Consider the following 55,913-nt stretch of genomic DNA (forward strand, 5'->3'; position numbering starts at 1 on the left):
CCATCCGCCTTGCCCGCATGGCCCTGCTGCTGATTCTCGGCGGCTGCGGCGACGCCGGTAGCGGCGCTGGTCAGCAAGAAGCGCCTGCGGCTGCGCCACCGGGCCTGCCTGCGACCATGTCCCGCACACCGCATTTCATCATCCACAGCGCGGCGACCCCGGAACAGACCGCTGCGGTCGGCGTGGCCGTGGAAGCGCTGCATCGGTCCTATGCCATGACCGTGGGGCAGCAGGGCACCGCTGGGGCCTTCCAGTTGGTGCTGTATCGCGATCAGGCCGACTTCAAGGCACACAACCGCAGCAGCCCATGGGCCGAGGCGTACTACCGTCGGCCCCATGCCTTTGCCTACCCGGGCGAGGGCGACGCACCCCATCAGTGGATGCTGCATGAGGTGACCCACCAGCTGTTGGCCGAGGCCAGTGGCCTGGCGGCGCGGCGTTGGATGAACGAAGGCATGGCCTGCTACTTCGGCGCCAGCCGGCTTTCAGGCGGAGTGCTGCACGTGGGCGCGCCGGATCCGGCCAGCTATCCGGTCTGGTGGCTGGGCGAACTGCGGTTCGACAGCGCCGGGCGCCCCAGCCTCGAAAATGCGCTGCTGCCCACCCTGCGCCAACTCGTGGAGGACAGCGGGCCGCCGGTCGCCGAGCACGTGAACGGCTATTACCTGGCGTGGTGGAGCCTGGTCCACTTCCTGATGGAGGGCGATGGCCAGGCCCATCGTCGGCAAGCCCTGCTGCTTCTGCACCGTCGTGGAGATCCTGCGGCATTCCAGCAGCTGATCGACAGCTATGCGGAATTCGAGCCGCGCTGGCATCGACACCTGCGCGCGCTGGCCCGAGCGCGGGATGCACGCGAAACGCCTTGAACCACGCGCCTTCGTTCGCGACGCATCGGTGCGCCGCGTACCTGCATCCGCCCGGCTGCGGTAATGCCGCAATCGCACTTGCCGTTGTGCCCCGCAGCATCGGCTTTCGTGCACCGCGACTTGCAAACAGACAATTTCCTCCCCTATGGTGCAATCGATTGCATTGCGGCGAAATCGTCAGTGTTTGATACCGGTTGGGAGGCCGGAAGGTGGATGTCCATCCATTCGATCAGACCGGGCCCGGGGCTCACGCGGCGCGATGCGCTGCGCATCGCGGTTGCCGGCAGTCTCGGCCTCGGCGCTGCGGGCGTTCTGCCTGCGTTTGCAGCCACTGCGCCGCTCAAGGGCAACCTGAAGCATTCCGTGGCCCGCTGGACCTTCCCGCAGCTGTCGGTCGCCCAGCTCTGCCAGACGGTGAAGGGCATCGGTTTTGCCGCCATTGACCTGGTGGGCCCGGAGGATTGGCCCACGCTGAAGGCCCATGGCGTATACAGCTCGATGTGCAACGGCGCCGAGCTGGGCCTCACCAAGGGCTTTGCCGGCCGCGAGTTCCACGACCAGCTGGTGGAGCGCTACACGCGGCACATCGATCTGGTCGCCGATGCCGGCTATCGCAATCTCATCTGCTTTTCCGGCAACCGCAACGGCATGGACCCGCAGGAGGGCATGGCCAACGCCGAGGCTGGCCTCAAGCGCATCCTCGGGCATGCCGAGAAACGTGGCGTGGTGCTGGTGATGGAGCTGCTCAACTCCAGGGTCGATCATCGCGACTACCTGTGCGACCACTCCGCTTGGGGCGTGGAGCTGTGCCAGCGGCTCGGCTCGGACAACTTCGGCCTGCTGTACGACATCTACCACATGCAGATCATGGAGGGCGACATCATCGCCACCATCGGCAGGCACCACGCCTGCTTCAAGCATTACCACACCGCCGGCGTGCCTGGACGGCACGAGATCGGGGACCAGCAGGAGCTCAATTACCCCGCCATCTGTCGCGCGATCCGCGACACCGGTTTCGATGGTTATCTGGCGCAGGAATTCATGCCTGCAGCGCCGGATCCCATCGGCTCGCTGCGCGAGGCGATCCGCCTCTGCGACGTCTGAAACGATATCCACCAGGTGAGAGATCCATGGCAGACAATCATTACGACGCCATCGTTGTTGGCTCCGGAATCAGTGGCGGTTGGGCGGCGAAGGAGCTGACCGAGAAGGGCCTGAAGGTCCTGATGCTGGAACGCGGACGCAACATCGAGCACGTCAAGGACTACGTCAACGCGATGAAGGAGCCGTGGGATTTCCCGCATCGCAATCGGCCTACACAGGCGATGAAGGCTGCCTTCCCGGTATTGATGCGCGACTACGCGCTGGCCGAGAACCTGCAGGGGATGTGGGCCGACGAACAGGAATCGCCCTACATCGAGACGAAACGATTCGACTGGTTCCGCGGCTACCACGTGGGTGGCCGTTCGCTGATGTGGGGCCGTCAGAGTTATCGTTTCTCCGACCTGGATTTTGAGGCGAACCTCAAGGACGGCATCGCCACCGATTGGCCGATCCGCTACGCCGACATCGCCCCCTGGTACGACCATGTGGAGAAGTTCGCCGGCATCGCCGGCACGCGTGAGGGACTGGATGTATTGCCGGACGGCGAGTTCCTGCCGCCGATTCCCTTGAACATCGTCGAGAAGGACGTGGCCGCGCGGATCCAGAAAGCCTTCGGCGGAACGCGCCACATGATCCACTCGCGTACCGCCAACATCACCAAGCCCATGCCCGAGCAGGGCCGTGTCAACTGCCAGTACCGCAACAAGTGCATCCTGGGCTGCCCCTTCGGCGCCTACTTCTCGACCCAGGCAGCGACGCTGCCGGCGGCGATGAAAACCGGCAACCTGACCCTGCGGCCCTTCTCGATCGTCAAGGAAGTGCTCTACGACAAGGACCGCAAGCGTGCGCGCGGCGTGGAGGTCATCGACGCAGAGACCGGGCAGACTTACCAGTACACCGCCAAGGTGATCTTCCTCAACGCGTCCTCCTTCAACTCGACCTGGCTGCTGATGAACTCGGCCACCGATGTGTGGGAAGGCGGGCTGGGCTCTTCGTCCGGCGAGCTCGGACACAACGTGATGGACCATCACTTCGGTGCGGGCGCCTCCGGCCGGGTCGAGGGCTACGAGGACAAGTACTACTTCGGTCGTCGTCCCTGCGGTTTCTATATTCCGCGGTTCCGCAACGTCGCTGCCGACAAGCGCGGCTACCTGCGTGGCTTTGGCTACCAGGGCGGCGCCAGCCGCACGGGGTGGTCGCGCGAGATCGCCGAACTGAACATCGGTGCCGACCTGAAGGAGGCGCTGACCGTTCCTGGTGACTGGCGCATCGGCATGACCGGCTTCGGTGAAATGCTGCCGCACCACGGCAACACGATCCGCCTGGACCACGACCGCAAGGACAAGTGGGGGCTGCCGGTGCTGGCGATGGACGTCGCCATGCGCGCCAACGAACTGGCGATGCGCAAGGACATGGCCGCCGATGCCGCCGAGATGCTGGAGGCGGCTGGCGTCAAGGACGTGGAGATGCACGACAACGACTACGCCCCGGGCAAGGGCATCCATGAGATGGGGACCGCGCGCATGGGCCGTGACCGCAGGACGTCCGTGCTGAACCAGCACAACCAGGTGTGGGATGCGCCCAACGTCTATGTGACCGACGGTGCCTGCATGACCTCCAGCGCCTGCGTGAATCCCTCGCTGACCTACATGGCGCTGACCGCACGGGCCGCCGACCACGCCGTGCGTGAACTGAAAGCGGGGAATCTCTGATGGATCGCCGCGAACTGCTGAAGATGATCGTCGCCGCCACCGGTGCGGCCATGGTCGGCCTGCCTGCGCTTGTCCATGGGCAGGCGCCGGCTGCCGGTACGAAGCCTCACTTCTCCGACGCCGATGTCGGCACGCTGGACGAGATCGCCGAGACAATCCTGCCGCGCACGAAGACGCCGGGGGCCAAGGATGCCGGCACCGGTGCTTTCATGGCGACGTTCGTCAGCGACTGCTACACCGCCCGGCAGCAGGCGACGTTCCGCGCCGGCCTGGCCGATATCGATAAACGCGCCGGTGGCCGCTTCGTTTCACTCGCGCCGCAGGCCCGCACCGAACTGCTGCGCACGCTGGATGCCGAGGCCAGGAAGCGCGCGGTCGATGTAACCGAAACCGGCACTGCCGAGGAAGGAGAAGCGATGCCGCATTATTTCACGATGATCAAGCAGCTGGCCATCTTCGGCTTCTTCACCTCGAAGGTCGGTGCGACCGAAGTGCTGCAGTACGTCGCCGTGCCGGGGCGCTACGACGGCGCCCTCGCCTATGTTCCCGGCACACCTGCATGGGGGACCAGCTGATGGATGACACCATGATGATCGGCCCTCTGCTGATCGCTGCCGGCCTGCTGGCCGCGCCATCTGCTTTTGCGCAGGCCGGTGCCGATCCCGCGCGCGATCCGAAGAAGACCGAGGCGTGGACGCCCGTGCCTGCAGTGGTGGCCACGCCTCCAGGCAGAGCGCCTTCCGATGCGATCGTGCTGTTCGATGGCAGGGATCTTTCGCGCTGGGAGTCCGAGCAGGGTGGACGCGTGCCTTGGACCGTAGCCGACGGGGCGCTGACCGTGGTGCCGGGCAGCAAGGGCATCCGCAGCAAACAGCGCTTCTGCGATATCCAGCTGCATGTCGAATGGCGCACACCCGCCGATACGAAGGGCTTCGATGGCCAGAACCGGGGCAACAGCGGCATCTTCCTGCAGGAACTATATGAGCTGCAGGTGCTCGACAGTTACAACAACCCGACCTATGCCAACGGCCAGGCGGGCTCGATCTACAAGCAGGCCATGCCGTTGGTGAACGCCTCGCGTGCACCGGGCGAGTGGCAGGCCTACGACATCCTCTGGAAGGCGCCGCGCTTCTCGCCGGGGGGCGGGCTCACCTCGCCCGCGCGCATCACCGTGCTGCACAACGGCGTGCTGGTGCAGGACGATACCGTGCTGGCGGGCAAGACCGAATACATCGGCGCGCCTTCGTACGCGCCACATGCGTGTGCGCCCATCTATCTGCAGGAGCATGATTCCAAGGTCAGCTACCGCAACATCTGGGTGCGCGAGTTGTAACGGCTGCCTGCTACTTCGCCAGGAAGCTGGTGATGTCGTCGATCTCCTGTTGTGACAGCTGAGCGAAGGGCGGCATCAATCCGCCGCCCTTCCTGATCTTGTCCTTGATCTGCGCCGGTTGCAGCCGCTTGCTGACGTCGGTGAGGGCGGGGAATGCGCCCGGCATGCCCGCACGGTCTGCGCCATGGCAGGCCGTGCAGTTCGCGGTGTAGAGTTTTGCGCCGGCGGCAGGGTCATCCTTGCACCACGCGCTGGTCGCCAGCGTTGCGCCACATGCCATCACAGCCAGTTTCAGCATCGTCTTCAAGAAAGGGCTCCTTTACGGGCTAGCGCTGCGCGCTGGCGGGCAGGGTGACGGTCAGGTGTTCCCGCAGGTAATCCGCGCCGGTCTGGATGACCTTGGCCGGGTCGCGTGGCTGGTCGTGCTCGACGATGTACCACTGCACGCCGGCCGCTGCCGCGGCAGGCAGGATCGCCTTCCAGTCCAGCACGCCCTGGCCGACGGCGGCGAAGCCACCTTCGTCTTCGGCCTGGCCTTTGGGTGCGTTGTCCTTGGCGTGTACCGCGAACAGCCGACCGCGGAACGTTGCCAGCATCGCCGCCGGATCGAGGCCTGCGCGCGCCACCCAGGCAAGATCCAGCTCGGTCTGCAGGTCGGGCCCGGCGGCTGCGAACAGCAGTTCCAGGCCGGTCCGGCCATTGAAGCCGACCAGTTCGAAATCGTGGTTGTGGTAGGCCAGGCGCATGCCCTTGGCGCGTACCTGTTTCGCGATCCTGCCCAGCTCCGTGCCCAGTGCGGTCCAGCCCGCGGCGTCTGTCGGCCGATCCTTCGCGTCCAGGTATGGCACCACCAGCGTGGTGTTGCCGATCGATCGGTTGAAGGCCACCACGCCATCCAGATCCTTGCGCAGCTCGGCCAATGGCACGTGCGAGGAAATCGCCTTGATCGAATACCTGTCCAGCAACTGCTTGAGTTCGGTGGCGCTGACGCCCTGCGTGCCCACCGTCTCCACCGCACCCACGCCCGCGTCATGGACGATCTTCAACTGCTGCTCAAGCGAGCCGGCATTACGCAGGGTGTACATCTGTACCGCGATGGGCTTTTGCGGGCCGGCAGCTTCGCGAGCAAAAGCGGGCAGGGTAGCGAGCAGCAGCAGTGCGAGCGTCGCAGCTCTACGAACAGGGGTGTTCATCAAAAGATCCTCCCGGGATTCAACCGATGGCGGTCCAGGCGCGCGTCCTGGCCGATGTGATGACGCGGTCGACGATCAGCGCCGAGCGAACGCCGTCTTTGAAGGTGGGCAGGCCTTCGGGCCGCTCGCCTCCGATGGCGCGATAGGTGTCGGCGACAAATGCCTCGAAGCAATGGCCGTAGCCTTGGGCGTGCCCGGCCGGCAGCACCGACAGCCGGCGTTGTTCGGCACTGCCGGCGCCCGGTCCACGCACGAAGACTTCCTCGCGCTGGTCGGGCAGGCCGATCCACAGCCGCTCGGCGTCTTCCTGGTTGAACGCCACGCTGGCCCTGGCACCATCAATCTCGAACCAGAGGCGATTGCGGCGTCCCGCCGATACCTGGCTGACCGTCAACGACGCCAGCGTGCCGGCGCCGGTGCGGAACATCGCCGCTGCTACGTCCTCGCTGGTGACCGCCTGCATCGCGCCACCGGCCGCTGCTGTTGTGAAGCTCTGCCCGGTATCGGTGCTGCGTTCGGCGATCACCGTGTCGAACGCTGCGCTGACCTCCGTGAAACGCTGGCCGCTGACCCATTCCACCAGATCGCACCAGTGCGAGCCGATGTCGGCGAACACGCGAGACACGCCACCCAGTGTCGGGTCCACGCGCCAGTTGTTGCTGGCCGGGTCCAGCAGCCAGTCCTGCAGGTAGCTGCCATGGATCAGGTGCAGCGGCCCCAGTTCGCCCTGCGCGATGCGTGCGCGCGCCTCGCGGACCACCGGGTGGTAGCGGTAGACGAAGGGCACCGTGGCGATCAGTCCAGTCGCGGCAGCCAGCGCAGCCAGGGCCTTGGCGTCTTCCAGCGTGGTGGCCAGCGGCTTCTCGCAGATCACGTGCTTGCCGGCCTGCAGCGCGGCCTGTGCCATGGGATGGTGCAGATGGTTGGGTGTGCAGACATGCACGACCTGGACCTGTGGATCGGCGACCACCTCCTCGATGTCCCGATAGGCCCGCGGAACATTCCACGACTGCGCCACTTCAAGCGCGCGTTGCGGCGAGGATGCGGCCACGCCACGGATATCGGCACCCGCCAGCAGCGCCGCGCGACGATGCACGGCACCGATCATGCCCGTACCGACGATGGCGATTCCAAGCTTTGGCATCGGGTGGTGTCCTCAGGGCGTGGAAGGGGGCGCCGCGACCACCGGCCGGTCGCGGAACAGCAACAGGAAGGCGATCAGCACGATCAGCGCGACGCCTGCGGGGAACAGCCATATCTGCTGCCAGTCCGGTCCCGCTGCCGTGGTGAAGTGCTCCACCACCGCGCCGGACAGGAACGTGCCGATCAACATGCCCACGCCGTACGTGGCCAGGGTGATGAAGCCCTGCGCGCTGCTGCGCGTGGCCGGGCCGGCGTGCGCATCGGTGTAGATCTGGCCGGTGACGAAGAAGAAGTCGTAGCAGATGCCGTGCAGCACGATGCCGATCACCAGCAGGGAGAAGCCGCCGCCCGCATCGCCAAAGGCGAACATGGCATAACGCACCACCCACGCGGCCATGCCTACCGCCAGCATCGTCTTCACCCCCAGCCGCACGAACAGGAACGGCATGGCCAGCATCAGCAGCACTTCGGAGACCTGCCCCAGCGACTGCAGGCCGGCCGCGCCGCGCACGCCCAGGTCGTTGAGGTACGGGTTGGTGAAGTTGTAGTAGAACGACAGCGGGATGCAGATGGCGATGGAGGCCAGGAAGAACACCAGGTAGGAGCGCGACTTCAACAGCCGCAGCGAATCCAGCCCCAGGATCTGCCCCAGCCCGGCGTCGCGCTGCTGCGCCAACGGCGGGGTGTGCGGCAGGGTGAACGCGTACAGACCGAGGGCCAGCGACGCCATCGCCGCCATCCGGAAGGTCAACTCAAGCCGGTGTGCCTGCTCCCAGCCCAGCCAGCCGATCAGCACGCCCGCCACGATCCAGCCGACGCTGCCGGCCACCCGCACCAGCGGGAACTGTTTCTCGGGCGATTGCATGTGCCGCATCGCCACGCTGTTGGCCAATGCCAGCGTCGGCATGAACAGCAGCATGTAGCCCATGACGCAGGCGAAGAACATACGGAAGTCGGTTGCCGTGGACGCCAGCCACATCAGCACCGCGCCGGCCAGGTGCAGAACCGCCAGGATGCGTTGCGCCGCGAAGTAGCGATCCGCGACCAGGCCGACCAGGAAGGGAGCCACGATGGCGCCGATGGACTGGCTGAGAAAGGCCGTCGCCACCTGGCTTGCGCTGGCCTGCAGCGGGCCTTGGACGAGATAGGTTCCCAGGGTCACGAACCACGCTCCCCAGATGAAGAACTGCAGAAACATCATCGCGCCCAAGCGCGACATCGCGTGCGTCATGGATTGCCCTCCCGGGGCGGTATCGGCTCAGATTCCCAGCATGCGGTGCAGTGAAGCGGCGTCCGTGCCGCTGTCGGCAAAGTCGTCGAAGGCGCGCTCGGTCACGCGGATGATGTGGTCACGAATGAAGGGGGCACCCTCGCGTGCGCCGTCTTCCGGGTGCTTCAGGCAGCACTCCCACTCCAGCACTGCCCAGCCGGGGAAGTCGTACTGCGCGAACTTCGAGAAGATCGCCTTGAAATCGATCTGGCCATCGCCGAGCGAACGGAATCGCCCAGGACGATCGATCCAGTCCTGGTAGCCGCCATACACGCCACTGCTGGCACTGGCGTGGTACTCGGCGTCCTTGACGTGGAAGATGCCGATGCGCGCGTGGTAGCGGTCGATGAAGCCGAGGTAGTCCATCTGCTGCAGCAGCAGATGGCTGGGGTCGTACAGGATCTTCGCGCGGGGATGCTGGTCCACTACATCGAGGAAGCGCTCGAAGGTAGCACCGTCGTGCAGATCCTCACCGGGGTGGATTTCGAAGCACAGGTCCACGCCGCAGGCGTCGAACGCATCCAGGATGGGGCGCCAGCGGCGGCCGAGTTCGGCGAAGGCTTCCTCCACCAGCCCGGGCGGGCGTTGCGGCCACGGATAGAAATACGGCCAGGCCAGCGCGCCGGAGAACGTGGCGTGCGCGGTCAGCCCCAGGCGCTGGCTGGCCTTGGCGGCCAGCAGCAGCTGCTCCACCGCCCAGGCCTGGCGGGCGGCAGGATCACCGCGTTTGTCCGGCGGCGCGAATCCGTCAAACAGCGCGTCATAGGCGGGATGGACGGCGACCAGCTGCCCCTGCAGGTGGGTGGACAGCTCGGTGATCTGCACGCCATGTCCGGCCAGCATGCCGGCGATGTCGTCGCAGTACGCCTGGCTGCGCGCCGCCTCGGCCAGATCGAACAGGTGGGGCGCGCTGGTCGGCACTTGTAGGCCAGAATAGCCCAGCCCCGCGGCCCAACCGGCCAGTGTGTCCAGCCGATCAAAAGGAGCTGTGTCGCCGATGAACTGCGCCAGGAACAGCGCTGGACCCTTGAGCGTTTTCAACGTGATTCGCCCTCGATGCAATCGATTGCATTATCCTAGCAGGGGCTCACGCAGGACCTGTTGTGCACTGCACAGCGGACAGGAGAACTAACGCCATGGCCACCATCTACGACATCGCAAAGCACGTCGGCGTCTCTGCCGGAACGGTGTCGCGCGCACTTTCCCGGCCGGACAAAGTCCTGCCGGCCACCCGCACGCGCATCGAGCAGGCCGCTGCGGCGCTGGGCTATGTTCCCAACACGGTGGCCAGGACGCTCAAGACCCAGCGCAGCGGCAAGATCCTGGTTACCGTGCCGGACATTGCCAACCCGTTCTTCGCGCAGATCCTGCAGGGCGCGGAGGACGCGGCGCAGGCCGTCGGCTACGCCGTCTTGTTGGGCGATACCCAGAACCTGCCCGAGCGCGAGGAGCGTTACGCGCAGATGCTCCGGCGCAACGAGGCCGATGGCCTGATCGTGCTGGGGCATCGCCTGCCGCCGACGGCGCGCGATATCGTCGAGCAACGGGGTGTCGCCGCGCCGGTGGTCAACGGCTGCGAGTTCGACCCCGCGCTGGGCATTCCCAGCGTCCACATCGACAACGCCGCCGCCGCGCGCGCGGTGATGGAACACCTGTACGGCCTGGGGCATGAGGGGGTCGCCGTGGTAGGCGGGCCGCCCGACAATCCCCTGCACACGCAACGGCTGGAAGGGGTTCGCGCCGCTGGCAGGGCACGTGGCCGTCTGCGCCACCTCAGCGTCGTGCCGGGTGACTTTTCCGTGGAGTCCGGCCATGCGGCTGCGACGGCGCTGTTGACGGTCGCGTCCGCACCCACCGCGATCTTCTGCTTCAGCGACCAGATGGCGCTGGGTGCGCTGGCAGCCTGCCGGGATCTGGGCGTCCGCGTGCCCGATGACATCTCCATCGTCGGCTTCGACGACTTGGCTTCATCGCGTTACCTGACGCCTCCGTTGACGACCATCAGGCAGCCGATGCGCGAGATCGGCGAGCGCGCGGTCAACCTGCTGCTCGCCATCATCGAACAGGTCGACGTGCCGCGTCAGCAGACGCTGGAGTTCAGCCTGATGGTGCGGGGCTCGACGGCTGCGCCCAGACGCAGCTGAGCGCAACGGCGAGGCGGCATGATGCCGCGCTTTCTCCGCCTCAGGGCTTGCCGCGCTTCGCGTCCACGCTGTAGCGCCCTGGCCCGCTGCACGCCAGCAGCAGGAAGCCGCCGGCGATGGCCAGATTCTTCAGGAACATGATCTGCTGCACCTGGTCTGCCAGCTGGTGGTGGAAGATGAAGGCCGTGACCAGGCTGAAGGCGGCCAGCACCGCTGCCACTACCCGGGTCTGGAAGCCGAACAGGATGCACAGGGCCGTGCCGATCTCGAACAGGATGGTGGGCCACAGCAGGATGCCGGGAAGACCCATCGCCGTCATGTAGCCCTGTGTTGCCGCCGGGTCGGACAGCTTGCCCAGGCCGGATACCAGGAACAGCAGCATCAGCAACACACGGGCGGCCAGCTTCGCAAGAGAGTGAAGTGATGTGTTCACGGCAACGTCCTCAGGGTGGGCAGGGCGGATGGAGGTCGAGAACCTGTGCAGCCATCGAAGCCCATCACGGGTGAAGTCGGTGTTGAGGCCTACCGTGCTGGAAGCCCGCGGACAGGCGTACGGCGCGGCCCCGCCTCAGCGTCGCTCATACCAGCCGCGCGACGCATTGACGATGCGCACCACCGACAACATCACCGGCACTTCAATCAACACGCCGACCACCGTCGCCAGCGCCGCACCGGAATGCACGCCGAACAGGCCCACGGCGGTAGCCACGGCCAGTTCGAAGAAGTTGCTGGCGCCGATCAGCGCCGAGGGACCGGCCACGCAGTGGGCGACCCCGAGGCGTCGGTTCAGCAGGTAGGCCAGCCCTGAGTTGAAGTAGACCTGGATCAGGATCGGTACCGCCAGGATGGCGATGACCAGCGGCTGCCGCACGATCTGCTCACCCTGGAAGCCGAACAGCAGCACCAGCGTCAACAGCAGCGCCAGTAGCGAAACCGGCCCCAGCGTTCGCAGCGCGGTCTGCAGGCCGGCCTGTCCGCTGCGGGCCAGCAGCCAGCGCCGCAGCAGTGCGGCCACCAGCACCGGCGCGATGATGTACAGCGACACCGACAGCAGCAGCGTGTCCCACGGCACGCTGATCGCCGACAGGCCCAGCAGCAGCGCCACGACCGGTGCATACGCCACCACCATGATCGCGTCGTTCAACGCCACCTGGCTGAGGGTGAAATTGGCATCGCCGCGGCATAGGTTGCTCCACACGAACACCATGGCGGTGCAGGGCGCGGCTGCCAGCAGGATCAGCCCGGCGATGTAGCTGTCGACCTGTGCGGCGGGCAGCGCATCGGCAAACACGTGGCGCAGGAAGAACCAGCCCAGCAGTGCCATCGAGAACGGCTTGACCGCCCAGTTGATGAACAACGTCACGCCGATGCCTTTCCAGTGCTGGCCGAGCTGGCGCATCGCACTGAAATCGACCCGCAGCAGCATCGGGATGATCATCAGCCAGATCAGCACGGCGATGGGCAGGTTGACCTTGGCCACCTCCGCCGACGCCAGCGCAGTAAATGGCTGCGGCAGTGCGTGGCCAAGCAGGGTGCCGGCGACGATGCACAGCGCCACCCACAGCGTCAGGTAGCGCTCGAAGAACCCCATTGGTGCCGGCGCGCTCATGCCTGGCCATCCTCGGGTTGCACGAAACCGATGCGATCCAGCGCGTCTTTCAACTGCCCGCGGTCGGACCAGGTGGCAGCGGGCAATGCCAGCAGGGCCAGCAACCGCGCCTTGACGATGGCATGCGCCTGCGCGAACGCGGCCGCCTTGTCATCCGCGCTGCCCTCGACGGCGGCTGGATCGGGCAGGCCCCAGTGCGTGCGCACGAAGTCGCCGAACACCACCGGGCACGCCTCGGCCGCTGCGGCATCGCAGACCGTGATCACCAGATCCATCGGCGCGCCGTCAGCGAACTCGTCCCACGATTTGCTGCGCAGGCCTGCGGTGGCGATGCCCTCGGCCTGCAGCTGGGCAAGGGCGAATGGATTGACCGCGCCGGCCGGCTGGCTGCCGGCGCTGAACACCTCGAAACGGTGGCCGGCCCACGCCCGCAGCGTGGCTTCGGCAAGAACACTGCGGGCGGAATTGCCCGTGCACAGGAACAGGACGCGTTGGGTGGTCACGAAGCGGATCTCCGGTCAGCAGGCGCAATCAGGGGACGTCGGGCTGCAGGCCGGGTCGGGCGAGCCTGCGCAGCAGTTGTGGGTCAGGTAATCGATCAGGCCGGTCATGGCACTGAAGTTGGCGCGGTAGCAGACATTGCGGCCCTGGCTCTCGCTCTCGACCAGCCCGGCCTGCAGCAGCTCCTTCAGATGGAAGCTGAGCGTGGCCGGCGGCACCTGCAGGGCGGTGCCGATGTCGCCGGCCATGCGCCCGGCCGGGCCGGCTTCCACCAGCAACCGGAAGGCGGCCAGGCGGGTGGCATGGCCAAGGGCGGTGAGGGCGGCGATTGCATTTTTCGTTTCCATATTTCTAGAATAGTAGAATGAATGACTCCATCGCAAGTCCCGCCCTCCCGAACCTGGCCGAAGCCTCGCTTCCCCAGCCCGACCTGTCTCAACTGGGCACCAGCCGCACGCACGCGCCGCGGATCCTGCTGCTGTATGGCTCGCTGCGCCCGCAGTCGTTCAGCCGCAAGCTGGCGCTGGAGGCCGAGCACCTGTTGCGCCACCTCGGCTGCGAGACCCGGGTGTTCGATCCGCACGCGCTGCCAATGCTCGACAGTGTCGGCGCCGATCACCCTGAAGTGCAGCGCCTGCGCGCGTGGTCGCAATGGTCCGAAGGCCAGGTCTGGATCAGCCCGGAGCGCCACGGCACGGTCACCGGCGTGTTCAAGAACCAGATCGACTGGCTGCCGCTGGAAGATGGCAGCGTGCGCCCGACGCAGGGCAGGACGCTGGCGGTGATGCAGGTCAGTGGCGGTTCGCAGTCGTTCAACACGGTCAACACGCTGCGCGTGCTGGGGCGATGGATGCGCATGCTGACCATCCCCAACCAGTCTTCGGTGGCCAAGGCATGGCAGGAGTTCGACGAGAGCGGGCGGATGAAACCCTCGGCGTACTACGACCGGGTGGTGGATGTGATGGAGGAACTGGTCAAGTTCACCCTGCTCACGCGGGGCCGTTCGGACTACCTGGTGGATCGCTACAGCGAGCGCAAGGGTGATCAGCAGGCGGCCGCACTGGCACGTTCGGCAGGGGCGGTGGTCGCACGTTGACGGCAAGCGGCGGCCGCAGGGACGCGTGCGTGCGCGGGCGCATCACCTCAATCCACTACCATGGGCCACCCCACCAGGATGTGCCCCGATGTCCCTCGTCATCCCGACCCTGCCCAAGCCTCCCGCCGCACGCATCGCCGCCTGGCTGATGATGCTGCTGGGCATGTGGCTGGCACTGAAGCTCGGCCTGGTGGTGACCCTCCTGTCGGGCCTGCTGGTGTTCCAGCTGACCCATGTGCTGGCCTCCACCGTGGAGGGCAAGCTGCGCGCCGGGCGGGCACGGGCGATCGCGGTGATCGTGCTGTCGGCGGTGATCATCAGCGCACTGGTGCTGGCCGGCATCGGCGTGGCCTCGTTCTTCCGCAACGAGACCGGTGGCCCGGATGTGCTGCTGGCGCGGTTGATGGACATCCTCAACACCTCCCGGCACCAGGTGCCGGCCCTGCTGCAGCCCTACATCCCTGAAGACCTGACGGCGCTGCGTGCGGCCGTGAACGAATGGGCCGCCGAGCACCAGCGCCAGCTGGGCGTGGCCGGTACGTCGGTGGTGCAGGTGGGGGTGCGCGTGTTGATCGGCATGGTGCTGGGCGCGATGATCGCGCTGTACGACGAATTGCCGCTGCCGAAGATGGGTCCGCTGGCGCAGGAACTGATCGGCCGTACCAGCCGCCTGGCCACCGCGTTCCGCCAGGTGGTGTTCGCCCAGGTCAAGATCTCCCTGCTCAACACCGTGTTCACCGCCATCTTCCTGCTCGGCGTGCTGCCGCTGTTCGGCGTGCACCTGCCATTGTCGAAGACGCTGGTGCTGATCACCTTCATCGCCGGCCTGCTGCCGGTGGTGGGCAACATCATCTCCAACACCATCATCACCATCGTCGCGCTGTCGGTGTCGTTCTACGTGGCCGTGGCTGCGCTGCTGTACCTGGTGGTGATCCACAAGCTGGAATACTTCCTCAACGCACGCATCGTCGGCGGCGAGATCCAGGCGCGCGCCTGGGAGCTGCTGCTGGCCATGCTGGTGATGGAAGCGGCGTTCGGCCTGCCCGGACTGGTGGCCGCGCCGGTGTTCTACGCCTACGTGAAGCGCGAACTGGTGGACCAGCGCTGGATTTGACCCGCCTTCAAGCGAGCGCAGCGCTACACTGATCCGCACGCCAGGGGGTACATCGATGGGCCGCAGGGCATCGCCAAACGGACTGCAGACCTGGCTCTGGATCCTCGCTGGCCTGTTCGTGCTGTGCACGCTGCCGCTGATGGCCATCGCGCTGGTGCAGGGCACGCAGCGCTACACCGAAGCCGAGGCCAACCTGGTCAGCCTGCGGCAACTGCGGCAGACCTTCGAGCTGGCCAATCTGGTATCGGCCGAGCGTGGACCGGCCAACAGTCTGCTCGGTGCCGACAGCGCCGATGCGCAGGAGCAGCGCCGGTTGGCTGCACAGCTGGTGGTCGCCCGGCAGCGGGTGGACGCAGCGACGCAGCACCTGCAGACCGTGTTCCAGACCGACCCGCAGGCGGTGGACGAAACACCGCGCCTGCATGAAGCGCAGCGGCGGCTGCAGACCGCGCGCGCTGCGGTGGACCGCGTCGCCGCACTGCCCAGGGGCGAGCGCTCGGCAGAGGAGGTGGAGCACGCGATCAACAGCATGTTCGCGGTGTACGACCGGCTGCAGGCGCTGATGTCGGTGCAGATCAGCGACCTGGTCGCCGCCGATCGCGAAGCCGCGATTCCTGCCATGCAGGGGCAGATCCTGATCGACCTGCGCGAGCACGGTGGCCGCTTGGCATCGAACGTGATGGCGCCGCTGGCAGTGCCCGGCGCGTGGCGGGAGCCGCAGGTGCGCGCCGCGCAGCAGACCGAGGGCCGCCTGCTGGAGCTGTGGCGGTTGGCCGCCAGCCACGAATCGGTGTTCCGCAGCGAGCCGACGCTGTCCTGGCATTGGGACATGGCGCGCCGGCAGTTGTTCGGCCAGTCGCTGCCGATGGTGGAACAGCTGATCGAAGATGGCCGGCGTGGGGTACCGCCACCCTGGACGGCGGCCGAGTTCACCGCGCGCTACGTGCCCACCCTGCAATCGCTGGAAGCGCTGCGCGATGGCTACCTCGGCGTTTCGATCGCGCGCTTCGAGCACACCCGCAACAAGGAAGCGGTACGCCTGGCCGTGCTGGCTGCCACGGTGCTGGGGACATTGCTGCTGCTTGCGCTGGCACTGCGCATCGCCCACGTGCAGATCCTGCGGCCGTTGCTGCAGGCGCAGGCGCAGGTGATCCAGATCGCCTCGGACACGCCGGGCACCGAGCAGCATGCCACCCACCCGATGGCGGAAATGCAGCGCCTGTTCGATGCCATCGAGGTGCTGCGGGCGAAGTCGCACCAGCGTTCGGCATTGACCCGCGAGCTGCGCGAACTGGCCGATACCGATCAGCTGACCGGCCTGTTGAACCGACGCTCGCTGGAGGGACTGGCACGACAGCGGCATGCCGATGGAAGCACGCAGGCGGTGGTGATTCTGCTGGACGTCGATCATTTCAAGTCGATCAACGATGGGCAGGGCCATGCGGCCGGCGACGATGTGCTGGTGCAGGTGGCGCAGTTGCTGCGCAGCCACCTGCGCCGCAACGACAGCGTCGCCCGTTACGGCGGCGAGGAATTCCTGGTGCTGCTGGCTGATGGTGATCTGGCCAGTGGCCGGCAGCTGGCCGAGTCGCTGCGGGTGGCACTGCGCGGCAAGGACATCGTGCTGGGCAGCGGCGACATCCTGCGGGTCACCGCCAGCTTCGGCGTTGCCCAGGGCACGCTTGACCCGATCGGCTGGCACGCGCTGGTACGCGCTGCCGACACCGCCATGTACGCGGCCAAATCGCTTGGCCGCGACCGGGTGCAGGTGGCTACGGGTGGGCGTGCGGCACGCTGAGGATAGCCTTGTTCATCGCCAGCGCACGTGCTGCTGCCTAGACTGGAGCCTCGTCTGCCGGAGGAGTACGCCATGACTCTGCGTTCCGTTGTGACTGCCACGCTGCTGACGGGCCTGTTCGCTGGCTGCGCCAGCAGCGCACCGCAAGCCGATGTGGGCGCCGATGCGCCGCGTCATCCTTCCATCGCCGCGGATGCCAGCCCGGTACCTGCCTTCACCGGCGGTGGTGAGGGCTGGTCCATCGAGATCGCCTCCACCGGCAAGGGCAACCACGATGCCACGCTCACCGTTGCTGGCCGCGGCAGCGCTGGAACACTGCGCTACCTCGGCCAACCCGCGGGTGCGCCCAGTTCGTTGACCGTACTCAACGGTGAGCTGGGCAAGCAGCCGACCATCGTCGAGATCAAGCGCGAGCCTTGCCGCAATGCCGAAGGCGTGGATACATCGGCCAGCGTGCAGGTGACGGTTGAAGGCCAGCCACAGCGCCGCGGCTGTGGCTTCCTGGCCGTGTACTGACCGATACACGCATGATCGACATTCCGCTGCTGGAAACACCCCGCCTGCGCCTGCGCGCGCAGCGCCTGGACGACTTCCCCGTGTATGCCGCATTCCTGGCCTCGCCCCGCGCGCGCGGCATGGGCGGGCCGTTCGGCGAGGTCGCTGCATGGGGACAGTTCTGCCACGACCTGGCCAGCTGGCATCTGTTCGGGCACGGCGCGTTGATGATCGAGCGCCGCGACACGGGTGAGTGCATCGGCCAGGTAGGCATCAATCACGGCCCGCTGTTCCCGGAACAGGAACTGGGCTGGTTGCTGTATGCGGGGCAGGAAGGGCAGGGTTTCGCCAGCGAAGCAGCGGCGGCGCTGCGTGATTGGGCGTTCGTGGTGCGTTGCCTGCCGACTCTGGTCAGCTACATGGCAGCTGACAACCACGCCTCGCAGGCCGTGGCGGTTCGCCTTGGCGGTGTGCTGGATGCGCAGGCGGTGCGCAGCGATCCGGACGATCTGGTGTTCCGCTATCCGCGTTGACCGTTGAGGGCCACCGCAGCGCGAGTGCGCTGCGCGCGGGAATGCCGCATAGGTTCACCGCGTGAAGAAACCGGCAGCAGCCATCCACGCCTCGGTCACCGCACTGGGCAGACGCTGGGCGTCCACCTGTCGAAGGAACTGCCCATGAGCACGCTCACCCTGCCCGAACTGGCCAAGAAGATGGCCGGCATCGATTTCACCATGCTGCAGACCCATGCCGGTGGGCAGATCGCTGGCCGCCCGATGAGCAACAACGGCGATGTGGACTACGACGGCGACAGCTGGTTCTTCACCATGGAAGAGACCGACATGGTGCGCGAGATCAGCGCCGACCCGAACGTGGCATTGGGTCTCACCGGCAGCAAGTCGCTGCTGGGCAAGCCGCCGCTGTTCGTACACGTGCAGGGCAGGGCAGCGTTGATCCGCGATCGCGGCACGATGGCCCAGCACTGGGTGAAGGACCTGGAGCGATGGTTCAAACAGGGCGTGGACACGCCGGGGCTGGTGCTGATCCACGTGCACGCCAGCCGCCTCCATTACTGGGATGGCGAGGACGAGGGCGAGATCGTAGTCTGATTGCGGGGCCACACAGCGTCCCGTGCATTGCATCCGCGGGTCAGGAGTGCGCTGGCTCACCGGACCACGCTGCCAGTTCCGGCGCCAGCGCATGTTCCACTGCGCGACGCAGCAGTGCGGGGGCCACGTAATGGCGATGCGCGCTGTCGATCATCGCCATGTAGAAACGGCCAAATGCATTGAGCGTCTGCACGCGCGAGCCCAGACTGATCTCGACCTGTCCGTCCTCGTTGAACTGCACGCGTACGCTGCTGCGGAAGCGCAGATGACGGTCATCGGCACCGAGCAGCACTTCGGCGCACCGGTCTTCCGCATCCACCCGCGCATCCAGTACCGGGAAACGTCCACCGAAGACGCGGCTGCGGTCGCTGGACAGCAGTGACGACACCGGGCAACCCAGCGCGGAGGTGCGCAGACGCAGCGGCGCAACCAGGCGATTGCGCAGGGCCATCAAGCGGCCGACGCCGGCTGGCGGGTTGCGCAGGAATCCGTCCAGGACGTCGGCCAGCAGTGCGGAGGCGGAGCGATGGCCGGTCTGCCCGCCGTGCAGCGCCAGCGTGGTCGTGTCGTTGTAGTGACTGTGTGGCAGTGCGCTGGCGAGCATCCCCTGCGTGGGCGCCGCGCTGCTGCAGACCGGGTACGCCGGCGTCGCCCGTTCCACGAATCCACGCAGTGGCTCCAGGCTGAAGCGGCGCAGCGGCCCGAGCAGCGTGCGCGTATGCGCGCACAGGCGCGCGCGCAGGCTGGGTGCGGCCGCCTGCAGTGACAACTGCAGCAACGGTGTGGCCGCCAGCGTGGTTGCGGTGGGCCAGTGCGCGGCAGGCAGCACGTCGGTCAGGCTGGGAATGTCTGCGGCATTGGCCTGCGCTTGTGCGCGTGCCTGCTCGCTCATCGCCCCGGCCAGCTCATTGCTGTGGCACGAGAGCGCGAACAGGGCAGGGTGTGCCGGACTGTTCGAGGCGAACTGGTGCCAGGTGCCGCCGCCAAAGCGCACGGTGAACAGGCAATCCGGTGGGATGCGGACACGACGCAGCGACCGCAGGAAGTGCGCGGGATCATCCGCCAGCTGCCGATCGGATGCGCTGGCAAACCGCAGTTCGGTACCTGCACTGCCGGCGATGGCGGTGAACATGCGCGGCCCGGCATGGCGATGGAAGGGATGGCCGCCGGCACCCACCACGAAGCTGTACAGCGATGACGCATCGCCGTGCTGCAGGTGCATGCCGCCCAGCCGCGCCGAGGGCTCGTCCAGTGCATCGATGAAGGCCGGATGGTGGCGCTGGCGCTGGCTGGCATCGCTCACCAGCACATCGCCGGCACCGATGCCCAGCTGCGCGATCAGGGTGACTTCCACCGGGCCACCGCCGTCGTGTGCCGGAAGCTGGATACTCGGGAACGAACGGCTGGTGCGGGTCGAACCGGGCATCGCAGTGCTCCTCAGCGGGCGGGTGTCTTGCGGCGCGCGCGCGCTTCGCGCTTCAGCGGGCCACCGACCGGACAGACTTCGGCGGCCCAGGAAAACAACGTGTTGGCCAGGCGGTCGGGGACTTGCCGGAAGTACACGAACTGGCCGCGCTTCTCGCGTTCGATCAGGCCGGCGTCTTCCAGGATGCGCAGGTGGCTGGACAGTGCCGGCTTGCTGAAGTCGAAGCGCTCGGCCAGCTCGCCCGCGCTGAGCTCGCCAGCGCTGAGATAGGCCAGGATCTGCCGGCGTGCGGTGGAGGCCAGGGCTTCGAAGATGCGGTCCATGGGGTCAGTTAACTAATTCGTTAACTGATATTCCCGCTTGGGGCCGGGTGCTGTCAAGCGCGGGCGTGTCCGTTGCGCTTGCAGTCGCTGATGGATGCCAACGGCCTGACGCCGCTGCAGCCCGCCGAGGCCGCCACGCTGCTGCAGGGCCAGCCGGGCATGGCGTGAATGGTTCCGTGGGCCAGTGGCCGCTATGCGGTCAGCTGGGCCCACGATGGCACCCACCCGGCAACGCCGCCGGAGCGGAAGCGATTCAGCCAACAGCTCGTGGATGTGATATATCGTTTATCGATAAATCCACCCCGGGGCGGCAGCGCCGCTCCACATCGGAGGCTGCTTGACCGTTCGTCCCGCCCGCGCCCTTCCTGCGCGCGGCTTGTTCACCCTGGCCCAGACCGCCGTGCAGGCAGTGCGCGCGATGTGCTGGCTGGGCATCCTGGCCGCGCTGCTGGCAGTGCCGCTGGTGGCCTACGACCGCAGCTGGCTGCTGGACAGCGTGCACGATGCGCACGCGGCGGCCATACACGGTTCGCATCTGTTCCTGCATTTCTGCGTGGTCCTTGCCGCCATCGTCGCGCTGCTGGTGCTGTGCCTGGTGTTCCTGCGCCACCTGGCGCGGCTGCTGCGGTCTGCGGCCAACGAGCGCCCCTTCACCCATGCCAATGCCGTGCGCCTGCAACGCATGGCCTGGCTGATGCTGGCGATGGAGGTGCTGTCGATCGTGATCGGGCTCTACGCCAGTTGGATGGGGCCGGACTTCGCCTGGATGGAAGTGGGCGGCGGCATGTCGATCACCGGCCTAGTCGCGGTGCTGATGCTGTTCGTGCTGGCGCGGGTGTTCACCGTCGGCGCAGCGATGCGCGACGATCTGGACGGTGTGATCTGATGGCGATCGTCATCACCCTCGACCGCATGCTGCAGCAACGTGGCATGACCTTGTCCGAGCTGGCTGGGCGCATCGACATCACCCTGGCCAACCTGTCGATCCTGAAGACCGGCAAGGCGCGTGCGATCCGCTTTTCCACGCTCGATGCGATCTGCCGCGAACTGCAATGCAGCCCCGGCGACCTGCTCGGGCATGACCCCATGCAGGCGCAGGATGCGGATTGATCTTCGCTGCGCCGCACGCCTGCACCGCATCACTTTCCCCTTACTGACGAAACGGACCTGAAATGGAATGGTTGGCTGACCCCTCGATATGGATGGGCCTTGCAACCCTGGTCGTGCTGGAGATCGTTCTCGGCATCGACAACCTGGTGTTCATCGCGATCCTGGCCGACAAGCTGCCGCCGCACCAGCGCGACCGCGCGCGGGTGATCGGGCTGGCACTGGCGCTGCTGATGCGGCTGGTGCTGCTGGCCGCGCTGGCCTGGATCATGAAACTGACCGAACCGCTGGTCACCCTGTTCGAGCACAGCTTCTCCGGGCGTGATCTGATCCTGCTGGGCGGCGGACTGTTCCTGCTGTTCAAGGGCACGATGGAACTGCACGAGCGGCTGGAAGGCCGCGAGCATCACGAAGATGGCAAGAAGGTCTACGCCAGCTTCGCGATGGTGGTGGCGCAGATCGTGGTGCTCGATGCGGTGTTCTCGCTGGACTCGGTGATCACCGCCGTCGGCATGGTCGACAACCTCGGCGTGATGTACGCGGCGGTGACCATCGCGATGGCGCTGATGCTGCTGGCCAGCAAGCCGCTGACCCGCTTCGTCAACAAGCACCCGACGGTGGTGGTGCTGTGCCTGGGCTTCCTGCTGATGATCGGTTTCAGCCTGGTGGCCGAGGGCCTGGGCTACAGGATTCCGAAGGGGTACCTGTACGCGGCCATCGCGTTCTCGATCCTGGTGGAAGCGTTCAACCAGTGGATACGTTTCAACCGCGAGCGCAACGAGCAGCGCCAGCCGTTCCGCCAGCGTACCGCCGATGCAGTGCTGCGCCTGCTGGGCGCGCGCCAGGCCAACGGCCACGATGAAGAAGAAGCCGATGAACGCGGCAGTACCGAAGAACGCCTGCAGCCGGCCGAGCACGAGATGATCCGCAGCGTGCTGGGCCTGGCTGACCGCCCGGTGTCCAGCGTGATGACCGTGCGTGCCGACGTGCAGTGGATCGACATGGCGCGCGGTGACGACGACGTGGTCGCCCGCCTGGTGGCGTCGCCGCATACGCGGATGCTGGTGGGCGACGGTGACCTGGACAGCCTGCGTGGCGTGGTGCAGAGCCGCGACCTGCTGGCCGACCTGCTGCAGGGCAAGCCGCTGCAGCTGGAAGGCAACCTGCGCGAGCCGCAGTACGTGCTGTCCAGCGCCAGTGCGTTGCAGGCCCTGGAGCTGATCCGCCAGCACCCGGTGCCGCTGGCGGTGGCGGTGGACGAGTACGGCAGCGTGGAAGGCCTGGTGACCGCCAACGACCTGCTGGCGGCCATCGCCGGTGACCTCGCCGATACCCAGGACGAGCGCTATGGCGTGGTCGCGCAGGGCGAGGATTGCTGGGACGCCGACGGCGCGCTGACCCTGGACGACCTGCAGCGGCTGGCCGGCGTGTCACTGCCGCGCAGTGCGGACTACATGACCATCTCCGGGCTGGTGCTGGAACAGCTGGGGCGCCTGCCCGACATCGACGACACGCTGGAGGTGGCCGGTATCCGCATCACCGTGCTGGCGATGGAGAAGCGCCGCATCACACGATTGCGGGTGGAGCGCTTGCCCGAAGCATGATGGCGCCGGGGCCGGGCCTGAGCTCGGCTCTATCCATTGCCATCTTCTGCCGTCACCATGGCGGGCCTGTTTGCCGTTCTGGATTGTCGTAGTGCTGAGTACGATTGGTTTTCTGATGGGCCTGTATGTGGCCTGGCGCCTGTTCTGGCCGTTGCGCCTGCCTGTCTGGTTGAAGGTGGTGCTGTCCGCGCTGCTGGTGGGCATTGCCGTGCAGCTGCGCATCGTCGCCAGCTTCTGGGGCACGATGGCCTCGCCGGAGATTCCGAAGATGGCCATCGCCACGCTGGCCACCGGCTCCACCGCCGTGCTGCTGCTGGCCCTGGCGCTGCTGGTGCTGGACGCCGGACTGTTGGCTGCCCGCCTGTTGCGCGCACCGCGTGCCCTGTCTGCACTGCGCGGCAGGGCGCTACGCCCGTCCGTTGCGGTGCTGGCGCTGCTGCTCAGCGGCTTCGGTGTCAGCCAGGGCATGGCCGTACCCAAGCCGCGGCAGATCGAAGTGGCCATTGCCGGCCTGCCGCAGGCCTTCGATGGCTACCGCGTGCTGCAGCTCACCGACATCCATGCCAGCCGCCTGCTCACCGGCGCCTGGGTGCGCCAGGTCGTGGCGGAAAGCAATGCGCTGCAACCGGACCTGGTGGTGATCACCGGTGACCTGATCGACGGCAGCGTGCAGGCGCGCCGCAACGATTACACCCCACTGGCGGACCTGCGAGCGCCGGACGGGGTGATCGCCATCACCGGCAACCACGAGTACTACGCGCAATACAGCGAATGGATGCAGGCGTTCCGCGCGCTGCACATGCAGGTGCTGGAAAACAGCCACACCCAGGTGCGCCGTGGTGATGCCGCGCTGACCATCGCCGGGGTGACCGATCCGGTGGCCTCGCGCTACGGCCTGCCACTGCCCGACCTGGACGCCGCACTGGCCGGTGCCGACCCGACCGCACCGGTGATCCTGCTTGACCATCGGCCTCGCAATGCACGCGAAGCGGCTGCACGCGGGGTGAAGCTGCAGCTTTCCGGGCACACCCATGGCGGCCAGATCATCGGCATGGACCAGCTGGTGAAGCGCGCCAACGGCGGCTTCGTTTCCGGCCGCTATACGGTGGATGGCATGACGCTGTACGTGAGCAACGGCGCCGGCCTGTGGGCGGGATTCCCGGCCCGCATCGGCGTGCCGTCGGAGATCACGTTGATCACCCTGCGTCGGGCACGGTGACAGAGTGGGGTCGGATCCCTTTGCGAATGGCAAAGGGCTCTGACCCCGTTTGCCACGGAGGGCGAGCATCCACGCATGGCGTGGATCTACTGCTTCCCTTCCGGGGCATCCACGCACGGCGTGGATCTACTGCATCGTCACTGCCGCCATGACATCCTTCGGCCATGAAGGAAAGCACGCAATGACCGCGGGGCGGCAGCGCTCGATGTGGGTGGCCGGCCTGTCCACGGTGGTGGAGTGGTACGACTTCACCCTGTACCTGTACTTCGCCACGGTGCTGTCGCGGGTGTTCTTCGGCGGCGGCCAGGAGGCGATGCTGGTTACCTTGGCCGGCTTTGCGGTGTCCTATCTGATGCGTCCGCTCGGTGCGCTTTGCTTCGGCCACCTGGGCGACCGGCTCGGCCGGCGCTGGATGCTGCTGGCCTCGATGGCGCTGATGGCGGCGGCCATGCTGGCCACCGCGTTGCTGCCGACCGCCGCGACCGCCGGCGCGACTGCTGGCGTGATGTTGCTGATCCTGCGCTGCGTGATGGCGTTCTCGGTGGGCGGCGAATACACCGGCGTGGTCGCCTATCTGCTGGAAAGCGCGCCGATGCGCCGACGTGGCCTGGTCACTTCGTTGGCGTCGGCGGCCAGTGAAGTAGGTGCGTTGCTGGCGGTGGCGATCTCCGCCCTCACGGTGGCGCTGTTGCCTGCGCCACAGCTGGACAGCTGGGGCTGGCGAATCCCGTTCTTCTTCGGCGCGGCGCTGGCACTGGTGATCCTGATAGCGCGTTCGGGCATGCACGAATCGCCGGAGTTCGAACGGCAGCGACGCGAGGGCAGCATTCCGGCCACGCCGCTGCGGCATGTCCTGCGCAACCACCCGGGTGCGGTGGCGCGCACGTTTGCGATTTCCGCGCTGGGGTCGATCACCTACTACGTGGGCATCACCTATGTGCCGGCGTTCCTGCACGCGCAGGGACATGACGAAGGCGATGCGCTGTGGCTGTCGACCATTGCAGCGGTGGCGGTGATCGCGATCACCCCGCTGTGCGGCGCGTTGTCCGACCGCTTCGGGCGGCGTCCGCTGTTGCTGGGGCTGACGGTGCTGGCGGCGCTGCTGCCGCTGTCGATGTTCGGCTGGATGGCGTCCGCCGCGCCGTTGGGCATCGCGCTGGCAGCGGTGGTGCTGGCCTGCGTGGCCGGTGGCATCAGTGCCGTGGCGGCACCGGCCACGGCAGAACAGTTCCCGGGCGAGGGCCGGGTCAGTGGACTGGCGTTGGGGGTAACCATGGCCACCGCGGTGTTCGGCGGGGCGACGCCCTGGCTGGCGCAATGGTGGGTGGAACGCAGTGGTTGGGCGGCGGCGCCGGGGGCGATGATCGCGCTGGTGGCGGTGCTGGTGCTGCCGGTGCTGTGGACGCTGCCGGAGACCGTGCCGAAGACCCGCCCCGTGTCCCGGGGCGGGCAGTGAGCGCTTAGACCTTCAGGGTCTGCTCGATGTCGGCCAGCACCGCAGCCGCATCAACGCCAATGGCAATCGACTGCAGCACGTGGCCGTCCCACACGCTGGGGCCGAAGCCCATGCCTTCCGGCTTGGGAATGGTCATGCCACGGGCGACGCCGTCGGTGGCCACGCGCACGCTGGCGCGCTCGAACTGGAACAGCTCCGGGCGGGTCAGGGCGATGCAGGCGCAGCAGTCGTGCACGACCATGCCCTTGTGGCCGGCCTGCAGATAGAAGTCGACGTAGTCCTGCGACAGGGCGCGGACCAGTTCGGCATCGGCGCCACCAATGGCGGCCAGCTTGTCCAGGCCGTCGCGGTTCATCTCCACGCGGGTGGTCACGTCCAGGCCGATGGCGGTGACCGGCCAATGGGCAGTGAACACGATGTCGGCCGCTTCGGCGTCGCCCCAGATGTTGGCTTCGGCCGCCGGAGTGATGTTGCCGTTGACGTGGAACGCACCGCCCATCAGCACCACGCCACGCACCAGGCCAGCGATGTCCGGGGCGTGTTGCAGGGCCAGCGCCAGGTTGGTCATGCGGCCGACCGCCACCAGGGTCACTTCGCCCGGATGGGCGCGCACCAGGTCGATGATCAGCTGGTGGGCCGGGCGCGCATCAGCGGCCACATCCAGGACCTCCGGCACCGGGTGGTTGCCCAGGCCATTATGGCCATGGATATGCACCGGCCAGGCTTCCGGAGTGTCTTCGGGCTGCAGCGGGCCTTCAGCGCCGCGCGCGATCGGCGCGGACAGGCCCCAGGCCTGCTTCAGGTACAGCGCGTTGTGCGTGGTCGACTCCACCGAGGCATTGCCGAAGGTGGTGGTGACACCGATCAGGTCGATCTGGGCGTGCTTGTGCAGGTACAGCAGGGCCAGGGCGTCGTCGACGCCCGGGTCGGTATCGAAAATGACTTTCAGCATGTTGTTGTTCTTCTTCCGTGTGGTGCGGGGGGCGCCGGCGGCCCGGAAGCAGGCCGGCGCGCCCTGTATTGTCCCATCTTCATGACGGGCAGGGCGAACCAGGGCGCCGGTGGGGGCATATCATCGCCTACAAGGTAGGGTATCGACTCGAACCGTTTGAGAGCTGTCCTGCCAGACTCCGAACCATCTTCATTGATGATGAGCCAGTGCCACTTTGCATTGCCGACACCTACTATGCAGAGAACGGCAGCACTTCCGTATTTGAAGAGCGCACCTGGCTCATTGGCAGGAGGTGACTCCTTGGTGGAAACAATTGCAGAGAGTTTCAGGAAAATAGCGATGAAATATCAACTAACAGAAGGACAGCTCAATGGTCCAGCTCAACTTTCGGTCATTGATAGCCTGCCAGAAGACTTGAGAACGGCACTCCCTAAGAGCTACCTTGAATTCCTTAAGACTCACGACGGCGGCGAAGGATTCATTGGCGATAACTACATCATTTTTTGGAAGGCAGAAGAGCTGGTTGATTTCAATCGTGAATATGAAGTCGAGACGGATGCGCCCGGTGTATTTTTGTTCGGCTCCAGCGGGGGAGGAGAAGCGTATGGATTCGACATGTGGGATGTCGCTATGCCGATAGTAATGATTCCTTTTATAGGCATGGATCGTCAATACGCCATCTTGGTAGCGGCCGACCTTCCAGATTTATTTGCGCAATTGGCAGAGCGAGAATGATTGGCCTGGATAAGCACGCACGCCCTAAAGGCATGGAGCTGTTCGAGCTTAGACCCGTTATCGTTGGCGGTGATCCGGTCAGCCCTGAGAACAAAGCCTGGTTGACGAGAGAGCAGCATTTTGAGGCTGTGCGCTACTGGAATAGGATTGTCAGAAGTCTGCGTGATGGGCCGAAGTAGCTGGAGATAGAAAGGTGTAGAAGGAATAGGTCAGGAACGGCCAGCTTCGATATCAGACATCTGTAATTGCTAAGCGAACCGGAGGATGTCCGGCTCGCGCAAGATGGTTTGTAGAATTCCTGCAGGTCTGACTAAAATGCTCGGTCAACATTTATCGATAGCCTCGCAGAGTATTTATTCGAACGGAAATCCGAAGGAAAAGCCGCGCTGCAACCAATGGATCAGTCGCGGTAGGTATGCCCCCCTGCTCAAGGAGCTGCGCCATGCTGGTGGTAACCCTGGTCTTGGTCGCCCTGGTATTGGGCTTGAACCTCGTCGCCACCTTCGTGGTGCTGGGGCGCGAAGAGGTGTCGGCGGGCGGCCGGACGGTGCAGCTGCTGCTGGTATGGCTGCTGCCGCTGGTCGGCGCGATCGTGTGCATGGCGATGGCCACCGCCGATGACTCACCCGCGCGGGGCGATGGCACTGGCGGTGGACCCGCCGATTTCTCCGGCGGCTATTCCGGCGACAGCAACAGCCACCACAGCTACAGCAGCTCGGACTGCGGCAGCGGCGACAGCGGTGGGGGCGGTGACGGCGGCAGCTGTGGCGGTGGCGATTGACGCAAGGTTCCTGGTTGCCGGCCAGCGGCCGGCACTACCGTGACCTGGCCTCGCCCTGGTAGTGCCGGCCGCTGGCCGGCAACCCCATGAACTCAGCTTCCGCCTTCGGTCGGCAGCGGCGCAGGCACGTTCAACAATCCGCCGCTCGCCACGTAGGCGGCCAAGGCCTGGCCCTGGCTGAGCAGATGCCGCTCCATCGTGCGTTCGGCGGCCGCAGCATCGCGCTGGCGGAAGCACTCCATCAGTTCCCGGTGTTCGGCCAGCGACTGCGCGGTGCGCCCCGGGGCCAGCAGCTGGCGCCCGCGATGCATCTTCAGGATGCGGTGCAGGTCGTGGGTGATGCGGATCAGCCACGGGTTGCCGGCGTAGTGCTGCACGGTCTCGTGGATGAGGTAGTTGTTGCGGTAGTACTCGGCGATGTTGCCGTCTGCGGCCGCCGTTTCCATTGCCGCGTGCAGGTCTTCCAGCTGCTGCACGCCGGCGTCGTCGATGTGCTTGACCGCTTCATGCGCACAGCGGCCTTCCAGCATCGCCATCACCGGGAACAGCTGGTTGAGGTCTTCCAGCGTCAATCGGGTGACCCGCGCACCGCGGCCCGCATCGATCTGCACCAGGCCTTCGGCAGCGAGCAGCTTCAGCGCTTCACGCAACGGCGTGCGGCTGATGGCCAGTTCCTCGCACAGCGCCGGTTCGTCGATCCACTCGCCCGGTGGCAGGCGGTAGTCGTAGATCCGCTCGCGCACGTGTTCGGCCACCTCTTCGTACAGAGGGGCGCGCTTCTTCGGAGTACGCGGAGCGGGAGCGATGACCATGCACAAAGTGTAACGCCAGGTAGTGCCGGCCGCTGGCCGGCAACCTCATGAAGCCATCCAGCGATCATGGGTTGCCGGCCAGCGGCCGGCGCTACCGTTGGCTGGTTACATCCAGCCCGGCACCACGAACACCAGCCAGGCCAGCAGCGGGCCGAATGCCACCACCAGGCCGCTGTAGACCAGGAAGCGGCGGAACAGCGTTTCGCGTTCTTCCTTCGCGGCAGAGGCCACCACCAGTGCGCCGTTGGTCGAGAACGGGCTGACATCGACGATGGTGGAGGACACGGCCAACGCGCAGATCACGCCGGCGGCGCTGAGATGGCCTTGCATCAGGAACGGCACCGCCAGCGGAATGGTGGCACCCAGCACTGCTGCCGACGAGGCGAACGCGGAGACGATGCCGCCCACGTAGCAGACCAACAGCGCGCCCAGCAGCGGGATGCCGATGCTGGAGACACCGTGGCCGATGAAGTCCACGGCACCGGCATGTTCCAGCACGCCGATGTAGGTGACCACGCCGCAGATCAGCAGCACGGTGGACCAGCTGATGCCATCCACCGCACCCTTCTGGCTCTGCGGCGACAGCAGTGCCAGCACCACCGCAACGGTGATCGAGACCAGGCCGACGTTGAGGTTGTAGATCAGCGCGGCCACGCCCAGGCCGAGCAGGCCGATCAGGGTGAACAGCCGTTCGCGGGTCAGGCCCACCGCATCCAGTGCCACCGGATCGTTGGACAGGGTGCCACCACCGGCCGCGACCAGCGCACCGTGGCCTTCAATGGCGAACTGCCGCGACGAGGCCTGCGGACCACCGGCCATCGCCAGTTCCGCGGTGCCGACCGTGCCTGCCGCAGTGATCGAACCGCGACGCAGCAGCGCGATGCCGCCGAAGGCGAAGAAGCAGATCGTGGCCATCATGAAGTTGAAGCCGAGGCTGGTCAGGAACACCGCCATTTCGGTGACTTCCAGCCCGGCCTTCTGCACCACGCCGTTGGTGATGCTGCCGTACACGCTGATCGGCGAGAAGCCGCCGGCCTGCGCGCCGTGGATCACCAGCAGGCCCATCATCAGCGGGTTGATGTTGTACTGCTTGGCAAAGCGCAGCGCGACTGGTCCGATGATCGCCACCGCGGCCGGGCCGAGCGCGCCGAAGGCGGTCAGCACGGCGGTGATCACGAACATCACCCACGGAATGGCCACGATATGGCCGCGTACCGCTTTCACCGCCCAGTGCACCAGCAGGTCGATGGTGCCGTTCTTCTGCGCGATGGCGAACAGGTAGGTGATGCCGACCAGGGTCAGGAACAGGTCACCCGGGAAGCCAGCGAGGACTTCCTTGCCCCCCATGTCGACCCAGAGACCGCCGACGATGAAGGCCAGCGCGAAGGCGACGGCACCCATGTTGATCGGCATCGCAGTGGCGACGATGAACATGATCACCAGACCGATGATCGTTGCAATTTGTGGAGTCATGCGCCCTCCCAGACACCTGATTCGCGTACTGCACGGATGGAAGCCCGCCATCCCGGGGTATGGCCTGTTACGTACTGCGCGTTACGTACTGCTCAAACCCGCTACTGCTCAAACCCGTTACTGCAGCCGCTGCAGCGCGCTGCGGACCCACGCCGCCGCGCCGTCCAGGGTCTGGAATTCCTCGATCGCGCGCACCTCGCAGCACGGATAGGCCGGCGCGATCATGCGTGCCAGCGCGTTGCCCGGGCCCAGCTGCAGGAACACACGCGCGCCGCGCTCGAATGCCTGGCGCATCACCTGTGCCCATTCGATGGTCTGCGCCAGCTGCGCGGACAGCGTATGCACCGTCGTCGCGGTGTCGCGTACCGGCCGTGCATCGATGCCGGCCAGCAGTGGCAGGCGAGGAGCATGCAGGGTGGTGGCCTGCAGCGCTGCGGCGAACGGTTCGACTGCCGCCGACAGCAGGGGCGTGTGCGCTGGCACATGCACCGGCAGCAGGCGCACCTCCGCGCCCTGCGCATGCGCGGCAGCGGCCAGCGCATTCAGTGCCTGTTGCGTGCCGCCAACGATGAAATGATCTGCGCCGTTGGCGATGGCCACATACGCGCCGTGTGTGTCACACAGTGGCTGCAGCGTCTGTCGATCCAGGCCGAGGATCGCCTGCATGCCCGCACCGGCGGGACTGGCAGCATCCATCAGGCATGCGCGCTGGGCCGACAGCGAAAGACAGGTGGTGGCGTCGAAGCTACCGGCGACGGCATGCGCCGCCAGTTCGCCGATGCTGTATCCGGCCAGCACGATCGGGCTCGGCAGGGTGTCGCGCAGAACATGCCATTGCGCAATGCTGGCGGCGCACAGCAGCGGTTGCGCCTGCGCGTTGTCGAAGCGGTCGTCGGCGGCTGCGGCAGCGAACACGTTGCGTTCCAGCACATCGCCCGCCGCATCCAGTACCGCGCGTGCAGCGGCGATGCCACGCACGCGGTCGAACATCGCCGGATGCTGCGCACCTTGTCCGGGGCAGAGCAGGGCCAGGCTCATGCATCCTCCTGCTGCAGCAGGAACCAGGCGCAGGCCAGCAGATCGGCACTGCCGCCCGGGCTGAGCCGGCGCATCACGAAGGCATCGCCCATGGACTGCAGGCGCATGCGCCAGTCCGGCGCGAAGGCGCCACCCGAGGAAAGGAATGCGCTCGCTTGTTGCTGCGCCCAACACAGGCCCTCGGCGCCACCACGGTGCAGCAGGTTCAGATCGTCCACCTGTGCCACCAGCTGCATCAGCGTGTGGCACAGCGCGGCATCGCGCGGCAGGCCGCTGTCCAGCGCGTGGCGCAGGGTGGGCAGGGCCAGCTCGCGCAGCACCGGGTAGCCGGCGGCAGCCTGCTCGCGCACACCGCTGACCCCATGGCGTGCACGCGCGCGCTGTCCCGGGCTGTGAGGGTCCAGTGGCGCCGCGATGAGCGCGTCCTTCCACTGCTGGACCGCCAGACACACCTGCGCGGCGGGTACTGCATGGCCATGCACGCGCCTGCGCTCTGCAGCGGCAGCCACCAGCAGGCCAAGGCTGAAGATCGCACCGCGATGGGTGTTGATGCCGCCGGTGGCGGCCAGCATGGCCGTTTCGGCCGCAATGCCGTGATCGCGCAGCACCGTGAAGGGGGCACCCGCGGCACCGGCCCTGGCCACCGCAGTGAAGTAGTGGCGCAGGGCAAACAGGCTGCGCAGGAAGGTGCTGGCATCCATGTCGTCATGGCTGCCGCTGTTGAACGGCGTGATCAGGCCCGGTTTCGGGGCGCAGGCCAGCTCGGTGTGCAGGCTGGCAATGGCCAGCCGTCCCAGGCGTGCGCTGTCGACCACCATACCGAGTGCAGGAATCTGCTTGCGGGCGGCAATCATGCGATCGCCTCGCGCGGGGCGAACAGCGCATCGCGCGCCTCCAATGCGGCTCCGTCCAGACGTTTCACCAGCACCTGGCGACTGCGGCCGGCAAGTTCGCGCCAGTTCACCGCGCCGCCATCGGGCAGGCACAGCTCGCCATCGAGACGATGCGGATGGCGGGTCTCCCATGCCAGCAACTGCGCTGTCAGCGCCTCGGCCTGCGCGGCATCGGTCACCTGCCATAGCAGGTCGATGTCCGAACGCTCATGCACGTAGGGCAGGGCGGTCAGCCATTGCCAGGCGAAGGCGCCGAACATCCGGGCCGGGGCCAGTGACTGCAGGTCGTGAAGTGATTCCTGCCACGCCTGCGGAACAACGGCGTCGCCCGCTGCCAGCAGCTCACTCAATGCCGGCGGCGCGTGCATGCGAGCGACGTCCCGCAACGGCACGCGCAACGACAGGCGCTGCTTGCCTTCGGCCGGTGGCAATGGAATGCCCAGTCGCAGGCGCGGATCGGGATCATCCGCTGCACGACGCGCCACCACCGCAGGCAAGCCCTGCGCCAGCCATGCGGCAAGGCGCGGCTCGTGCGTGGGCACGTCGGCCCGCCAATCGGCATCGGCCGACAGCCAGACCAGCGTGTGCCGGGCAGGCCGCTCAGGCATTGCCCTGGCTCACGGCAGCGGCCACCTGCGCAGCCAATGTGCGGCCACCGCGTTCGGCGCCCAGCGCCGCGCGATGGTCACCGTCGGCGGGTGCGCGCAGTGCATCCAGCAGGTGACGCGCCAGGTCGCCATCCCACAGCGATTGCACTGCGCCCATCGCTACATAGTTCTCCACGCCCGGCGCGAACACCGGCGAGGTCAGGCTCAGTGCCTGCAGTTTTTCCAGCGGCTGCTTGGTCACCCGTGCCATCGCGCGCAGGTCCATCACCCGCACCTGTGCATCCGGCAGGGCATGGACGTGGTCGGCCATCAGCCCGAACGACAGGAAGCCACCGCTGACCGATTCGCCATAGACCAGCGTGACCAGGCGCGAACCACGACGGCGGGCCAGGTCCAGGGTCTGTGCGAGGTGGGCGAAGTAGCCGTTGATGCCCAGCAGTTCGTCGCGACGCGCCAGGCGCTGGCCGGCGGTATCGACCAGCATCACGATCGGACGCTGCGGATGTGCAGCGGTGCTGGCCAGCACCGTATCGGCCAGCACCAGGGCGTGGTCCACGCCTACTTCGATCTTGTCGGTGGTGCCGATCACGGTCACCTCGCCGTCGTCGGTGGTCGCTGTTCCGGTCAGTACCGAATCATTCACCGCGATTGCATGGCCACGCGGGAACAGCGCGTCCAGCAATGTAGTCAATGGCATGCTCATGGCAGGCTCCGGTGAGCGGTGGCAGCAAGGAAGGCATCGGTTTCCAGCAGCGCCAGGCGTTCTGGGTCCGCTATGCCCTGGCGTGCCCAGATCTGCAGGCCATCGTTGCAGTCGCCCCATGCGTCCACGCGTGCTTTCAATGCGGCGTGGCGTGCCTGCAACGCGGCCAGCGCCGCGTCGGTGTCGGTGCTTGCGGTGTCTGGCTGCAGCGCATCAAAGGCCGCCTGCGCAAACGCGCCGATCGCATCGGGCACCAGCACCTGCGCCTGGTCGATCAGGTAGCGGTGCTTGCCGCCGGTCACCCGCCACACCAATGCGCGGTCGCGCGAATCGAATTCCTCCACGCCGCGCACGGTCTCGATCACCTCCGGGCCAGACAACGACAGCCGTCCCTCCTCGGACATGATCACCGTGCTGCAGCAGCGGGCGACGATGCCCATGCCACCGAAGGCGCCGTTGCCACTGCCGATCAGCGCCACTACCGGTACACCGGCTGCACGCACACCCAAAGTGGCTCGTATGATCTCGGAAATGGCGATCAGGCCGGCGTTGGCTTCATGCAGGCGCACACCACCGGTATCGAGCAGCAGCAGCACGCCATCGGGATGGGTGGCCGCCGCGCGGCGCAGCAGGCCGGTCAGCTTGGCGCCATGCACCTCGCCCACGCCGCCGCCCATGAATTCCCCCTGCTGCGCGGCCACCAGCACGCGTTTGCCGCGCAGGCGACCCTCGCCGACGACGATGCCATCGTCGAAGGCGGCCGGTTGGTCGAGCTGCGCCAAGTGCGGACTGATCGCGCGTCCGGCAGGACCGAGAAATTCGTGGAACGAACCTGCATCGAGCAGGCCGGCGATGCGCGCGCGGGCATCGGCTTCGTAATAGCTGTTGCGCTGTGCGAGCGTCATGGCTGGCCTCCGGCATGCAGGGTCTCAACCGCCTGGTCCAGGCGCAGACTGACCACGGCCGGTGTGGCGCCGGCATCGTTTATCGAGACGCGTACATCACGCAGGGGGTGACGCTGGGCGAAGTCGGCGATCACCGCCTGCCATACCGTGCCGAAGCCACGCGCGGCGGTGATGATGCGCACCGTCATCGCACCGTCCAGGTCGGCCGGTTCCAGCAGGATTTCCAGGTTGCCCGAGGCCAGTACGCCCACCAGCACAGCATCGGTGGGGAAGCGCACAGGCGTCGTGCCGTCGAATCGATAGTCGAGGGTTTCCATGGCGTGCCCCTTACCAGTTGCGGAAGCGCTTGGGCGGGTCGTACAGACCGCCGGACCAGCGCACCAGGTCTTTCACCGAACGCGCGGCAAGAAGATCGCGGCTGGCGTCACGCACGTTGATGCCGAGATCGTCCGGGCGGCGGATCACTCCGCGGTCGCGCAGGTTTTCCACCATGGCGCGATCGCGGCCCCTGCCGACGGCGGTGTAGCCGGCCACGCCGCGGATCGCCTGCTCGCGTTCTTCCGGGCTGCGACACAGCAGCAGGTTGGCGATGCCTTCCTCGGTCAGCACATGGCTGACGTCGTCGCCGTAGATCATCACCGGCGGCAGCGGCATGGCTGCGCGTTCGGCCAGCTCCCAGGCATCGAGGCGGTCGACGAAGGCCGGCGCCATGTGCTCGCGGAAGGTTTCCACCATCTGCACCACCAGCTTGCGCCCACGCGGCATCTCGCCCGGTCGCGCGGCCTGCTGGCCTGCCTTGATCCAGGCGTCGCTGGCATGGCGACGGCCGCGTGCATCCGAGCCCATGTTGGGTGCACCACCAAAGCCCGCGATACGGTCGCGCGTTGCGGTGGAGCTGTTGCCCTGCAGATCGATCTGCAGGGTGGAACCGATGAACATGTCGCAGGCATACAGGCCGGCAGTCTGCGAGAACGCACGGTTGGAGCGCATCGAACCATCGGCGCCGGTGAAGAACACATCCCCGCGCGCGGCGATGTACTTCTCCATGCCCAGTTCCGAGCCGAATGAGTGCACCGATTTGACGAACCCCGATTCGATGGCCGGAATCAACGCCGGGTGCGGGTTGAGCGCCCAGTGCTGGCAGATCTTGCCTTTCAGCCCCAGCGATTCGGCATAGGTCGGCAGCAGCAGTTCGATCGCCGCGGTATCGAAACCGATGCCGTGGTTGAGCCGGTTCACCCCGTACTCGGCGTAGATGCCCTTGATGGCCATCATCGCCATCAGCACCTGGATCTCGGAGATCTGCGCCGGGTCGCGGGTGAACAGCGGTTCGATGTGGTTCGGGCGCGGCGCCTGCACCACGAAGTTGACCCAGTCGGCAGGAATATCGACGCGGGGGAGGGGGTCGACGATCTCGTTGACCTGGGCGATGACGATGCCGCCACCGAACGCGGTGGCTTCCACGATCACCGGCGTATCTTCGGTGTTGGGGCCGGTGTAGAGATTGCCGTGGCGGTCGGCGGCCTGCGCTGCTACCAGTGCCACGCGCGGGGTGAGATCGATGAAGTAGCGGCCGAACAGTTCCAGGTAGGTGTGGATGGCGCCGATCTGGATGCGGCCTTCGGCCACCAGGTTGGCCAGCCGTACCGACTGCGGCCCGGAGAAGGAGAAGTCCAGCCTGGAGGCGATGCCGCGCTCGAACACATCCAGGTGCGAGGGCAGCGACAGCACCGACTGCACCATGTGCAGGTCATGCACGCGTGCCGGGTCGAGGTCGGCCAGCGCCTGGGCAAGGAAGTCGGCCTGCTTCTGGTTGTTGCCTTCCAGGCAGACCTTGTCGCCCGGTTCCAGCAGCGCGTGCAGCAGCTCGGCGACATCGCCGGCCGCCACCTCATGGCCACTGGCCCATGGCGCGGCGCGTTCCAGCCGCGCCTGGCGGCCCCGCTCCAGCGTGTCCCAGCTCGGGTTCATCGACGGACTTCCGAATGGCGTTGGGATAATTACGCCATAATTATGGAGACGTGCGCAACCCGCAGCGCAGCAAAGAAAAGGCCCGCGCGGAGGCGGGCCCATTCAGGTGGGCCACGACCGTTGGTCGTGGCGGAGCGTCGGCCGACCAACGGTCGGCACCCACCGTTTCCGCTGCGCGCCTCAGAACTTCCAGCGCAGGCTGGCCGCCACGAAGCGCGGTTCGCCGTAGTTGTTGTAGTCCAGGTTGGCCCAGTAGGTCTTGTCCAGCGCGTTGCGCACGCTCAGCGTCGCCGTCCAGTTGTCGCTGATGCGGTAGTTGGCGTTGAACTGCACCAGCGCATACGCCGGCTGGTTCACCGTCACCGTGGTGCCCACACCGACCGGGTAGGGGATGTTGTAGCCCTGCACCTTGCTCTGCCACTGCACGCCACCGCCGATGCTCAGGCGCTCCAGCGCGCCGCGCAGCTGCAGCTGGGTATTGAGCTGCAGCAGGTTTTCGGCCGGGTTGGCGTACAGCAGGTCGGTGGCCGCACGGGTCACCTTGACGTGGGTATAGCCAGCGTTGACCGTCCAACCCGGCAGGATCTCGCCGTTGACGTCCACTTCCCAGCCACGCGCCTTGGTGCCGTTGACGCCGATGTAGGCCGAGCTGCCATCGCTGAGCGAGCCTTCCGGCACGCCCATGTCACGCACCGCGTAGTTGTCCTGCTTGGCTTCGAACACCGCCGCGTTGGCGGTCAAACGGCCGTCGAACCACTGCGTCTTCAGGCCGGCTTCCAGGTTGGAGCCCTGCACCGGTGCCAGCAGGTTCTCGTTGCGGTCCTTGTAGTTCTGCGGGTTGAAGATCTCGGTGTAGCTGGCATAGGCCGCCACGTTCGGGGTGATGTCGTACACCAGGCCCACGTACGGGGTCACTTCATTGCTCACCTTGTACGCGCCGCTGGTAGCGGTATAGGCGCCGGCGGCGTTGTAGGCACGGGTCTGGGTCTGCCAGCGGCTCAGGCGTGCGCCGGCGATCAGCGCGAGCGGGTCGGCCAGGCGCAGGCGGGTGGCCAGGTAGAAACCGCTCTGCGTGGTCCTGGCCACGCGGCGTGCGCCGGTAAGGGTGTACGTCACTTCGGAGATGTCGCCATCCCAGGTGTGCACGTTGGGGATGTAGTAGCAGCGCTCACGGCCACAGGTCGCCCAATCGCGCGGGTAGTTCAGCGCCAGGGTATTGGTGGTGCCTTCGAGGTCGGCCCACTGTGCGCCCACGGTCACGTCGTGCTCCTGGCCCCACAGGTTGAAGGTGCCGGTCAGGTAGGCGTCGACGTTGCGGCGGGTGTCTTCCGAATCGCCGGCGGCGGTGCGCAGGTAGATGCCCGCGCCGGTCACCGGGTCGGGATTGCCGGTGCCATACAGGCGCATGTTCTGCACGTTGCCGCGGGTGTAGGCGGTGTTGATCTTCAGCAGCCAGTTCTCACCGAAGCGCTGTTCCAGGTTGGCGAATACCGTGCTGGTCTCGCGCTGCCAGTAACTCCACTTCGGTGCCAGGTTGGTCGAGCGCGGCAGATGCGCGAAGTCGCCCTTGCTGTCGAAGAACGGCACGGTGCCCCAGGTTGAACCCACCGGGTTGTTGTCCTGGGTCTGGTAGCCGACGGTGACCGTGGTGCTGTCGGTCACGTCGCCTTCCAGCACGGCCATGCCGGCCATCTTGTTCTCTTTGTAGCGGTCGTAATAGAAATCGCGATCGGTGTAGGCGGCGACCACGCGGCTGCGGAAGCGGCCGTCGGCGGTCAGTGGTGCGGTCACGTCCGCCTCCATGCGGCGGTAGTCCCAGCTGCCGGCACTGACCGAGAACGAGGCGTCGAACTCCTTGCCCGGGCGCTTGCGCAGCAGGTTCACCGTGGCCGACGGCACGCCGGCGCCGCTGAGCAGGCCGTTGGCGCCGCGGATCACTTCCACCCGGTCGTAGAAGGCGGTGTCGTATTCCTGGTTGGTCGAGCCGCTGTAGGTGGGAATGCCGTCCACCTGGAAATCGGTGATGGCAAAGCCGCGCGCGTAGTACAGCGGGCGCTGGGTGTCATAGAAAGACACGCTGACGCCGGTGACATTGCGCATCACGTCGTTGAGGCTGAACAGCGACTCGTCCTGCAGGCGCTGCAGGCCGATCACCGTGGACGACTGCGGCGTTTCCTGCAGGGTGATCGGCAGGCGGGTGGTGCTGGACGGCGGCGCGGACTGCTCGGCGCGCACGCTGACCCGGTCCAGGGTCTTGGCGTCGGCTGCATCGGCAGCGACATCGGCAAACGCCGACGGTGCAGCCAGCGCGAGAGAGGACAGCAGCGCAGCGGGCAGCAGCGCACGGCGGGGCAGGCGGGTACGGAAGGTCGGGGACATGGTGGGCTCGAAGCGTGGAGGCGGGGAAGGGCGGCAACAGTCGTCCAGCACCCGGGGCGGCGGCTTCGGGCACATCAGGTCCATCTGGGAGTGGCGCGGCCACTGCGCAGGATGCAAATGTAAATAATTCTTAACAACATTACAATTCTCGACATTGCGCAGCGGCTTTGCGACGTGTGGAAGGGATTTCTGTAGAGCAGAGCCCATGCTCGGCTGTCGGCAACCGCGAGGAGCAGCCGAGCGCAGGCTCGGCTCTACAGGTGGGGGCTGCACAAACGAAGACGGCCACCCGAAGGTGGCCGTCCGTTTCCGTCCAATGGCAACCGCAGGCTTACAGCGCCTGCAGTTCCTCGTCGGCGTTGCGCTTTTCCTTGGCCGGCGCCGGGGCCGGGGCGGCCGTTGGTGCCAGGGCCGGCGTCGTACCTGCTTCCACCGGGACCTCCAGGTAGGGCAGGTGCAGGGTCTGGCTGGTCAGCGTGCGGATCTCGTTGGTCAGCGCGGCACTGTCGTTGAGCTTGCGGCCGTACGACGGCACGATCTCGCGCAGGCGGGCTTCCCAACCGCCCTTCATCTGTTCCGGGAAGGCCTTGGCCATCAGGTCGAGCATGATCGGCGGCGAGGTCGAGGCGCCCGGCGAAGCACCCAGCAGCGCGGCGAGGGTGTGGTCCTTGTCGGTCACGATCTCGGTACCGAACTGCAGCACCGCGCCCTTCAGCGGATCACGCTTGATGATCTGCACGCGCTGGCCAGCGGTGACCAGCTTCCAGTCGCCCGGCTTGGCGTTGGGGAAGTACTTGACCAGTTCGGCCTGGCGATCGGCGTCGTTGAGGCGCGCCTGGCCCATCAGGTACTGCACCAGGTCCAGGTTGTCCTTGCCCACTTCCAGCATCGGGCCGACGTTGTTGTGGTTGACCGACGAATACAGGTCCCACCACGAGCCGTGCTTGAGGAACTTGGTGCTGTACAGCGCGAACGGCCCGAACAGGACCACCGGCTTGCCATCCAGCTTGCGCGCATCCAGGTGCGGCACCGACATCGGCGGCGAACCGGTTTCGGCCATGCCGTAGGCCTTCACGCCATGGCGCGAGGTCACGTCCTGGCCTTGGAAGGCGAGGAACTGGCCGCCCACCGGGAAGCCGGCGTAGTCCTTCGATTCCGGGATGCCCGACATCTGCAGCAGCTTCAGCGCGGCGCCACCGGCACCGATGAACACGAAGCGGGCGTGGGTGGTCGATTCGGTGCCGGCCTTGAGGTCCTTCACCGTCACGTTCCAGCTCTTGTCCGCGTTCTGCCGCAGCGCGCTGACCTCATGGTTGAGGTGCAGGCCGAAGTTCGGGCTGTGCTGCAGGCCGGCGGTCAGCTGGCGGGTGATGACGCCGAAGTTGACGTCGGTGCCCAGCGGCATCCAGGTCGCGGCGACCTTCTGCTTCGGGTCGCGGCCTTCCATCAGCAGCGGTGCCCACTGCTTGATCTGCGCCGGGTCCTCGGAGTACTGCATGCCGTAGAACAGCGGGTTCTTCACCAGCGCCTGCTGGCGCTTGTGCAGGTAGGCGATGTTGTCATCACCCCAGACGAAGCTCATGTGCGGGGTCGGGTTGATGAAGTCGCTGGGCTGGCTCAGCCGGCCTTCCTTCACCTGGTGCGACCAGAACTGGCGCGAGACCTCGAACGATTCGGCGATGCCGACCGCGCGCTTGGTCTCGATGCTGCCATCGGGCAGTTCCGGGGTGTAGTTCAGTTCGGCGAATGCCGAGTGGCCGGTGCCGGCGTTGTTCCAGCCATCCGAGCTTTCACCGGCGACGCCGTCGAGGCGCTCGTAGACCTGGATGTTCCAGTCCGGCTGCAGTTCCTGCAGGTAGGTGGCCAGGGTGATGCTCATGATGCCGGCGCCGACCAGCACGACATCGACGGGCTTGTCGTTGCTCGCGGCGGGCACCGAGCGCTGGGTCAGCGGCCAGTACAGGAACAGTGCGGCGACCAGCAACAGCAGCACGAGCAGGGCGAGTAGGGCCTTGCCAAATTTCTTCATGGGGGCGGATCGTTGGCGGGGGGAAGGGGTCAGGATGCGCAAGAAGCAGGGAAAGAGCGTGAAGAAACAACGCCTTGCAGCATTCCAGGGGCAATTTTAACCGCTTCTGGTCCGATTTTGATGCAACGCAGCATCCGGCCTGCGCGTTCGACCCCATCCCCGGTCGCGCCGGGCCATGCCCGGCGGCTGTTTCCAGCGCCGCGCGTCAAGACAGCTCAAGAATCTCGTCACCTGCCTCATCGATCTCGCCGGTCGCCTTCCAGCCCAGATGCCGATAGAAGCCATACGAGCGCGAACGCGGGTCTGCCGAGCAGGCCAGGAACAGGCGGGTGTGTCCGGCATCGCGGGTCAGGCTGACCACGTCCTGCAGCAGCTGCCGGCCGATGCCGCGGTTCTCGAATTCCGGCAGCAGGGCCAGCACCAGCACCTCGCCGCTTTCGCGGTCAGCAAAGCAGTAGCCGGCCATCCGCTCGCCCTCCCAGGCGATGCGGCCGATGGAATCGCCCTCGGCGATGCCCGCTGCCCAGCTGTCCTCGGTGATGCCCAGTTCGGCCAGCTGCGCGGCACTGAAGGCGTTTTCGCGGGTGCGCCCGCGCAGGTCGATGCAGGCAGCGGCATCATCGGGGAGGGCATCGCGGTAGTGGATCGTCATCTGGGAAACCTGGGGTCGAATGGAACCACATGAGTGTGGACGACCCGGATGGAGATTGGATGGAGACGGCGGCGGTCTTCAATCACTGCCGATGGTGAAGTATTCCGCCGCGAAGTAGGCCAGTTGATAGGCCAGTGTCGCTGCGGCCAGCACCAGTTGCATGCGCGCGCTGCGCAGATGCCATCCCAGCGCCGCAACGATGAGCATCAGCGCCGTGTGCAACGGGTAGGCATCCCCCAGCAGCCGCCATCGGCTTCCTCCCTTGATCGCGGTGTCCACAAGGTCCAGTAGCGTCAATATCGCGATCACCCCGAAGATCCAGCGCCGCCGCTGCATCAGGTAGTGGCCGTAACTGCCGTAGTCGCGCAGATCGTCGGGAAACAGCAGCGCGCACAGCAGGAACCAGGTCGCGCTGTAGGTGATCACGAACAGATAGGTTTCAAACGTCCAGCGGTGCACTTCGACGAGACGGAATTCCCACCACCAGAAGGTGACCAGCGACACCAGCGTCCACATCACCCAGCACAGGTGCAGCGCCGAACAGCCACGCCGCTGCGGGTGCTCGATGATCTGCGCCAACCCCTTCAGCAGGGTGGTGATGGACAGGCCGAGGATGATCCCCATCACCACGCGGATATGCAGGAATACCGGTTCGGTTTCCATCAGCCAGCCCCCTCGTTGGTTGCGCCGATGCTTGCACAAAAAGGGGACGTAGGGATCAGGTCGTTTGTGGCAAGAAGGACTTGATCCCCTCGGTGCCCTCTCTTCAGCGCCTGCGCTGCACCAGCGCCGAGGCGGCGTCCAGCACCGCCCGGGTCAGCAGGGCCATCGTCTGCACGTCGCCCTTCCAGTGCTGCCAGTACAGCGGCACGTCTTCCCACGCGCGCTGCCGCACATACACCAGGCGCCCGGCATCCAGATGGCGCTTGACCAGCGGCAGGGGATTCATCGTCCAGCCGAGCCCGCCCAGATTGGCCTGGACGAAGGCACGGGTGGAGGGAATCCACCAGGTCGGCGCGGTGCTGGGCAGGTCGGCGCCGGCCATGCGCCGGGCGAATCGCGACTGCATGTCGTCCTTGCGGTTGAACACCAGCACCGGTGCCTGCGCCAGTGCCTGCGCGGTCACGCCCTTGGCGAAGTGCTGCTCGCGGAACGCCGGCGTACAGGTGGCGGCGTAGCGGATGCTGCCCAGCGCGTGGATCTGGCAGCCCTGCACCGGCTCGTCCAGGGTGGTCACTGCGCCCAGCACGGTGCCCTGGCGCAGCAGTTCGACGGTGTGGTCCTGGTCTTCCACCCGCAGGTCCAGGGTAGTGCCGGTGCCCTGCGCGAACTGCTGCGCGGCCTGCGGGAACCATGTCTCCAGGCTGTCGTGGTTCACCGCCACCGGGATGCTGGCCTGCGGCAGGTCCTCGTCGGCCAGGCCCATGCGGTGCAGGGCATCGTGCTCCAGCAGGGCGGTCTGCTCGGCCAGCTGCACCAGCAGCTGGCCTTCGGCGGTGGCGGTCGCAGGCGTGCCACGTTTGACCAGCAGCCGGCCGATGCGGTCTTCCAGTGCCTTGACCCGCTGCGAGATGGCCGAGGGGGTGACGTTGAGCGACTGCGCGGCACGGTCGAAGCTGCCTTCGCGGATCACCGCAGCCAGGGCCCGCAGCTGGGCATGGTCGATGCGCATGGCAATTAAGCTCCGCTAATGTTGGTTTAGTAAGTTTAGCTCGTCTTTTCTATGTTGCGGCGCGACAATGGCGCCCGTTCCGGTGCTGTCCGCCTTCGCGAGGCACCGCTCCCCCCAAGCAAGACAAGGTAGTGAATCCCATGTTCTCGGTCATCTCCGCCAGCACCGGCCTTGGTGCCTGGTTCAGTGGTGCGGCTACCGGCATCGGCCTGTTTGCCGTGGTCGGCGCCCAGAGCGCCTTCATCCTGCGTCAGGGCATCCTGCGCAAGCACATCGTGCCGGTGGTGGCCACCTGCGCGGCCATCGATGCGATCTTCATCTTCGCCAGCGTGGCCGGCCTGCGCACGCTCACCACGGCGCTGCCGTGGCTGACCACCGCCGTCCTCTGGACCGGCGTGGCCTTCCTGGCCTGGTATGCGATGAAGTCGGCACGCCGTGCGATCGCTGGCGGCGGCGGCATGGGCGAAGCCGACAGCGATGACGGCAGCCGCCGTGCGGTGCTGATGGCGGCGGTCGGCTTCTCGCTGATCAACCCGCACTTCTGGCTGGACATGATGGTGATCGGCTCGATCGCCGAGAACTTCGGCAATGCACGCATGGCCTTCGCGGCCGGCGTGGTCACCGCCAGCTGCCTGTGGCTGACCGCGCAGGGCCTGGGCGCGCGCCTGCTGGCGCCGCTGTTCACCAAGCCCAGCACCTGGCGTGTGCTGGACGGCACCATCGCCGTGATCCTCAGCATCCTGGCCCTCACTCTGGCGGTGCGCGGGGTCCATTGACCCGGCGCACGCCCCCCGAACCCACGTCCTGACTCTCTCTCTCCAAGGTAGTGGTAACGACGGCACCGGCAACGGTGCCGTCGTTTTTTCTGCCCACTGGCGGATGTGTCGCATGCCTGCCTAGAATCGGCCATCGTGGACAGGGTGTCCGAGGCAGGAAGGGGGAAGGATGCGCAGGACTGTACTTGCCGTGCTGCTGTGCACGGTCGTGGGAGGGGCGACGGCGGGGGCCGGCGTGGTCGATCTGGAGCGCTATCTGCGCCAGGAAGCGTTTACCGACATCAGGATTTCGCCCGGGGGCGAGTATGTGGCTGCCACGGTCCCGATCGAGGCGGGCACTGCGCTGGCGATCTACAGGATCGCCGACATGAAGATGGTCGGCACCTTCCGGCCGCCCCGCAACAACCATGCCCACACCTTTGATTGGGTCAGCAATGACCGTCTGCTGGTGGGAATGGCGCAGAAGTTCGGCGTGCTTGATCGCCCCGTGCTCACCGGCGAACTGTTCGGCATCAACGCCGATGGCAAGGGCGGTGAACTGCTGGTCGGCTACCGCACGGCTGAAACCGGCCTGGGCACCAACATCAAGGTCAAGCCGGCCGGCATGGTGGCCGCGTTCCTCACCGACGAATTGAAGGATGACGACCGCAACGTACTGGTTGCGGTAACGCCGTTCACGGCCAACGCCTTCACCCAGCTGGAGCGGATGGACGTGAACACCGGTCGCCGCAATGCCGTGGTGCGGGCGCCGATCGCACAGGCGGCATTCACTACCGATGCCCAGGGTGAGGTGCGCTTTGCCTACGGTTCCGGCACCGACGAGACGAACAAGAAGCTCTATTACCGCGCAGGTGCCAGCAGCGAGTGGGTGCTGCTGAACGATGAGGCGCTGAGCCGACGCATCGATGTGGCTATCGGCTTCTCTGCTGATGGCCGCCTGGCCTATCTGCAGACCGAGCAGGCCGAGGGACCCGATGCAATCGTCAGTTGGGACCCGCAGAGCAACGAGCGTCGGGTGGTACTGCGCGATGAGGTGGTCGATCCGCATCGGATCATCTTCCGGCCGGGAACCCGCGTGCCGGTGGGAGCCGAGTTCCTTGGCGACGTGCCACGGACGCGCTTCTTCGACGAAGCCTCGGCCGAAGCGCGCCTGTACCGCAGTCTCGAGGCAGGGCTGGGCGGCCCCGTGTACATCACCTCCAGTACCCGTGATGGGCGCACAGTGCTGGTGGAATCGCACTCCGCGCGCAACCCGGGCGACTTCTATCTTTACGACACCATCGACAAGAAGGCGCGCCATCTCATCAGCCGCAGTGACTGGATCGATCCGGCGCAGAGCGCCGTCGTCCAGCCGGTCAGCCTGAAGGCGCGTGACGGGTTGGCGCTGCACGGCTTCCTTACCCTGCCGGCAGGCCAGCCGGCCACCGGCCTGCCCATGGTGGTGATGCCACATGGCGGGCCGATCGGGATCTTCGACGACGGAACGTACGACGTGGATGCGCAGATGCTGGCTGCTGCCGGCTATGCCGTGCTCCAGGTGAACTACCGTGGTTCGGCCAACTATGGGCGTGCGCACGCCCAGGCCGCGAAGCTGCAGTGGGGGCGGGCGATGCAGGACGATGTCACTGATGCCACGCGCTGGGCGATCGCGCAGGGCACGGCCGATCCGGCGCGCATCTGCATCTACGGCGGCAGCTATGGCGCCTATGCGGCGATGATGGGGCCGGTGCGCGAACCCGGCCTGTATCGCTGCGCTGCCGGCTATGTCGGTGTCTATGACCTGCCGTTGATGTACGCCCGCGGTGATATCCAGGATGATGCGTCCGGATTGACCTACCTGCGCGAATGGGTCGGCCGGCCGAAGGAGCTGGCCGAGCAGTCACCGGTCAACCTCGCCGCACAGATCCGCGTGCCGGTGCTGCTGGCGGCAGGAAGGGAAGATCAACGCGCACCGGTGGCGCATACCCAACGCATGGAGGCGGCGCTGAAGCAGGCCGGCACGCCGGTGGAGGCGCTGTACTACAAGGCCGAGGGGCACGGTTTCTACAGTCCGGCCAACCGGCGTGACTACTACACCCGGTTGCTTGCCTTCCTGTCACGCAGCCTGGGCGGCGAAACCGCCAGCGCGACCGCAGGTGCTGACAAGGCGCCGTGAGGCAGACCCGCCGCGTCCTGCGGACCCGATGCCGGGCAGGGGATGCCCGGCTTCAAGGAGGAAGTCATGAAGCTTGCAAAGGCACTGGTCGCAGTGATGGCCATCTGCGGCGCGGGTGGGGTGGATGCTGCGGAGGTTTCGCTGGACGGCTATGTGCGTCGTGCGGAGTTCAATGACATCCAGCTCTCGCCCACCGGCGAATACCTGGCCATGACCTTGCCACTGGAAGGCGCGACTGCCGTGGCGGTCCTGCGTACCGACACGATGGAGCTGGTCGGCAATTTCCGGCCGCCACGCAACAACCATGCCGCCGAGGTCGACTGGGTGAGTGATACCCGCCTGCTGATCGGTCTGGCCGAAAAATGGGGTCCGCTGGACCAACCGCGGCCGACGGGCGAACTGTATGCCATCGACGCCAATGGCAAACGCGGTGATCTTCTGGTCGGCTATCGCGCCCGCCCGGATGAGCCCGGCTTCGTGACCGGGCGCGTGGTCGAGCCGGTCGCCGCCTTCCTGGCCGATCCGCTGCCTGCCGACGAACGCAATGTATTGATCTCGCTGTGGCCATTTGCCAACGACACCAATACGCGCCTGGAACGGATGGACGTCATCACCGGGCGCCGCATCCCGGTCTCGCGTTCACCGGTGCAGCGCGCGACGTTCACCACCGACAATCAAGGTGAACTGCGCTTCGCGCATGGCGCCGCCGCCGACAACGTCAACAAGCTCTACTACCGCGAAGGGCGCGATCGCTGGACGCTGGTCAACGACGAAGGCAACAGTCACCGCATCGAGCGCCCGATCGGCTTCTCTGCCGACAACCGCCTGGCTTACCTGGTGGTGGAGCAGGCCCGCGGTCCGGACGCGGTGGTCAGCTGGGACCCGGTCAGCGGAGAGCGGCGCACGCTGCTGCAGGACGATACCGTTGACCCTACCCGCGTGGTCTACCAGCCTGGTACGCGCGTGCCGGTGGGCATCCAGTTCGTCGGCGCTGTTACGCGCACGGCCTTCTTCGATGAGCAGTCGCCGACCGCCGGCATCCAGCGCAAGCTTGAAAAGGCGTTTCCAGGGCAGGCGGTGAGCCTGCTCTCCGGCACCCGCGACAACGCTCGCCTGCTGGTGAAGGTGAGCTCGGCGACCAATCCCGGCGATTATTTCCTGTACACCACCGCCACCCGCAACGCCGCTTTTCTCACCGGCCGCCATCGCTGGTTCGATCGCGAGGACGGCGCCAGCGTGCGACCGGTCACCCTGGCTGCGCGCGATGGCCTGCCGCTGCACGGTTTCCTGACCCTGCCCAGGGGCAGTGATGGGCACAATCTGCCGATGGTGGTGGTCCCGCACGGTGGCCCGATCGGTGTGTTCGATGATGGTGGTTTCGAGCGCGAGAACCAGTTGCTGGCCGACGCCGGTTACGCGGTGCTGCAGGTCAACTTCCGTGGCTCGGGCAACTACGGCCGCGCGCATACCCAGGCCGCTGCCCAGCAATGGGGCCGCGCGATGCAGGACGATGTGACCGACGCCACCCGTTGGGCGATCAGCCAGGGCATCGCCGACGGCGGACGCATCTGCATCTACGGCGCCAGCTATGGTGCGTACTCGGCGATGATGGGGGTCGTGCGCGAGCCTGGGCTGTACCGGTGCGCGGCAGGCTATGTCGGCGTGTACGACCTGCCGTTGATGTTCAAGCGTGGTGATATCCAGGATCGTGCTTCGGGCGTGACCTATCTGCAGCAGTGGCTGGGCGACCCGGCGACGCTGGATGCCGTGTCGCCGGTCAACCTGGCGGCAAGCATCAAGGTGCCGGTGCTGCTGGCCGCTGGCCGCGAAGACCTGCGCGCGCCCGTGCAGCACACCGAGCGCATGGAGGCCGCGCTGAAGCAGGCCGGGGTGCCGGTGGAAGCGGTGTACTACCCGCGCGAGGGACATGGGCTGTACGGCGAAGCCAACCAGCGCGACTACTACACCCGATTGCTTGCCTTCCTGTCGCGCAGCCTGGGCGGTGGTACGGCAGCAGCTGCGTCGGCTTCGGGCAAAGCCAAGGCACCCTGAAACAGACGCGGCGGCAACCATCATGGTTGCCGCCGCAGTGAGCTGCCAATGGGCGTTACTTCACCCCATGCATCATCCGTTTCAACAACGGTGCGGCGATGAAGGCCAGCAACGCGCAGCCCAGGCCGATCCACATCAGCAGCCAGAACAGGTGCGCATAGGCGCCGGCGGCCGCGGCCATGTCCAGCGTCTCGCCTTCGGGCACGTCGATCGCCGCCAGCTTGCCGAACAGCGCGGCCAGCGTTTCCGAGAAGGCTGTCGCCAGGAACCAGGTGCCCATCATCAGGCTCATTACCCGCGGTACCGCCAGCTGGGTCACCGCCGACAGGCCCACCGGCGACAGGCACATCTCGCCGCTGGCCAGCAGGAAGTAGGCCAGTACCAGCCACCACACGCTGGCCATCTCGCCGGTGGCACCGACGTGCTGCGCGGCCAGTGCCAGCGGCACGAACGACAGCGCGCCGATCACCAGGCCCCAGGCTGATTTCACCGGCTTGCCCGGTTCCCAGCCGCGGCGGTCCATCCACGTCCACAGCGCAGCGAAGGCTGGCGCCAGCAACACCAGGAACAGGCCGCCCAGATAGGTCAGCGAACCGGCGGTCTGCGGAATCACCAGGCAGTCGCGCACCAGCAGCACCAGCATCAGCGCAACGATGCCGATGAAGAACGTACGCGGCGCGGCCGAGCCGGGACGGCGCTCGGACAGGCGCGCACTGACCACGAAGCCCAGCGGCGCCAGCAGCAGCGAGAGGATCGACCACGGCAGCGGCGAGCCTTCGCGGATCACCAGCGCCGGCACGATGTCCTTGGTCAGCAGGCGGTCGGTGAAGGTCACCCACGAGCCGTACGACTGCTCGTACATCGTGAAGAACACCAGCGCCATGAAGATCAGCACCATCAGCGCGATCATCTGCTGGCGCTGCACCGGCGTGCACTTCGTGCCGGTGAACCAAGCGAACCAGATCAGCACGCCGCCCAGCACCACCAGCATCAGCATCAGCGCCAGGCTGATTTCACCGCCAAGCGCGAAGGCACCGTTGCCGGCCGCCCACATCAGCCAGGCCACCGGCAGCACGCCGATCACCGCGCACAGGTAGATCAGCCATTCGCGCGGCAGGCCCAGCACCTTCTGCTTCAACGTGGCCGGCTGCGGCGGTTCGGCGTGGCCCTGCAGGTACTTCTGGCCCCACAGGAACATCGCCAGGCCGGCGATCATGCCGACGCCGGCCGCACCGAAACCGTACTTCCAGCCGTAGACCTCGCCCAGGAACCCGCACACCAGCGAGGAGAACAGGGCGCCCAGGTTGATGCCGGCATAGAACAGCGAGAAGCCCGAATCGCGGCGCGGATCGTCCTGTGGGTAGAGCTTGCCGACGATGGTGGAGATGTTCGGCTTGAGGAAGCCGACGCCCATGATGATCAGCGCCAGCGACAGGTAGGTCACGGCAAGGGCGGAGGTGTCGCGCACCACTTCGCCGTTGACCCGGTACGCCGCGTGGCCTTCGAAGGCCATGCCCAGGTGGCCGAGCACCAGCAGGATGCCGCCGAACAGCACCGCCCGGCGCATGCCCAGCCAGCGGTCGGCCAGCATGCCGCCGAACACCGGGATGCAGTACACCAGGCCGCCATAGGCACCGAGCAGGTCCAGCCCGGCCTTGTCGCCGAACAGGTGGTATTTGGTGAGGTACAGCAGCAGCAGCGCCTTCATGCCGTAGAAGGAGAAGCGCTCCCACATTTCGGTGAAGAAGCAGACGTAGACGCCCTTGGGATGACCCAGGAAGTCGTCGGAAGCGATAGCAGTGGAATTCATCGCGGAATTATAGGCGTGTGCTGCAGGCGCGCGCCGGGTAGCGCCGGGCCATGCCCGGCGGTCCTGTGCAACGCCGGGCATGGCCCGGCGCTACCGTTCACAGATACCGCAACCAGGCCAGGTCGCGTCGCCGTGCCTTGAACCGCGCGAATGCCCGCGTCGGTGGATACAGCACCACCGCCAGTGCGCAGGCCACCAGCAGCAGGCCGGCCACCGAGTCCAGTGCATACAGGCAACCGTGGGTCGGGCCCCAGGCCTTCAGCGCGGCCAGGTACAGCAGCTTCAGCACGTACAGGTGCAGCAGGTAGAAGAACATCGGCGCTGCGCCGATATCGGCCAGCGGCCGCAGCGCGCGCGCCAGCGGCGGCCACTCATACAGCCGCAACAGCAGCAGGCCCACGCCCAGTGTCAGCAGCAGGAACTGCAGCGACGGCGGGTACTTGGTGATGTTGAACACGCTCATCCACGTGCGCAGCGTGCTGGTCTGGTACTGCCAGGGGGCATCGCCGTAGTCGTTGGCGAAGCGCAGCAAGGCGAAGGCGGCCAGCGCGCCCAGCCCGACCCACAACAACCGCTGCCGGCGCTGATCCGGATCGCTGCCGGCGCCGAACCACGGCGCCATCAGGTAGCCCAGCGAGATCACCCCGATCCACGGCAGCACCGGGTAGGAGGTACGCAGGCTCAACTGCCCAGCCTCGATCCAGTCACGCTGGTGCAGCACTTTCCACAGTACCGCCAGCGCGCCGTCGCCCTGCACGCGTACGCCATCCAGCAGGTTGTGGCCAACCACCAGCGCCACCGCCAGTACTGCCAGCACCGGCCGCGGCAGCCACAGCAGCCCGGCCAGCGCGATCATGCTCAGGCCGATCGCCCAGATCACCTGCAGGTACACCGTGTCCGGCGGGAACTGGAAGGTCCAGGCGAAGTTGACCAAGGTCAGTTCCAGCACCACCAGGAACAGGCCGCGCTTGAGCAGGAAGGCGGCGATGGCGCGGCGCGGGTCGGCCTGGCGCTGGCCGTACAGCCACGCCGACAGACCGGTGAGCAGCACGAACACCGGTGCGCACAGGTGGGCCAGCAGGCGGCAGGCGAACAGGGCAGGGGACACGCTGGCCGCGTCCATCGGGTCGCTCACCTGGTACTGCAGGAAGAACGTCTCGCGGACGTGGTCGAGCAGCATCAGCAGCATCACGGTACCGCGCAGCTGGTCGATGGAGGCCAGCCGGGATGAGGCGGAAGGGGGCATGCAATGGGGCGGGTGCGGACCAATCGAAAGTTATAACATATCGTTTGCATGGTGCCCACTCGGGCTTTGCCGCATCGGTTGACTGACGGTGCCGGTGCGGGCCTGTGTCTGTTCCATGCTCGGCCCCCATCCTTTGGCACGCTGGACTTGCTGCCCCCTGAACGCTAGCGTGGCAGGGATTTTTTGCCAGCAGGGGCTTTCATGAACCATGACGCTGCGCCCAAGCAGCTCACTTTCCGCGCGGTGGTCCTTGCCATCGTGCTGGCGGTGGTGCTGTCGGCCGCAAACGCCTACCTCGGTCTGTTCGCAGGCCTGACCATCGCCACCGCGATTCCCGCCGCGGTCATCTCCATGGGCGTGCTGCGCCTGCTGGGTGGCGGTTCCATCCTTGAGAACAACATCGTGCAGACCGGTGCTTCGGCCGGTTCGTCGATCGCCGCCGGTGTGATCTTCACCATCCCCGCGCTGGTGATCATGGGCTACTGGCCGGACTTCAAGTACTGGTGGGTGCTGGGCATCGCCGGTCTCGGCGGCCTGCTGGGCGTGCTGTTCTCGGTGCCGCTGCGCCGCTCGATGATCGTCGAAGACCCGCTTCCGTTCCCGGAAGGCAAGGCCGCGGCTGAAGTGCTCAAGGCCGGTGAAAACCCCGGCCCGGGCCTGAAAATCCTCGGCCTGTCGGCGGTGATCGGTGCGTTCGTCAAGCTGGCCGCGGAAAGCGGCATGCGCCTGATCCCCGACGCCTGGGCTACCTCGGCCTATGTCGGCAGCTCCAAGATCACCGCCTTCATCGGCACCAACCTGTCACCGGCGCTGCTGGGCGTGGGCTACATCGTCGGCCTCAATGTCGGCATCGTGGTGGTGTCCGGCTCGATCCTGACCTGGCACATCGCCATTCCGATCTACCAGGCGTTCTTCATGAACGCCGATCCGGCGCTGGCCGCCTCGATCGCCACCGCCTCGTCCACCGAAGCGGCGTTCGCCATCTGGGGCGCGAAGATGCGCTACCTGGGTGTCGGCGCGATGCTGATCGGTGGCATCTGGACGCTGATCTCGCTGCGCAAGTCGCTGCTCAACGGCGTCAAGAGTGGCTTCGCCGCCGCGCGCAAGAGCGGTGGCCCGGTACTGGCGCACACCGAGCGCGACCTGCCGATGAAGTGGATGCTGGTGGCCCTGGTGGTGTTCACCCTGCCGCTGCTGGCGCTGTACCAGGCCATCGTCGGCCAGTGGCACGTGTCGATCCCGATGACCCTCATCATGATCGTCGCCGGCTTCCTGTTCGTTTCGGTGTCGGCCTACCTGGCCGGCCTGATCGGCTCGTCCAACAACCCGGTCTCGGGCATCACCATCTCCACCATCCTGTTCGCGTCGGCGGTGCTGGTGCTGCTGCTGGGCAAGGACGGTCTGCAGCCGGTCGGCGCCTTCGGTGCGCCGCTGGGTGCGGTGGCCGCGATCATGATCGGCGCGGTGGTGTGCTGTGCCGCCGCCGTGGGTGGCGACAACCTGCAGGACCTCAAGGCCGGCTACATCGTCGGTGCCACCCCGTGGAAGCAGCAGCTGATGCTGGGTATCGGTGCGTTCTCGTGCGCGCTGATCATGGCCCCGGTGCTGAACCTGCTGGCTACCGCCTACGGTATCGGCGTCAAGTCGGAGCTGCATCCGAATGCGCTGGCCGCACCGCAGGCGAACCTGATGGCCTCGGTGGCCAAGGGCCTGTTCGGCGGCGAGCTGCCGTGGACCTTCATCGGCATCGGTGCCGTGGTCGGTGCCGCCATCATCGCCTTCGACAGCTGGCTGAAGTCGCGCAACTCGCGTTTCCGCGTGCCGGTGCTGGCTGCGGCGATCGGCATCTACCTGCCGCTGGAACTGATGGTGCCGATCTTCCTCGGTGGCCTGATCTCCTACCTTGTCGAGCGCTTCCACAAGGTGCGCGCCGATGACGAAGAGGGCCGCGACCGCGTGCACAAGCCGGGCGTGCTGTTTGCTGCCGGCCTGATCACCGGTGAGGCGCTGATGGGTATCGCCATCGCTGTGCCGATCGTGGTCAGCAGCCGTGCCGACGTACTCGCTGTGCCGTTCCACCTGCCGGCCGCGCAGTGGATCGGCCTGGCCGTGCTGTTCCTGGTCGGCTGGCTGATCTACCGCACCGGCAAGCGCGCCGTGGCATGACGCCCACGGGGAGCGGATCCCTTCCCGCAGGGAAGGGCTCTGACCCCATGCTGGCAGCGTCTGGGGTCAGAGCCGATTCCCATGGAATCGGATCCGACCCCGACCTCCGACAAACCGCGCTTCGGCGCGGTTTGCTTTTTCTGGCGGTAGCTCAACCCCGGCCATGACCGATGGCCTTGGCAGGCCCGGTCGCGCAGGCCTACCATCGGTCTTTTGCCGTCCTGCGGAGACCCCGATGAAACTGCGTCATGCCTTGCTGCCACTGAGCCTGCTGGCTGCCCTGCCCAGCGTCGCCGCTGCCCGTGGCCTGGAAGTCCGCGACATGGTGGCCATGGACCGCGTCTCCGCGCCGGTACTGACCGCTGACGGCGGCACCGTGGTGTTTGCCAAGCGCAGCACCGATGCCAACCTCAAGGCCAGCACCGCCCTGTTCGCGCGCAACCTGCGCACCCGCGACGCGGCGCCGCCGAAGCAGATCACCCCGGCTGGCTGGAACGTCAATTCCGCCTCGCTGTCGGCCGATGGCCAGACCGTGTACTTCCTCAGCGCCAAGAACGGCAGCCAGCAGCTGTACTCGCTGCCGATCACTGGCGGTGCTCCGCGCCAGCTGACCGACTTCCCGGTGGACGTGGACAGCTACCACGTGTCGCCGCAGGACGACCGCGTGCTGTTCAGCGCCGGCGTATTCCAGGCCTGTGCCTCTGACCTGGCCTGCACCGAGAAGAAGCTGAAGGACGTGGAAGGCGCCAAGGCCAGCGGCAAGGTCTTCGATTCGCTGTTCGTGCGCCACTGGGATACCTGGAACGACGGCCGCCGCAACACCCTGTTCGTCGCACCGTTGCCGGCGGCCAAGGCCGGTGCGGTCAAGGGCGCTTCGGCGCTGAGCGCGACCATCGATGGCGACGCGCCGTCCAAGCCGTTCGGTGGCAATGACGATTTCGCGTGGTCGCCGGATGGCAGCAGCGTGGTCGCCAGCATCCGCGTGGCCGGCAAACAGGAGTCGTGGTCGACCAACTTCGACCTGTACCGCTTCGATGCCGCCGGCAAGCAGGCGCCGGTCAACCTGACCGCGTCCAACCCGGCCTGGGATGCCGGCCCGGTGTTCAGCGCCGACGGCAAGACTCTGTTCTACCGCGCGATGAAGCGCCCGGGCTTCGAAGCCGATCGCTTCGGCCTGATGGCGATGGACCTGGCCAGCGGCAAGACGCGCGAGATCGCTCCGCAGTGGGACCGTTCGGCCGGTGGCATCACCCTGTCCGCCGACGGCGCCAGCATCTACACCACGGCCGACGACCTCGGCGAACATCCGCTGTTCCAGATCGACGTGGCCAGCGGCAAGGCCACCAAGCTGATCGGCGATGGCAGCGTCACCGCTGTGGACGTGGCCGGCAACAGCGTGGCGATCACCCGCAACAGTCTGAAGAGCAACGACCAGGTGCTGGTCGGCCTGCTGCCGGCCGCCGGCGAAGCGATCGGCGAACTGCGCGCGCTGACCCCGGCCGCTGGCGAGGTGCTGAAGGACGTGTCCTTCGGTGACTACGAGCAGTTCGAGTTCAAGGGCTGGAACAACGACACCGTGCATGGTTACGTGGTCAAGCCGCACAACTACCAGGAAGGCAAGTCGTACCCGGTCGCGTTCCTGATCCATGGCGGTCCGCAGGGCAGCTTCGGCAACGGCTGGAGCTACCGCTGGAACCCGCAGACCTACGCCGGTCAGGGCTACGCCGTGGTGATGATCGACTTCCATGGCTCCACCGGTTACGGCCAGGCTTTCACCGATGCGATCAGCCAGCACTGGGGCGACCGCCCGCTGGAAGACCTGCAGAAGGGCTGGAGTGCGGCGCTGAAGAAGTACGACTTCCTCAACGGTGACAAGGCCTGCGCACTGGGCGCCAGCTACGGCGGCTTCATGGTCAACTGGATCGCCGGCAACTGGAACAGCCCGTTCAAGTGCCTGGTCAACCATGACGGCGTGTTCGACCAGCGCATGATGGGGTATGCCACCGAGGAACTGTGGTTCACCGAATGGGAGCAGGGCGGTACCCCGTACCAGAAGGCGGCGAACTACGAGAAGTTCAATCCGGTCAACCATGTGGCTGACTGGAAGAAGCCGATCCTGGTGATCCACGGCCAGCAGGACTTCCGCATTCCGGTCGAGCAGGGCCTGGCCGCGTTCACCGCTGCCCAGCGCCAGGGCATCGAGTCGAAGTTCCTGTACTTCCCGGATGAAAACCACTGGGTGCTGAAGCCGAACAACAGCATCCTGTGGCATGACACCGTCAACGCCTGGCTGAAGCAGCACATCGGCGAATAAGCGATACCGGTGCCGCCCTTCGGGGCGGCGCTTTTGTTTCGCCATCTGCTTCACCGGTGGGTGCCGACCGTTGGTCGGCACACCTCCCTGAGCTTCCGCCAACAGCAGCCGAGCACGGCTCGGCTCTACAAGAGCGCCTGCATGCCTTCGACTGCCCTGATCCAGAACG

53 protein-coding genes (2 of these 53 cut by a window edge) are annotated in these 55,913 nt (G+C 66.5%); 25 read left to right on the forward strand and 28 right to left on the reverse strand.

All coding sequences use genetic code 11. The annotated features are described in order from the left end of the window. The 5 genes from GIW57_RS04395 to GIW57_RS04415 form a co-directional block, all read left to right on the forward strand. On the forward strand, positions 1 to 866 hold the 3' portion of the coding sequence (locus tag GIW57_RS04395) for a DUF1570 domain-containing protein (RefSeq protein WP_236509257.1). It extends 7 nt beyond the left edge of the window; the window shows 866 of its 873 coding nt (coding positions 8-873); the start codon falls outside the window, past its left edge; it ends in the stop codon at positions 864 to 866. 213 nt (positions 867 to 1,079) lie between these two features. Next, positions 1,080 to 1,970, forward strand: a complete 891-nt coding sequence (locus GIW57_RS04400) for a TIM barrel protein (protein WP_236509290.1) — start codon at positions 1,080 to 1,082, stop codon at positions 1,968 to 1,970. Between the two features lie 26 nt (positions 1,971 to 1,996). After that, positions 1,997 to 3,682, forward strand: coding sequence for a GMC family oxidoreductase (locus tag GIW57_RS04405; protein WP_236509258.1), 1,686 nt, complete (start codon positions 1,997 to 1,999; stop codon positions 3,680 to 3,682). Then, positions 3,682 to 4,257 carry a gluconate 2-dehydrogenase subunit 3 family protein gene (locus GIW57_RS04410; RefSeq protein WP_329605742.1) on the forward strand — a complete coding sequence of 192 codons (576 nt, stop codon included), beginning with the start codon at positions 3,682 to 3,684 and terminating at the stop codon, positions 4,255 to 4,257. Before GIW57_RS04405 ends, GIW57_RS04410 begins: the two co-directional genes overlap by 1 nt. Continuing rightward, positions 4,242 to 5,015 (forward strand): DUF1080 domain-containing protein, encoded by a 774-nt coding sequence (locus tag GIW57_RS04415; RefSeq protein ID WP_236509260.1) that lies wholly within the window; start codon positions 4,242 to 4,244, stop codon positions 5,013 to 5,015. Before GIW57_RS04410 ends, GIW57_RS04415 begins: the two co-directional genes overlap by 16 nt. Before the next feature lie 10 nt (positions 5,016 to 5,025). Here the strand turns inward: GIW57_RS04415 and GIW57_RS04420 are convergent, their stop codons facing one another. Genes GIW57_RS04420 through GIW57_RS04440 form a run of 5 tightly spaced genes read right to left on the reverse strand, consistent with a single transcriptional unit; the run spans position 5,026 to position 9,662 of the window. Further along, the gene (locus tag GIW57_RS04420; protein ID WP_099819397.1) at positions 5,026 to 5,313 is read right to left on the reverse strand and encodes a cytochrome c; all 288 of its coding nucleotides are present in this window, start codon (positions 5,311 to 5,313) and stop codon (positions 5,026 to 5,028) included. A gap of 28 nt (positions 5,314 to 5,341) precedes the next feature. Next, a complete protein-coding gene (locus tag GIW57_RS04425; protein WP_100463763.1) occupies positions 5,342 to 6,208 on the reverse strand; it encodes a sugar phosphate isomerase/epimerase in 867 nt (288 codons plus the stop codon). 19 nt (positions 6,209 to 6,227) lie between these two features. Beyond that, on the reverse strand, positions 6,228 to 7,352 hold the full coding sequence (locus GIW57_RS04430) for a Gfo/Idh/MocA family oxidoreductase (protein WP_236509261.1): 1,125 nt from the start codon (positions 7,350 to 7,352) through the stop codon (positions 6,228 to 6,230). 12 nt (positions 7,353 to 7,364) lie between these two features. After that, positions 7,365 to 8,582, reverse strand: a complete 1,218-nt coding sequence (locus tag GIW57_RS04435; protein WP_236509262.1) for a nucleoside permease — start codon at positions 8,580 to 8,582, stop codon at positions 7,365 to 7,367. Between the two features lie 27 nt (positions 8,583 to 8,609). Continuing rightward, on the reverse strand, positions 8,610 to 9,662 hold the full coding sequence (locus GIW57_RS04440; protein ID WP_236509263.1) for a sugar phosphate isomerase/epimerase family protein: 1,053 nt from the start codon (positions 9,660 to 9,662) through the stop codon (positions 8,610 to 8,612). A 95-nt stretch (positions 9,663 to 9,757) separates the two neighbouring features. Between GIW57_RS04440 and GIW57_RS04445 the strand changes: the two genes are divergently transcribed. Then, a complete protein-coding gene (locus GIW57_RS04445; protein WP_236509264.1) occupies positions 9,758 to 10,765 on the forward strand; it encodes a LacI family DNA-binding transcriptional regulator in 1,008 nt (335 codons plus the stop codon). A gap of 40 nt (positions 10,766 to 10,805) precedes the next feature. On the opposite strand, the gene GIW57_RS04450 is transcribed toward GIW57_RS04445, so the two are convergent. The 4 genes from GIW57_RS04450 to GIW57_RS04465 form a co-directional block, all read right to left on the reverse strand. Continuing rightward, the gene (locus GIW57_RS04450; RefSeq protein WP_100463780.1) at positions 10,806 to 11,198 is read right to left on the reverse strand and encodes a DoxX family protein; all 393 of its coding nucleotides are present in this window, start codon (positions 11,196 to 11,198) and stop codon (positions 10,806 to 10,808) included. A 135-nt stretch (positions 11,199 to 11,333) separates the two neighbouring features. Beyond that, positions 11,334 to 12,356 carry an ACR3 family arsenite efflux transporter gene (gene arsB, locus GIW57_RS04455; protein ID WP_236509292.1) on the reverse strand — a complete coding sequence of 341 codons (1,023 nt, stop codon included), beginning with the start codon at positions 12,354 to 12,356 and terminating at the stop codon, positions 11,334 to 11,336. Between the two features lie 14 nt (positions 12,357 to 12,370). Then, positions 12,371 to 12,877, reverse strand: a complete 507-nt coding sequence (locus tag GIW57_RS04460; protein ID WP_236509265.1) for an arsenate reductase ArsC — start codon at positions 12,875 to 12,877, stop codon at positions 12,371 to 12,373. A 15-nt stretch (positions 12,878 to 12,892) separates the two neighbouring features. Then, positions 12,893 to 13,222 carry a metalloregulator ArsR/SmtB family transcription factor gene (locus GIW57_RS04465; RefSeq protein ID WP_089239454.1) on the reverse strand — a complete coding sequence of 110 codons (330 nt, stop codon included), beginning with the start codon at positions 13,220 to 13,222 and terminating at the stop codon, positions 12,893 to 12,895. Positions 13,223 to 13,239: 17 nt separating this feature from the next. On the opposite strand from GIW57_RS04465, the gene arsH reads away from it, so the two are divergent. The 6 genes from arsH (at position 13,240) to GIW57_RS04495 (ending at position 18,487) form a co-directional block, all read left to right on the forward strand. Beyond that, complete coding sequence (arsH, locus tag GIW57_RS04470; protein WP_236509266.1) at positions 13,240 to 13,971, forward strand: arsenical resistance protein ArsH; 732 nt, start codon at positions 13,240 to 13,242, stop codon at positions 13,969 to 13,971. A gap of 88 nt (positions 13,972 to 14,059) precedes the next feature. Continuing rightward, on the forward strand, positions 14,060 to 15,085 hold the full coding sequence (locus tag GIW57_RS04475; protein ID WP_100463794.1) for an AI-2E family transporter: 1,026 nt from the start codon (positions 14,060 to 14,062) through the stop codon (positions 15,083 to 15,085). A gap of 55 nt (positions 15,086 to 15,140) precedes the next feature. Beyond that, positions 15,141 to 16,883: a GGDEF domain-containing protein gene (locus GIW57_RS04480; protein WP_236509267.1), complete on the forward strand. Its 1,743-nt coding sequence runs from the start codon at positions 15,141 to 15,143 to the stop codon at positions 16,881 to 16,883. Between the two features lie 72 nt (positions 16,884 to 16,955). Beyond that, positions 16,956 to 17,399, forward strand: coding sequence for a hypothetical protein (locus tag GIW57_RS04485; RefSeq protein ID WP_100463802.1), 444 nt, complete (start codon positions 16,956 to 16,958; stop codon positions 17,397 to 17,399). Positions 17,400 to 17,410: 11 nt separating this feature from the next. Continuing rightward, positions 17,411 to 17,911 (forward strand): GNAT family N-acetyltransferase, encoded by a 501-nt coding sequence (locus tag GIW57_RS04490; RefSeq protein ID WP_089239464.1) that lies wholly within the window; start codon positions 17,411 to 17,413, stop codon positions 17,909 to 17,911. 144 nt (positions 17,912 to 18,055) lie between these two features. After that, the gene (locus tag GIW57_RS04495; RefSeq protein ID WP_236509268.1) at positions 18,056 to 18,487 is read left to right on the forward strand and encodes a pyridoxamine 5'-phosphate oxidase family protein; all 432 of its coding nucleotides are present in this window, start codon (positions 18,056 to 18,058) and stop codon (positions 18,485 to 18,487) included. A gap of 40 nt (positions 18,488 to 18,527) precedes the next feature. On the opposite strand, the gene GIW57_RS04500 is transcribed toward GIW57_RS04495, so the two are convergent. Next, positions 18,528 to 19,913, reverse strand: a complete 1,386-nt coding sequence (locus GIW57_RS04500; RefSeq protein ID WP_236509269.1) for a DUF2867 domain-containing protein — start codon at positions 19,911 to 19,913, stop codon at positions 18,528 to 18,530. An 11-nt stretch (positions 19,914 to 19,924) separates the two neighbouring features. Beyond that, positions 19,925 to 20,236, reverse strand: coding sequence for a metalloregulator ArsR/SmtB family transcription factor (locus tag GIW57_RS04505; protein ID WP_025873922.1), 312 nt, complete (start codon positions 20,234 to 20,236; stop codon positions 19,925 to 19,927). Positions 20,237 to 20,654: 418 nt separating this feature from the next. On the opposite strand from GIW57_RS04505, the gene GIW57_RS04510 reads away from it, so the two are divergent. The 5 genes from GIW57_RS04510 (at position 20,655) to GIW57_RS04530 (ending at position 25,622) form a co-directional block, all read left to right on the forward strand. Beyond that, positions 20,655 to 21,122, forward strand: a complete 468-nt coding sequence (locus GIW57_RS04510) for a DUF2975 domain-containing protein (RefSeq protein ID WP_236509294.1) — start codon at positions 20,655 to 20,657, stop codon at positions 21,120 to 21,122. Then, positions 21,122 to 21,346, forward strand: coding sequence for a helix-turn-helix transcriptional regulator (locus GIW57_RS04515; RefSeq protein ID WP_100463812.1), 225 nt, complete (start codon positions 21,122 to 21,124; stop codon positions 21,344 to 21,346). The genes GIW57_RS04510 and GIW57_RS04515 overlap by 1 nt, the downstream gene beginning before the upstream one ends. Positions 21,347 to 21,408: 62 nt before the next feature. Beyond that, the gene (locus tag GIW57_RS04520; protein ID WP_059033509.1) at positions 21,409 to 22,947 is read left to right on the forward strand and encodes a TerC family protein; all 1,539 of its coding nucleotides are present in this window, start codon (positions 21,409 to 21,411) and stop codon (positions 22,945 to 22,947) included. 82 nt (positions 22,948 to 23,029) lie between these two features. Then, positions 23,030 to 24,166 carry a metallophosphoesterase gene (locus tag GIW57_RS04525; RefSeq protein WP_100465696.1) on the forward strand — a complete coding sequence of 379 codons (1,137 nt, stop codon included), beginning with the start codon at positions 23,030 to 23,032 and terminating at the stop codon, positions 24,164 to 24,166. A 181-nt stretch (positions 24,167 to 24,347) separates the two neighbouring features. Next, complete coding sequence (locus tag GIW57_RS04530) at positions 24,348 to 25,622, forward strand: MFS transporter (RefSeq protein WP_236509270.1); 1,275 nt, start codon at positions 24,348 to 24,350, stop codon at positions 25,620 to 25,622. Between the two features lie 4 nt (positions 25,623 to 25,626). On the opposite strand, the gene GIW57_RS04535 is transcribed toward GIW57_RS04530, so the two are convergent. Next, entirely contained in the window at positions 25,627 to 26,574 is a 948-nt protein-coding gene (locus GIW57_RS04535; RefSeq protein WP_236509271.1) for a nucleoside hydrolase, read from the reverse strand. Between the two features lie 339 nt (positions 26,575 to 26,913). Between GIW57_RS04535 and GIW57_RS04540 the strand changes: the two genes are divergently transcribed. Further along, positions 26,914 to 27,309 carry an SMI1/KNR4 family protein gene (locus GIW57_RS04540; RefSeq protein ID WP_236509272.1) on the forward strand — a complete coding sequence of 132 codons (396 nt, stop codon included), beginning with the start codon at positions 26,914 to 26,916 and terminating at the stop codon, positions 27,307 to 27,309. 442 nt (positions 27,310 to 27,751) lie between these two features. Then, complete coding sequence (locus tag GIW57_RS04545) at positions 27,752 to 28,090, forward strand: hypothetical protein (protein WP_236509273.1); 339 nt, start codon at positions 27,752 to 27,754, stop codon at positions 28,088 to 28,090. 92 nt (positions 28,091 to 28,182) lie between these two features. On the opposite strand, the gene GIW57_RS04550 is transcribed toward GIW57_RS04545, so the two are convergent. From GIW57_RS04550 to GIW57_RS04615, 14 genes are all read right to left on the reverse strand, one after another. Continuing rightward, positions 28,183 to 28,902 (reverse strand): GntR family transcriptional regulator, encoded by a 720-nt coding sequence (locus tag GIW57_RS04550; RefSeq protein ID WP_236509274.1) that lies wholly within the window; start codon positions 28,900 to 28,902, stop codon positions 28,183 to 28,185. A 105-nt stretch (positions 28,903 to 29,007) separates the two neighbouring features. Beyond that, positions 29,008 to 30,375: an SLC13 family permease gene (locus GIW57_RS04555; protein ID WP_071305649.1), complete on the reverse strand. Its 1,368-nt coding sequence runs from the start codon at positions 30,373 to 30,375 to the stop codon at positions 29,008 to 29,010. Between the two features lie 117 nt (positions 30,376 to 30,492). Continuing rightward, complete coding sequence (gene mdcH, locus GIW57_RS04560; RefSeq protein WP_236509275.1) at positions 30,493 to 31,413, reverse strand: malonate decarboxylase subunit epsilon; 921 nt, start codon at positions 31,411 to 31,413, stop codon at positions 30,493 to 30,495. Continuing rightward, positions 31,410 to 32,267 (reverse strand): triphosphoribosyl-dephospho-CoA synthase MdcB, encoded by an 858-nt coding sequence (mdcB, locus tag GIW57_RS04565; RefSeq protein WP_071305651.1) that lies wholly within the window; start codon positions 32,265 to 32,267, stop codon positions 31,410 to 31,412. The genes mdcH and mdcB overlap by 4 nt, the downstream gene beginning before the upstream one ends. Continuing rightward, positions 32,264 to 32,914: a malonate decarboxylase holo-[acyl-carrier-protein] synthase gene (gene mdcG, locus GIW57_RS04570; protein WP_236509276.1), complete on the reverse strand. Its 651-nt coding sequence runs from the start codon at positions 32,912 to 32,914 to the stop codon at positions 32,264 to 32,266. Before mdcG ends, mdcB begins: the two co-directional genes overlap by 4 nt. Next, entirely contained in the window at positions 32,907 to 33,611 is a 705-nt protein-coding gene (gene mdcE, locus GIW57_RS04575) for a biotin-independent malonate decarboxylase subunit gamma (RefSeq protein WP_236509295.1), read from the reverse strand. Before mdcE ends, mdcG begins: the two co-directional genes overlap by 8 nt. Before the next feature lie 2 nt (positions 33,612 to 33,613). Further along, a complete protein-coding gene (locus tag GIW57_RS04580) occupies positions 33,614 to 34,522 on the reverse strand; it encodes a biotin-independent malonate decarboxylase subunit beta (protein ID WP_236509277.1) in 909 nt (302 codons plus the stop codon). Further along, a complete protein-coding gene (mdcC, locus tag GIW57_RS04585) occupies positions 34,519 to 34,839 on the reverse strand; it encodes a malonate decarboxylase acyl carrier protein (protein WP_099819354.1) in 321 nt (106 codons plus the stop codon). The genes GIW57_RS04580 and mdcC overlap by 4 nt, the downstream gene beginning before the upstream one ends. A gap of 10 nt (positions 34,840 to 34,849) precedes the next feature. Next, on the reverse strand, positions 34,850 to 36,493 hold the full coding sequence (gene mdcA, locus GIW57_RS04590) for a malonate decarboxylase subunit alpha (protein ID WP_236509278.1): 1,644 nt from the start codon (positions 36,491 to 36,493) through the stop codon (positions 34,850 to 34,852). A gap of 180 nt (positions 36,494 to 36,673) precedes the next feature. Then, a complete protein-coding gene (locus GIW57_RS04595; protein ID WP_236509279.1) occupies positions 36,674 to 38,872 on the reverse strand; it encodes a TonB-dependent siderophore receptor in 2,199 nt (732 codons plus the stop codon). Positions 38,873 to 39,203: 331 nt separating this feature from the next. Next, on the reverse strand, positions 39,204 to 40,901 hold the full coding sequence (mqo, locus tag GIW57_RS04600) for a malate dehydrogenase (quinone) (RefSeq protein WP_236509280.1): 1,698 nt from the start codon (positions 40,899 to 40,901) through the stop codon (positions 39,204 to 39,206). A gap of 205 nt (positions 40,902 to 41,106) precedes the next feature. Beyond that, positions 41,107 to 41,553 (reverse strand): GNAT family N-acetyltransferase, encoded by a 447-nt coding sequence (locus GIW57_RS04605; RefSeq protein ID WP_236509281.1) that lies wholly within the window; start codon positions 41,551 to 41,553, stop codon positions 41,107 to 41,109. A 78-nt stretch (positions 41,554 to 41,631) separates the two neighbouring features. Continuing rightward, positions 41,632 to 42,216, reverse strand: coding sequence for a hypothetical protein (locus GIW57_RS04610; RefSeq protein WP_099819359.1), 585 nt, complete (start codon positions 42,214 to 42,216; stop codon positions 41,632 to 41,634). Between the two features lie 103 nt (positions 42,217 to 42,319). Next, complete coding sequence (locus GIW57_RS04615) at positions 42,320 to 43,225, reverse strand: LysR family transcriptional regulator ArgP (protein WP_049464713.1); 906 nt, start codon at positions 43,223 to 43,225, stop codon at positions 42,320 to 42,322. Between the two features lie 140 nt (positions 43,226 to 43,365). On the opposite strand from GIW57_RS04615, the gene GIW57_RS04620 reads away from it, so the two are divergent. The 3 genes from GIW57_RS04620 to GIW57_RS04630 all read left to right on the forward strand — a co-directional run bounded on the left by GIW57_RS04620 (position 43,366) and on the right by GIW57_RS04630 (position 48,208). Next, positions 43,366 to 44,001 carry a LysE family transporter gene (locus tag GIW57_RS04620; RefSeq protein ID WP_025873889.1) on the forward strand — a complete coding sequence of 212 codons (636 nt, stop codon included), beginning with the start codon at positions 43,366 to 43,368 and terminating at the stop codon, positions 43,999 to 44,001. 169 nt (positions 44,002 to 44,170) lie between these two features. Continuing rightward, positions 44,171 to 46,156: a S9 family peptidase gene (locus tag GIW57_RS04625; protein WP_236509282.1), complete on the forward strand. Its 1,986-nt coding sequence runs from the start codon at positions 44,171 to 44,173 to the stop codon at positions 46,154 to 46,156. A 66-nt stretch (positions 46,157 to 46,222) separates the two neighbouring features. Beyond that, positions 46,223 to 48,208: a S9 family peptidase gene (locus GIW57_RS04630; RefSeq protein WP_236509283.1), complete on the forward strand. Its 1,986-nt coding sequence runs from the start codon at positions 46,223 to 46,225 to the stop codon at positions 48,206 to 48,208. A gap of 55 nt (positions 48,209 to 48,263) precedes the next feature. On the opposite strand, the gene GIW57_RS04635 is transcribed toward GIW57_RS04630, so the two are convergent. Both GIW57_RS04635 and GIW57_RS04640 read right to left on the reverse strand, forming a co-directional pair. Further along, positions 48,264 to 50,018, reverse strand: a complete 1,755-nt coding sequence (locus tag GIW57_RS04635; RefSeq protein WP_236509284.1) for an oligopeptide:H+ symporter — start codon at positions 50,016 to 50,018, stop codon at positions 48,264 to 48,266. Between the two features lie 97 nt (positions 50,019 to 50,115). Then, complete coding sequence (locus GIW57_RS04640; protein WP_236509285.1) at positions 50,116 to 51,264, reverse strand: heparan-alpha-glucosaminide N-acetyltransferase domain-containing protein; 1,149 nt, start codon at positions 51,262 to 51,264, stop codon at positions 50,116 to 50,118. A 201-nt stretch (positions 51,265 to 51,465) separates the two neighbouring features. Here GIW57_RS04640 and GIW57_RS04645 point away from each other — a divergent pair, with 201 nt between their 5' ends. From GIW57_RS04645 to GIW57_RS04655, 3 genes are all read left to right on the forward strand, one after another. After that, the gene (locus GIW57_RS04645) at positions 51,466 to 53,430 is read left to right on the forward strand and encodes an oligopeptide transporter, OPT family (protein ID WP_236509286.1); all 1,965 of its coding nucleotides are present in this window, start codon (positions 51,466 to 51,468) and stop codon (positions 53,428 to 53,430) included. A 235-nt stretch (positions 53,431 to 53,665) separates the two neighbouring features. Beyond that, complete coding sequence (locus GIW57_RS04650) at positions 53,666 to 55,744, forward strand: S9 family peptidase (protein ID WP_100463863.1); 2,079 nt, start codon at positions 53,666 to 53,668, stop codon at positions 55,742 to 55,744. Between the two features lie 141 nt (positions 55,745 to 55,885). Beyond that, a protein-coding gene (locus tag GIW57_RS04655; RefSeq protein WP_100463865.1) for a DUF819 family protein crosses the window boundary here: on the forward strand, positions 55,886 to 55,913 show its start. It continues 1,217 nt past the right edge of the window; the window shows 28 of its 1,245 coding nt (coding positions 1-28); it begins with the start codon at positions 55,886 to 55,888; its stop codon lies off the right edge, out of view.

This window comes from Stenotrophomonas sp. PA-6-5C (genome assembly GCF_021605635.1).
Lineage (GTDB): Bacteria > Pseudomonadota > Gammaproteobacteria > Xanthomonadales > Xanthomonadaceae > Stenotrophomonas > Stenotrophomonas lactitubi.

What these genes read in the sequence shown, in the direction of transcription:
- GIW57_RS04630 (WP_236509283.1), top strand. Translation starts at nt 46,223, where the DNA reads ATGAAGCTTGCAAAGGCACTGGTCGCAGTGATGGCCATCTGCGGCGCG.
- GIW57_RS04640 (WP_236509285.1), bottom strand. Translation starts at nt 51,264, where the DNA reads ATGCCCCCTTCCGCCTCATCCCGGCTGGCCTCCATCGACCAGCTGCGC.
- GIW57_RS04415 (WP_236509260.1), top strand. Translation starts at nt 4,242, where the DNA reads ATGGGGGACCAGCTGATGGATGACACCATGATGATCGGCCCTCTGCTG.
- mdcC (WP_099819354.1), bottom strand. Translation starts at nt 34,839, where the DNA reads ATGGAAACCCTCGACTATCGATTCGACGGCACGACGCCTGTGCGCTTC.
- mdcH (WP_236509275.1), bottom strand. Translation starts at nt 31,413, where the DNA reads ATGAGCCTGGCCCTGCTCTGCCCCGGACAAGGTGCGCAGCATCCGGCG.
- GIW57_RS04405 (WP_236509258.1), top strand. Translation starts at nt 1,997, where the DNA reads ATGGCAGACAATCATTACGACGCCATCGTTGTTGGCTCCGGAATCAGT.
- GIW57_RS04550 (WP_236509274.1), bottom strand. Translation starts at nt 28,902, where the DNA reads ATGGTCATCGCTCCCGCTCCGCGTACTCCGAAGAAGCGCGCCCCTCTG.
- mdcB (WP_071305651.1), bottom strand. Translation starts at nt 32,267, where the DNA reads ATGATTGCCGCCCGCAAGCAGATTCCTGCACTCGGTATGGTGGTCGAC.
- GIW57_RS04620 (WP_025873889.1), top strand. Translation starts at nt 43,366, where the DNA reads ATGTTCTCGGTCATCTCCGCCAGCACCGGCCTTGGTGCCTGGTTCAGT.
- GIW57_RS04515 (WP_100463812.1), top strand. Translation starts at nt 21,122, where the DNA reads ATGGCGATCGTCATCACCCTCGACCGCATGCTGCAGCAACGTGGCATG.
- GIW57_RS04465 (WP_089239454.1), bottom strand. Translation starts at nt 13,222, where the DNA reads ATGGAAACGAAAAATGCAATCGCCGCCCTCACCGCCCTTGGCCATGCC.
- GIW57_RS04635 (WP_236509284.1), bottom strand. Translation starts at nt 50,018, where the DNA reads ATGAATTCCACTGCTATCGCTTCCGACGACTTCCTGGGTCATCCCAAG.
- mdcG (WP_236509276.1), bottom strand. Translation starts at nt 32,914, where the DNA reads ATGCCTGAGCGGCCTGCCCGGCACACGCTGGTCTGGCTGTCGGCCGAT.
- GIW57_RS04615 (WP_049464713.1), bottom strand. Translation starts at nt 43,225, where the DNA reads ATGCGCATCGACCATGCCCAGCTGCGGGCCCTGGCTGCGGTGATCCGC.
- GIW57_RS04535 (WP_236509271.1), bottom strand. Translation starts at nt 26,574, where the DNA reads ATGCTGAAAGTCATTTTCGATACCGACCCGGGCGTCGACGACGCCCTG.
- GIW57_RS04490 (WP_089239464.1), top strand. Translation starts at nt 17,411, where the DNA reads ATGATCGACATTCCGCTGCTGGAAACACCCCGCCTGCGCCTGCGCGCG.
- GIW57_RS04645 (WP_236509286.1), top strand. Translation starts at nt 51,466, where the DNA reads ATGAACCATGACGCTGCGCCCAAGCAGCTCACTTTCCGCGCGGTGGTC.
- GIW57_RS04480 (WP_236509267.1), top strand. Translation starts at nt 15,141, where the DNA reads ATGGGCCGCAGGGCATCGCCAAACGGACTGCAGACCTGGCTCTGGATC.
- GIW57_RS04555 (WP_071305649.1), bottom strand. Translation starts at nt 30,375, where the DNA reads ATGACTCCACAAATTGCAACGATCATCGGTCTGGTGATCATGTTCATC.
- GIW57_RS04520 (WP_059033509.1), top strand. Translation starts at nt 21,409, where the DNA reads ATGGAATGGTTGGCTGACCCCTCGATATGGATGGGCCTTGCAACCCTG.
- GIW57_RS04595 (WP_236509279.1), bottom strand. Translation starts at nt 38,872, where the DNA reads ATGTCCCCGACCTTCCGTACCCGCCTGCCCCGCCGTGCGCTGCTGCCC.
- GIW57_RS04605 (WP_236509281.1), bottom strand. Translation starts at nt 41,553, where the DNA reads ATGACGATCCACTACCGCGATGCCCTCCCCGATGATGCCGCTGCCTGC.
- GIW57_RS04650 (WP_100463863.1), top strand. Translation starts at nt 53,666, where the DNA reads ATGAAACTGCGTCATGCCTTGCTGCCACTGAGCCTGCTGGCTGCCCTG.
- GIW57_RS04485 (WP_100463802.1), top strand. Translation starts at nt 16,956, where the DNA reads ATGACTCTGCGTTCCGTTGTGACTGCCACGCTGCTGACGGGCCTGTTC.
- GIW57_RS04505 (WP_025873922.1), bottom strand. Translation starts at nt 20,236, where the DNA reads ATGGACCGCATCTTCGAAGCCCTGGCCTCCACCGCACGCCGGCAGATC.
- GIW57_RS04625 (WP_236509282.1), top strand. Translation starts at nt 44,171, where the DNA reads ATGCGCAGGACTGTACTTGCCGTGCTGCTGTGCACGGTCGTGGGAGGG.
- mdcA (WP_236509278.1), bottom strand. Translation starts at nt 36,493, where the DNA reads ATGAACCCGAGCTGGGACACGCTGGAGCGGGGCCGCCAGGCGCGGCTG.
- GIW57_RS04410 (WP_329605742.1), top strand. Translation starts at nt 3,682, where the DNA reads ATGGATCGCCGCGAACTGCTGAAGATGATCGTCGCCGCCACCGGTGCG.
- GIW57_RS04430 (WP_236509261.1), bottom strand. Translation starts at nt 7,352, where the DNA reads ATGCCAAAGCTTGGAATCGCCATCGTCGGTACGGGCATGATCGGTGCC.
- GIW57_RS04530 (WP_236509270.1), top strand. Translation starts at nt 24,348, where the DNA reads ATGACCGCGGGGCGGCAGCGCTCGATGTGGGTGGCCGGCCTGTCCACG.
- GIW57_RS04610 (WP_099819359.1), bottom strand. Translation starts at nt 42,216, where the DNA reads ATGGAAACCGAACCGGTATTCCTGCATATCCGCGTGGTGATGGGGATC.
- arsH (WP_236509266.1), top strand. Translation starts at nt 13,240, where the DNA reads ATGAATGACTCCATCGCAAGTCCCGCCCTCCCGAACCTGGCCGAAGCC.
- GIW57_RS04420 (WP_099819397.1), bottom strand. Translation starts at nt 5,313, where the DNA reads ATGCTGAAACTGGCTGTGATGGCATGTGGCGCAACGCTGGCGACCAGC.
- arsB (WP_236509292.1), bottom strand. Translation starts at nt 12,356, where the DNA reads ATGGGGTTCTTCGAGCGCTACCTGACGCTGTGGGTGGCGCTGTGCATC.
- GIW57_RS04540 (WP_236509272.1), top strand. Translation starts at nt 26,914, where the DNA reads ATGAAATATCAACTAACAGAAGGACAGCTCAATGGTCCAGCTCAACTT.
- mqo (WP_236509280.1), bottom strand. Translation starts at nt 40,901, where the DNA reads ATGAAGAAATTTGGCAAGGCCCTACTCGCCCTGCTCGTGCTGCTGTTG.
- GIW57_RS04400 (WP_236509290.1), top strand. Translation starts at nt 1,080, where the DNA reads ATGTCCATCCATTCGATCAGACCGGGCCCGGGGCTCACGCGGCGCGAT.
- GIW57_RS04475 (WP_100463794.1), top strand. Translation starts at nt 14,060, where the DNA reads ATGTCCCTCGTCATCCCGACCCTGCCCAAGCCTCCCGCCGCACGCATC.
- mdcE (WP_236509295.1), bottom strand. Translation starts at nt 33,611, where the DNA reads ATGCCATTGACTACATTGCTGGACGCGCTGTTCCCGCGTGGCCATGCA.
- GIW57_RS04510 (WP_236509294.1), top strand. Translation starts at nt 20,655, where the DNA reads ATGTGCTGGCTGGGCATCCTGGCCGCGCTGCTGGCAGTGCCGCTGGTG.
- GIW57_RS04545 (WP_236509273.1), top strand. Translation starts at nt 27,752, where the DNA reads ATGCTGGTGGTAACCCTGGTCTTGGTCGCCCTGGTATTGGGCTTGAAC.
- GIW57_RS04580 (WP_236509277.1), bottom strand. Translation starts at nt 34,522, where the DNA reads ATGACGCTCGCACAGCGCAACAGCTATTACGAAGCCGATGCCCGCGCG.
- GIW57_RS04435 (WP_236509262.1), bottom strand. Translation starts at nt 8,582, where the DNA reads ATGACGCACGCGATGTCGCGCTTGGGCGCGATGATGTTTCTGCAGTTC.
- GIW57_RS04445 (WP_236509264.1), top strand. Translation starts at nt 9,758, where the DNA reads ATGGCCACCATCTACGACATCGCAAAGCACGTCGGCGTCTCTGCCGGA.
- GIW57_RS04500 (WP_236509269.1), bottom strand. Translation starts at nt 19,913, where the DNA reads ATGCCCGGTTCGACCCGCACCAGCCGTTCGTTCCCGAGTATCCAGCTT.
- GIW57_RS04425 (WP_100463763.1), bottom strand. Translation starts at nt 6,208, where the DNA reads ATGAACACCCCTGTTCGTAGAGCTGCGACGCTCGCACTGCTGCTGCTC.
- GIW57_RS04495 (WP_236509268.1), top strand. Translation starts at nt 18,056, where the DNA reads ATGAGCACGCTCACCCTGCCCGAACTGGCCAAGAAGATGGCCGGCATC.